Below are 57671 nucleotides of genomic sequence, written 5' to 3'. Positions count from 1 at the left end.
CGATTCATAGATATCCTCCGGAATGGAGAGCAGGAAATTGCGGATCAGAAACATATTGAACGCATTGGCGAGCGGCGGCAGTATCATCGCCCACAGCGTATCCTTCAGATGCAAATAGTTGACGCAGATAATGTACCAGGGCACGAGCCCGCCATTGAAGAGCATCGTGATAATGACATAGATGGATAAAATATTGCGGTATTTGAACGATCGCCTTGCCATCACATAACCGCCCATACTGGTCACGAGCAGGGACAGCAGCGTTCCGGCCGCGGTGACGAGCAGGCTGATTCCGTATGCGTCCACGATCCGGTTGGAGCCGAGCAGCAGGATCTTGTAGGAGTCAAATGTGATATGCCGGGGGATCAGCGCATAGCCGTAATTGACTATATCATTCTCCGTGCTGAGCGAGCCGCTGATCACCATGATGAACGGCAGCAGGCAGGAAAGGCTGAATAACGAGATAATGAGAATAATAAAAGCCTGACTGAAGGAAAAGCTTTTGCTGTGCACGGCTTGTTGCCTCCTCTATCGTTCATTTAGAAAATGGCTGAATCCTTATCTACTCTCCGCGCCGCATAGTTGCTCCCGATTACGAGTACAAAAGCCACCACCGATTGAATGAAGCCTGCCGCGGACGCCATGCCGATATCTCCGGATTTTCTCAGGCTGCGGTAAACCAGTGTATCTATGACATCCGTTGTCGGAAAGAGCAGCGACGCATCGCCAATCATGGCGTAGAACATCCCGAAATCGGCGTTCATAATCCGCCCGACAGCAAGCAGGGTCAGGATAATCACCGTCGGCCTCAGCATCGGAATGCTGATGTAGCGGGTCTGCTGCCAGCGTGATGCGCCATCGATGGATGCGGCTTCGTAATAGGAATTGTCGATGCCCGACAGCGCTGCCAGATAAATAATCGTTCCATAGCCGGTCACCTTCCAGCGCAGCGTCATGGTTAGAATAAAGGGCCATAATCCCGCTTCGCTGTAAAAATCAATAGGAGTGAATCCCAGCGATTCAATAATCCGGTTGACGGCCCCGCTCTCATAGTTGAGCAGATTGTATACGAACACCCCGACTACGATCCACGAAATGAAGAAAGGCAGAAAGGTGAGCGATTGCGTAACCCGCTTAAAATATTTGTTGCGCACTTCATTCAGCAGCAGCGCAAGTCCAATCTCGAACACGAGACCGACCGCAATAAACAGCGCGTTGAGCAAAATCGTATTGCGGATCGCCCGGTAGGCCGCCGAGGAAGAAAACAGATAATCGAAGTTATTAAACAAGGGACTCGCCCATTCGCTCCCGAATATCCCCTTGCTGAAATCAAAATTTTTGAAGGCGATGACAAGCCCTGCCAACGGCAAATAGTTAAACAGGAACAGCAGGACGGCAACGGGCAGGAACATGAGCAGCAGAGCGCGGTTATTTATCAAATCCCTGATCAGCCCCGCGCTTTTTTTTCTGAGCGGGCTGCCTGCCTGCTTGGTTAGGGGGTTCATCATTTCTTCATCTCCTGTCTCTTGTTACTTTAATGATAACGAATCGGGAAAAAGGGGACCATGAGTCAGAATTAAACTTTGTGGTTCAGATTTGGCTTGTTCCGCAGGACGGAAAAAGAAGAACGGCTGCGCATTTGGAACAGTCCTTCGATATTCGCAGGTGCTGCAAGCGCGTCTACCGCTTCTCACAGTTTGTCGCCGTCCTTCGGCGGCCCCGTTAATTAGTTCTCTTAGATAGATAGGCGTGAAACTTATGAAATCTGCAGGGCGAACAAAAAAGCTGCCCCACCACAAGGATGGGACAGCTACAAGCGTTGTTTATATTGCTATACACTTACAGGGTTAAAACCCTTTATTCCTCAATTTCCGTCCAGGAATGCTCGGCGCGCCAGTTCAACATGCGGCATGCCTGCTCGTTGCTGACCAGTGCTTCCCTTGCCTCGAACCGCTTGCCGCGGATTTCAACCCCGGGATAAAACTCGGCTAACAGTCGCGCTGTTTCCCAGTCACTCAGCGTATCCGGGGCGGTAATATTGAGCGATGCCGAGCCGCAGTTTTCTGCCTGGAGGGAGGCCAGGCAAGCCGCCGCGGCGTCTCGGATGTCAATATAGCTCCACAGAGTCCGTTTATGCCGCCCGGGAGTGCGGATACTCGCTTCCATCGCCCTGTATTCCTCCGGTCTTATGATCGTCGAGAACCGGAGCGACAGTACCTGCATTCCGTTCCTGCGGTTGAACATGTCTCCGGTCTGTTCGTTCACAACCTTGGACAAACCGTAGCATTCCTGCGGAAGCTGGGGGTGGCTCTCGTCCACCGGCACATAGCGCGGATCAAAGGGCGCTGGTGCCCAAGCAAAACCATATGAGGATTCGCTGGAGCCGATAACCGCTTTTCTGATCCCAAGCACGGATGCCGCCTCCAGCACGTTATAGGTCGAAATAACATTATTGGAAAAAATATACTCATGCGTATAACTGACCGGAGCGGGAATGGCTGCCAGATGGATAAGCGCATCCGTGCCGGACATCCCTCCGATCACCTGCCCCAAATCCTTCAAATCCACTCTGATCTGCTTGCAGCGCAGCTTGTCGGAACGACGCTCATCCAATGCGGTCACCTGATGACCTTCTCCGAGCAGATGTTCCACAACCGCGTGCCCCAGTTTTCCGCTTGCTCCCGTTACAGCAACATTCATTATTCCGATCACTCCTATGCTGAATTATGGGCGTACCAGTGTACCATCTGCTTTTCGGTCCAGCTTGTAAGGCTTATGATAGGCCGTCCTGCTCCAATCATCCTGAAGCAGGCGGGCCGCCTTCTCTTCATCGATATCAATGCCCAGTCCGGGCTTGCCCGATTGATAAAGGAACCCGCCTCTTCTTTCAATCAGCCCGGGGAAGGCTTCGCGCTCCGCTTCTTTAAAATGATTGATTTCCTGTATGCCAAAGTTCCATACCGCCATATCCAGATGGACGGCTGCGGCCTGATTGACCGGATCGTTCTCTCCGCCTTCCTGCCAAGCCGTCCGGACGCCGAAGGTCTCGCATAATGCAGCGATCTTCCGGCAGGCGCTGATTCCCCCGGCCTTGGATACCCGCACGCGGATAAAATCAATCAGGCGCTCCTTGACGAGCTCCGTCCATTCCTGCGGATTGCTGAACAGCTCTCCGACTGCCTGCGGCGTCGAGCTTTGCTGCCTGAGCTGGCGGTACCAGCCGATCTGCTCGGGCGGCAGCACATCCTCAAGGAAGAACAACTGATAAGGCTCCAGGCGCTTGGACAGCTGTATCGCTGCGATCGGATGCAGATGCTCGTGCACATCATGCGTGAATTGAACGCCCATACCGAAGGTGAGACGCAGTTGCTCGAACATTTGCGGAATCGCATTCAGGTAAGCGGCTTCGTCAAAAACAGGGCCGCTGCTCCAGGGCTGCTCCGGACGGCGCACCCCCTCCCCATCCACGAATCCTCCGCCCCCGTAGGAGCCAAGCTGGCAGCGGACAACCGAATAGCCTTCCTCCAGATAGCGGTGAACCTCATCCTTCAGCTGCTGCAGATCGGATCCGCCTGCGTGGCCATAGCACGGAACGGCAGCCCTGCATGCGCCTCCCAGCAGCTGATAGACCGGGAGTCCCGCTTCTTTCCCTTTAATATCCCACAGCGCCATATCGATGCCGCCAATCGCAGTTTGCAGGGTGCTGCCGTTTCTCCAGTACCCGCTTGTATACATGGTCTGCCAGATATCCTCGATCCGGGAAGCATCCCGGCCGACGAGCAATGGCCCCAGCAGCTGCTCAACGATCTGTACAACAGCCTCGGGATTGTACATGTCGCTCGCCGATCCAATCCCGTATAACCCTTCCTGATCGGTCAATACCTTGACAATCGTCCAGCTTCCGTCGCGCCGGGTGCGGATACATTTCACTTGTGTGATTTTTGCCACTTGCGCTTCCTCCGTTTCCAGACTTTTTTTAACTTATAAAATTCGTATATTCGTATTGGCTCACATCTGCAGAATTCTATAAGTTCTGAAGAGAGAAGCAGCTCCCGTCGCCTGAATACGGCAGAAGCTGTTTCTTCTTATGCTGTCTTCTTTTCGTTGTGCCTGCTTCTTTCCGAGATGCTTTACGGATTGATCAAAGAATAGATCCGGTAGAGAAGCACAGCCGCTTCGGCGCGGTTCAGATTAGCCTTCGGATGAAGGTGGCCGCCGCTGCCTTCCACGATGCCCGCCTTCATTAAGGCGGCTATGCTTTCCCGTGAATATGCTGCTGCAGCGCCAGCATCCTTATAACCGGTCAAATCCGCTGCCTTGCCGGCCGACAGCTGCAAGTCGCTCAAGGCCAGCGCCCGCTTCAACAGAACCATCGCGTCTTCCCGGGTAATCGGCTTCAGCGGCTCGAAGCGGCCGCTGCCGGAACCAAGCGTAATCCCCAGCGCTTTGCCAATGCCCACTGCCTCATAATAATAGGCATCCGGCTTCACATCGGCGAAGCTGCCTGGCTCAGCAGCGGTAAGCTCAAGTGATTTGGTCAAAAGAACGAGGAAATCTGCTCTCGTGATGGAAAGACCCGGGGAATATCGATCAGCCGATATCCCTTCGACTATTCCCTTCGCTGCAAGCGCTTCAATCTCCTGCTTCGCCCATGGATAACGGGACAGATCCTTAAAGCTTTTCTGAACGTACGCGACGGCATAAGTGCTGAAATGTCCGGTTTTGAATACCATCTGACTATTCTTGCTGTCAAAATGACCATTCTGGACCGGCTCGGCTTCACCCTGCCCATTGATATACCATATAACAAGCTTGTCGGTATCATTCCTTTCTTCCGAAGTCGGCTCATAAGGAATTGACACGGTTACAGCCGTATCCGCACTGCTCCAGGCTAGCGGCTTACCGTCAACCTCCAGATGAATGTTCAGCAGCGGATGGGTCCCGATGCGGGCTTGAATATCGCTGCTTAACGCGGCCACATCCGCCTTCTCCAGATAAATCACAATGGTACGGTCTGCGGCATCGAGCAGGGCGTCATCAAGCATGGTGCCGGGAAGCTCCAAGGTTCCCAGGGCAGTCGAGATAATCAGGTGCATGCTTAAGGCGTCTGCCCGCAGCAGACCAACCGGCAGCTCCACAGCATAGCCCTTGACATCCGCTTCATCCGTCAGCTTCAATTGAAGCCGCTTGATGCCGTCCTGATCCGCTGTCGCAAGCTCCAAGGCCTTGTCGAATACCTCCTGCGTTACCGCTGCCTTGGCGATGCCCCCTGCCAAGTCCATCACCGCATCCGCCGTGATGATGACTGCTCCCTCATCATCGAGCTCAACGACAGGCTGGGCTGCACTCGCTGGGTATTGGGGAGATGATGGATACGGGTTGGTACCCGGATCGGTTCCTGGATCTGTTCCCGGATCTGTCCCTGGGTCTGTTCCCGGATCTGTCCCCGGGTCTGTTCCCGGGTCTGTTCCCGGGTCTGTTCCCGGGTCTGTTCCCGGGTCTGTTCCCGGATCTGTCCCCGGATCTGTTCCCGGATCTGTTCCCGGGTCTGGATTTATCCCCGTGCCAAGCTCCTCAAGCACCGATTTCAATCGGGTTTTAACCTCTCCTTCGGGCAGCGGGTTCACAAAGTTCGCCGCGGCATCCAGATGGGTAACATCCGGGTACTGGCGGACTTCTTCCACCGCAGCTTCCGCAGCTGCTTCTGCGATAGCCCAGTAGCTGCCGCTCAACAGATACAAGTCGCCGAACAGCGTCGCATCCTTGCTTGAGCCTATTCCCTGGTTGTATTCCATAAAGGCGTTTCTGCCCTCGGCGTCATTCTCGTTCATCAGCAGCGAGAATCCGATAGGAGCACCCGGGGTAAATACATAGTCAGGCGAATGCAGAGCTGCAAATGGAATCTTGATGTCATAAACGGTTGTTCCGTCCTCGCGTGTAATGGCCGCTTCGGCATCGTCCAAATCTCCCGTGTCCACACCGGATGGGGCTCTCCAGCGCCATTTCGTTACGGTTCCATCATTGTGGAGCGCAAAACCCAGTTCGTTCACATTTTGGCTTGCAGTACCATCCTGTCTGGACAGGTCGATCCCCACCTGGATACTGTCGCCCTGCCAGATATCCACACCCGTCCAGTTCTGATACTGACTGTCGTCACGGACACGGATTTTCATATACAGGTTGGACTCATCCCATTGCAGCTCGGCATGCGCGCTGAGATCATCCACCCCGTTCCAGCTGCCGCCCAAGCTGATATATTGATTAGCTCTGTCGATATCGACAGCCGGCAGCGTTCCCGCATCCCCGCCGCCGTCAGCCAACGGGTAGGCAAGCGATTGACCCACTCCGGTTGTCACGACATAGGACATCCCATCATCAAGGGTTATTTTGAACTTGGCGCTATCGCTGGCGAGGAAGGGCAGCTTGAAAGTCAGGCTCTCGCCATATCCAACGCCTTCGAAACGGACCGGAACCCATTTACTTGCAATTTGCACGGGCTCCATCAGCTCAATCCTGCCTTTCATCGGCTCCAGCTGGGAGACATTGCGGAAGGTAAGCGTGTGGTTCCACTCTTCCGGATGAGCCGGGTCGACCGCCTTTTTGGATAATTCCAGCGCCACCGGCGTCAGATCCGTTCCGCTGACCTTTCCGCCCGAATGATCCTCCAGCTTGATTCCGCCCTTGAACAGGTTCGCGCCTTCACGGAGCGCCACAATGTCAGGACCGGCATAAATATGCGTCGATCCCGCCTGTTGGAAGTTCGAATCGTATAATGTGATTTCTCCGCCCAAGGCATTGACGCCCCTTGCGCCGGAAACGGTGAAATTGCTCTGCTGCAGATTCACTTTTCCCGAGAGCGCGTCGACGGAGCGGGTCGTATCGCCCCACATCGATGTATTGAAGAAGGTAGCCTCGGAGTCAAATCCTTCATCAACCGTGATATAGACCTTATCCGATGTGCTCATGGACACCAGCTCCGTGTTGATGAACGTCAAGCCGCTGTCTCCCGCCGCCTCCACAAATACACCCTTCTTGCTTCCATCGGTGCCATGACCGAGAACAACAGCCTCGGGGCCGACCCCATCCTGCGCCACAAAATGAATGCCGTACTGGGAGCCGTAAACGAAGGTATTGAAAATCGTCTCCCCCTCTGTATGCCCGATACGGAAAGCATCCAGATTCTCCTTCTGGTAATTCCAGACCACGTCCTGCTGCTCTCCCGGCACATGGTTGGGATAAGTGCTTCTGGAGTAATAATGCGGATTAAACTGCACATTCCGCATGATTCCGCCGCTCGCTCCGCCGCCCAGGTAAATGCCTTCCTTCAGCGGTGAACCGGCAACGTAGTCGATATAATGTCCGCTTGTGTCGTAGCTGCCGAAGTCAATGCCCTGATAAGGATTCACAAGCGTTGTGTTGATCGCATATACGTCGTGGCCTTTGCCCCGAATCGTCCAGGCGTAAGGCTTGACGCTGCTCCAGTCCTGCTGGTCGTAATAGACCGAGATTCCTCTGATACCGCTGCTGCTCTCAAGCGTAATGAAAGCATCCCCGTCCGGGGCGTTTTCGCCATAATTGGTGAAAATAACGCTTCCTCCACCGATCGTGTGATGAGGTACATCCCAGGATCCGCGAAGCTCAACGCCGCTTGGAACGGTAAGGGCTTCATTAATCCGGTAAGTTCCGGCCGGAAAATAAACCGTTCCACCGGTGCCTGCAGCATCGGCTAACGCCTGCTTCACCGCTGCGGAAACATCGGCCATCCCCTGCTTGTCGGCATTATAGGGCGCAGCGGTCACGTCGAAGAGCGCGCTTGCCGCCGGTTTCGGCTGTGCTGCAATATCCGTCTGAATATCAGCCGGCATGGTTTTCAGCTGAATGTTCCCATTCTGATGCACATTCAAATCGGCTGCATCGCTGTCATCCTTAATGTCCAGCTCGCCTTCGTAACCGGAATTAATGGTATTCACCTTTTCCACGCTTTCGCCTAAGGACAGATGGTGATCAGGCAGGCCAAATCCGGTTTGACCCAATATGACCGATCCAGCATCCGCTTTAATCGCATACGCGCCTCCAGCATGATCCCAGTTCGCAATGGTACTGTTTTCGAAGGAAATCACGCCTGTTCCTTCATTAACTACAGCATTGCGGGGATTGCCGCCCACCGTCACCGTATTGAACTGGACAATGGAATGGAAGCCAGATGTGGCGTATATGGCCATGGGGTTGTCGCCGGCATCGGCCAGAAACTCGCTGTTCGAGATCAGCAGCCCGTAATCGTTGACGCCTTCAATCTTGAGCGCCACGTTGCAGGAATCGATATGAATGCCGTACAGCTGCGCATTTGCCGTCTCCAGAGAGCCGGTTCGGGTCGTAATGCGCATGCCGGTCTGATAACCGGAAATATGAACATCGGACATATACTCCCAATCCGATCTGCCCATCACGATGCCTTCGGCATGCGTTGTCATGTAGGCAAGCAGCTCCGTTCTCGCAGGAGCGCCGGCCAGCCCGGAATTGGACCAGTAATCAGGCGACAGCCTGATCCCCTCCAGACGGCCGATATCGGTCGTGTAATCCAGGAAAATACCGGTTTTCAGTGTCGTCCCGTACAAATTATGGATATAATGCAGCTCATTCCAGACCGGACCGATTTTGATCCCGTTATAGGAATTGACCAGCGTAACATTCTCCACTGTCGCATTATCGCCGGTCAACTGCTCGACGGTCCAGGGATAAGGCGTGATATCGCCCGCCGCCTGCTCCGGATACCAGATGGAGAGGTTCGTAACCCCGCTGGACTGCTCAAGCTGGATGAAGCTTCTTCCATTCTCTTCGCCTCGTCCGCTGTATGAGTCCAGAACGGTTCCTTCCACTCCATCGGAAGAATCGGGATTAGCCCAATCCCCGCGCAGAGTGACTCCTGTCGGCACAAGCAGATTTCCCGTGATTTTGTAATGGCCGGCCGGGGCAAAAACAACTCCGCCTCCGTCATTGCGGGCCGCGTCAAGCGCGCTTTCGAAGGCTGCCGTGTCATCGGTCACGCCGTCGCCTTTTGCGCCGAAGTCCGTCACCTCATAATTCGCGATTACAATATCCTTCGTATCGTATTGGGTATCGATGACCTTGGTCTGGCTTCCCACGCTCACCCGCGGCTCCTTGGTCACCTTTACCGAAGCAATGGACAGATCCGGATTGCCGGGCACGGTTCCCGCACCCTCCACGCCGATGCGAAAATCGGCGCCGTTCGCCCGATTGGCGAATTTGGCATCGCTTAATTTGACCGTATAGCTTTTCCATTGATTGGTATCCGTGTACGTGAACAGCGGCGCGTCCTTGAACGCAGCCGACAGCGCATCATACTGCAGCACGATGCTGCCGTTGCCTTTATCCAAATATTCAATTGTCACAAAAACATTCTGATCCTGATTGTCAAAGAGATACTCATCCGAAACATTCATGTAGAAATACAGAGTGCCGGGACTAGGCGCGGCCTTATTCGTTTTCCAGTAGCCTTTTCCCGCTAATTCTCCCGTTTGCAGCCCTTCCGGGTAATCGCCCGCATTTGCCGTTATGCCGTTTGTTACAGGCACCTCGCCAAGCATTATCCCGACGCTGTTGTCTGGCTCAGGCGGGTTTTTGGGAGTCTTGATCACATTGACGGAAGCTACCTTCAGATCCGTATTGGTGCTGGCGGAGGCTCCGCCTCCTTCAATGCCCAGCCGGAAATCGGCACCGTTGGTCCGGTTGGCGAACCTGGCGTCCGTCAGATCAAACGTATGCGTCTTCCATGTCTTGGTATCCGTGTACGCAAACAGAGGCGCATCCTTGAAGGCTGCGGATTCCGCATCGTATTGCAGAACCATCTTGCCGCTGCCTTCATCAAAATATTCCACCGTTACCTGGACGTTTTGATCGTGAGTATCATGCAAATATGTATCGTCCACATCCATGTAAAAATAATGAGTGCCAGGCGCTGCTGCCAGCTTGTCAGTCTGCCAATAGGTGATTCCGGTTACGGTACCTGTCCTTAGGCCATCCGGATTGTCGCCTGCCCAGGCATGAATTCCGCTCTCCGTCACTGTTTCCCCGAGCGTTATACCCGCATGGTCAGGCGGAGCATCCGCATGCACTGCTGCCTGGACGGGAATTCCGCCCGCTATCATCAGCACAATAAGAATTCGCGCCAGCATCGTCTTCGCAGACAGCCGGGCCATGCGTCTGAAGCTGTTTGTCATCACATCTTCCTCCTTCGTTTTCAACTCCCTTCCATTATAAGGATTGTTTGAAAGCGTAAACATAAGACGTTCCTAAACTATGCAGTCCGTTCTTGGCTTATGTTACGTTATGGAGCGGATATCTGGAGCAAAAAAGAACGATAGGTCCTCTCCTATCCGCATTACAGGATCGATCTGCCAAGGATTCCGGGTTCCTGCAGCTTCCACCCGTCCGTAATGAGCGGATACACTAGTAACACGTGGTTACATTCATGCCGCGCGTTACCACATATACCACCCTGTCTGATTGGTATGTGAGATGAAGCAGACTGTATTCGGAAGGAGAACATGCACCGCGTGTACGAAGGTTTTTCCTTGCTGGAGCTTCTTTTGGGTCCCGGCACGAGCCAGAGTTATACTGCAGCAAGGTTTTTACTGTTTACAGGGCCGTAACCCCCGGCTTCACCGCGTCTACGAAGGTTTTTTCTTGCTGGGGCTGCTTTTGGGTTCCGGCACGAGCCAGAGTTATACTGCAGCAAGGTTTTTACAGTTTACAGGGCTGTAACCCCCGGCTGCACCGCGTCTACGAAGATTTTTTCTTGCTGGGGCTGCTTTTGGATCCCGGCACGAGCCAGAGTTATACTGCAGCAAGGTTTTTACTGTTTACAGGGCCGTAACCCCCGGTTGCACCGAGTGTACGAAGGTTTTTCCTTGCTGGAGCTTCTTTTGGGTCCCGGCACGAGCCGAATTTATAGTACAGCAAGGTTTTTTTTGTTTACAGCACTGGAACCCGCGGTTGCACCGCGTGTACGAAGGTTTTTCCTTGCTGGAGCTTCTTTTGGGTCCCGGCACGAGGCCGAAGTTATACTGCAGCAAGGTTTTTACTGTTTACAGCACTGGAACCCGCGGTTGCACCGCGTGTACGAAGGTTTTTCCTTGCTGGAGCTGCATTTGGGCCCCGGCACGAGCCGAAGTTATACTGCAGCAAGGTTTTTACTGTTTACAGGGCCGTAACCCCCGGCTGCACCGCCTATACGAAGGTTTTTCCTTGCTGGAGCCGACGGTTGCAGCGTATGCAGCGTATGAGCGCATCCACTAGTTAAAGCAGCTTGAAAACAAATAGAGCGCTTGGGAAAGGAGCAGCATAAACCGCTATTTCTATTGCTGGATGAACGCTGTCTTTGAGAGCCGAACAACGAAATCTTAAAGTGTATACTGCCCTTCACAAGTGATCGCAATCGATACACCGCAGGCAATTAATTGATAAGTTTGTCCTTCGTTTGGCCTTCGTTTGGTCTTCGTTTGGTCTTCGTTTGGTCTTCGTTTGGTCTTCGTTTGGTCTTCGCTTGCTAATCGTTTGCCGGAACCAGGAGAAGATCAAAAAACGGTAAACGTTTGAAGTAGCGGCCCACGGCTTGAAGTCCTGAACGCCATCACGATGCCGCCCATCGGCCTCAAAATTTCAACACGGCATACAGGTGGAATTTTCATATGGAAGGAACACATCGCAAGATAAAAGAAAAAGGCTGCCAAGAACATCGCTCTTGACAGCCTTTCCGAAAACCGGGTATTCATCTCAGTAGCCAGTGGCATCGCAGCCAATTGTCGCGTGGCGCGATCTATGGCGTACGACAGCGGCCAGTCACGATTGTCATTACGGGTACCACTCGTTTTGCGGGGAAGAGATGGCGCACCAGCGAGTGGCGAGCAAATAATCGAGCAGGATATCCGTCGCTTCCGGCGTTCCAATGCGCCGCAGCGCTTCAGCCGCATGGCCGCGCACATAGCGGCTGTCGTCGTCAAGGGCATGAACCAGCTGCGGAATAGCCGGCTCCGCTTGCGGCCCTTTCTTGGCGAGCGACAACCCGGCCCAGAAACGGACCTGATGGTCCTCGTCGCCGAGTGCCTCAATCAATGCGGCGGTAACCGCCCCGCTCTTCTCTGTCACAGACAGATTGCCCAGTACCTCAACGGACGTGCGGCGGATTACGGCAGAGTCATTTTTCGTCAAGCCGATGACCGCTTCCGCTGCCTGATCTCCGGAGACGCCCAGCTCACCCAGCGCAAAAGCCGCAAGATTCACGGTCAGCTCCTTCCCGTCTTCCAGCAGACGAATCAAACCTTCCGCTGCCGACGGACCCGATGCGCTCAGCGCATAAGCAGCCGCTTCGGCAATCTTCTTGTCCTCGTTCTTAATGGCATTAAGCAGAATCGCTGTTCCGGCTGTGCCATCTGCAGCAAGACCGTAAGCAGCATTCAGGCGGACAGGTTCATAGCTGTCCTGCAGAGCGGCTTCCAGCAGCCGGCGAACGCGTCCGGCATCCTCATCCGCATGCAGACCCAGCTGGTTTGCGGCTTCCGCTCTGACGCGCCGGTCCTCGTTCCCAAGCTGCTTCTCAAGCTCATTCAGATCCGCATTCGTGCTGTCGCTCTTGCGCCCTGACAGATAACCGCCTTTACCGGCCAGCCAGTTCCAGTTGTTTTCCCACAGCAGATCATGCCGGTCCATTGGAATATCAAACCCAGCAGGCGCATGCCACTCTGTATCCGCACAATCCCAGGTAGGAGCAGTGGGAGCCTCCGTGCGCATAAACTCGAACTTCAGCATATAACGCTGTTGTCCCATCATATTGGCGTTGGAGCGATGCCAGATATCGTAATGAATCAAGGCAAAGGTTCCTGCGCTGCCGCTTGCTTTGCCTTCCCACTCGTTATCGTCATTCTCAAAAATCCGGCTCTCATGATACTGCGTGCCCGGCATGACGCCTGTCGGCCCCAGCTCAAGCGGCGTATCCTGCGGGAAATACATAATCATGGCCCACCAAGGCTTGTGATTGCGCAGTCTTTTATAACCCCAGTAGCTGTCCTTATGCCAGTTGCCGGGAACCGGATTTTTGTTCAAATGGCCGTAACGGTGCGTGTGCATCATATAGTTCGCTCCCAGAACACTGGTCAACGCGCCTTTGATCACCGGACTGTCAAAAACCACCTGCAGCTCTCTGATGCGCGGAAGCAAATTATTGCCGGGGTTGCCTTCCTTCTCGTAAACGTAATCCAGCTGGCCCAACAAACGCGAATGAAATTCGTCGGAGAAATCGGTTTTAAGGATCAAGAAGCCCTGTGAGATAAATGTTTTCATCTGCTCGTCGTTTAATAGTTGAAGCGCTTTCTGTTCCATGGGTCACCCTCGCTTATCATTAAAGTTGGTTCCCTTCTCGCCTTGCCGGGAACGATGTCCTCATTATACAGCGGAGGCAAATAACATAATATGAACGTTACTATGATGCATTTGCACAATACTTAGATTAGAGAGGCTGCCCACCGCCTTTTGAATACAAGATTTCCCCTCTATATTCACCGCCCCATTGTCTTGCCAATGCCATCACGGAACAAGCGAGATACTGTTCCATAAAGGCATCAGCGAGAGAAGCTAACCCCCTCATCCATGCCAGCCAGGCCGGAATTGATTGCGGCTCTGTCATTGTACGGAGATAGCTCATATACGCAAAGCCGCCTCCAGCACCACTTTGCAGGCGGAGACGGAGGCGGCTTACTATAAGAAAACTCCTATCATGTGCGTCAGAAAGCCAGAAAATAGCTTTGAGCCATCTCCTTCTGCTCGATCATCTGCTATTCGTGAAGCCTCAGGCTGAGGGTAACAATCTCCGCCCCCCGGACCGGAATATGATTCAAATCCGCCCGCTCCAGGCGCTCTTCCATGATGCCGCTCCGCCAGCAGTCCGGGATTGGCGCTTCATTGGCAGCGTTATCCGTCTTGCCTCCGAATGAAGGAGCAGCAGTCAAAACCTGCGGCCGCTTCGAAAGATTGTACCAGCGCGCAATTACATCGCCGGTCTGCTCCGATACCTTCAGAGCGGAAAAAGACAGCATATCCCCCTGCCAAGGCAGAAAGGAATGGTCCGCCGGCAGTTTCCCGGCATGAATGCCCGTCTGCTTCACCAGCAAGGGCACCTGGAATTGATAGGCTTCCTTCATAGAGGCGGCTGAGCCGTGACACAGCAGGTTATCCTCCCCGGAGGAAGCTTCCATGACCGGGAATGGAATGATTTCCAGGCTCGTTTTATGCCCGCCAAGGCACTGGGCTTCCGGCGTCGGGAAATAACCCCAATCCCCAAGCTCGCCCACGGCACGCAGCAGCGTGACGGCAATGGTGCCTTTTTCATCCTGCAGGATTTCATATTCGTTCAGACCCAGATTGGCTATGGTCAAGCCCTCGGAGTCCCCCTTCAGCGTAACGAAAGCCTGCTGATGCTGGCAGTTGCTCGGGTTGGACCACTGGGCAGAAGGCGCATTATTGCGCTCCGCCACCTCGAAGATGGAATCCGCCATATGCCTTTCGGCACGGAAGCCGGTCTCGAACAACACCCGCAGACGGTGGTCATGAGCCTGATTATTGAACGAGCTCTCTACCTTCACTCCGCAGCCGCTGCGGTCCAGCGATACACGGGTAGTAATTTCAAAAGGAATCAGCGCAGGCGATCGGCCGGACCTCCGGCCCGTGAACCAGACAAGCTCCCGCCGCTCCTGCTCCAGCAGGGAATCCGCCGATTGGGGAATCATCATCAGGTGCCTGATCTCGAAGGCCGCATGATACGGCGTATCTTCAAGTACCCGGATATCCGCATGCGTTCCTCTGGTGGTAATTGGCTGGTCATGGTTTGGCTGGCGGTACATGTATTCATTGCCGATATCTCCGGTATTCTCATAAATGCACAATCCCGGCAGCTGAACTCCCGTCCGTTTGTCGGTGATTGTTAAGGAGCCGTCCGCTTCAATGGTCACCGCAAGGTTGTTATTCTCCATCGTGGTGCTGCCGGTGATCATGGTGCCGAGAGCTTCCTGCGCTTCAATCGGCTGGTAATTGCGCAGCAGCGCATACGTCGCGTGCCCAAGTGCCGGAACGTTCTCCACCTCGAACCGGACCTGAACGGATCGCGCAAAATAAGGCTGCCGGAACCGGTCCTCCGGCAGATCGTAACCGAAACGCAGGCCAAGATCCGTAATATCGCCGCTGATCTCGCCGCCCTGTGAATCAATCATCCGCAGCCCCGACAGGTCGATTGCCTTCAAGGCTTGCTTCATATCATAAAAGCCCATTCCTTCACTGAAATAGATGCGCTGCAGTTCAATATCGGCTGTAATCACGCCGCTGCGCTTCCAACCGGAAGTATTGACGATGACAAGCGGATACACCTCCTCCGCTTCAACAGCGGCGAAGCCGCTGGTATCGATGCTGCCGGTCAGCGAGGCAAGGCTATCTTCAATAATCGCTTCCGCCAGATGCCTGCTTCGGGCAAAGCGGGCGACCATTTCCGCATGCACCTCATCCACGCTGCAGCCGCAAATACTGTCATGGGGATGGTTCTGCATCAAGGTTTTCCAGGCATGTGTAAACAGATGATGCGGATAGGCTTCCCCGGCGATGTGGGCGAAGACCGCCAACGGCTCGGCGGCTTTCTCCAGCAGCGCCTGGCCCTGCTGATTCATCTGCTTCAGGTAGATCCGGGAGGACGCGGTATTGACCAGCGTGGACCAGCCGTCCGTATGCTGGCTGCGCAGCTCTCCCTTGACGACGGATAACCGCTCAGGCAGCGATGCCTGCACAGCCTTGATGTAATCGTCGAAATTCGAATGGACGAAGTTCAGCTCCGGAAACAGCTCCGAGGCTGTCTTGATGGCCTCTGCAGCATCGCGCTGGACGGGCTGGTGGTCGCAGCCGTTCATCATCAGCCAATGCGGCGTTGAGGCATATTTGGCTACTTCCTCAAGCTTGCGGCTCCAATAGTCCCGGGCTGCCTCGCGGTCCTTCGGGATTTCATTCCCGTTGCTGTACCAGTTGGCGAACAGGATGCCGAGCACCCGCGAGCCGTCCGGCGCTTCCCAGATCATTTCCGAGAATGGGGATTCATACTCCTGCGAATCAGACACCTGATTATTGAAGCCTGTCGGCTTGACGCCGCGGCCGAAAACCGCATTCGTGATTCCGGCCTGCTGCAGCAGCTGCGGAGCCTGCCCCATATTGCCGAACGAATCCGGAAAATAGCCGACTTTGGAAATAGCGCCATATAGACGCGCATCCTGATGGCCGTAGAGCAAATTGCGCACATTGGCTTCGCTGCTTGTCAGAAACTCGTCCTGCAGAATGTACCAGGGACCGATATGTATCCGCCCATCACGGATCATCCGCTCCAGAAGCGGCTTTTTCTCCGGGCGGATCTGCAAATAATCCTCCAGGATGATCGTTTGGCCATCGAGATGGAAGCTCCTGAAGCCGGGATCCTGCTCCAGCGTTTCCAGCAGCGTATCCATCAGCTTGATTAGCCGGACGTGATGCTTCTCATATGGCAAATACCATTCGCGGTCCCAGTGGGTATGTGAAATAATATGCACCGTTGTGGATGAGGTCAATAGCTTCTTCTCCATTCTCGGATGTAGGTTCGATGTATAGTACAGATAGTAAACACGCTGACAGCGGCCGACTCCACGTTTAGTACATGACTGTAGCAGACAATGCCGCCCCGCCGTGTGCTCAGCCTGTCACTGCGGATCTTCCTGCAGACGGTTCATCACCGTCCTCAGCGTGGCAGCAATGCCGGCAATATCCCCTTTATCCTCCCCCAGATCGCCTTCGCCGAAGAGGGCCGATACCAGCTTGGCTCCGGTGGCGTTCCAGCCGGTCACGAGCATGCCCGGCATCCTATCCAGCGCACCGCGCTCCTGGGCCTGCTGCACGGACTGGCGGAAAAATTCAAGCGCCGCTTCCGGCGTTTTCCAGCAGGAGGGCCATACCGTAAAGCCTTTATCCAATAAATGACCCACCGACGGGTAAGCATCCAGCTTGTCGTAATGCCAGTCGCACAGCACGATATCCTTGGGGATACAGTCCACTGCCGGCCATATACCGTAAATATCCCCCTCCCACTGGTCATATCCCAGACCATGCGCGTCGATCAGACGATCAGCCCACATCAGCATCTGCACCTGGCGTTTGCCGACCACATGGCCGTAATAATCATTCGCAGCTTTCGCAAACAGCTCCGCTTTGTTCCTGCCGCGGCAGCGGGGACATCCTTCGTCGGCAATGGCGAACACCTCATCCATGCCCACATGAAGCGCATCCGCCTCGAACGCATCAATCAGTTCATCCATCAGGTCGAAGACAAGCGCGTTCACGTCGGGATGCGACGGACACCAGCTCGGACAATAAAATTCCGGCCATTTGGCGTCGGCTGGAACATGCGGCGTTTCGTCAAATTCGGGATAAGCGCGCAGCAGCGAATTCCTTCCGCCGCCCCATCCCTGATGGCCCAGACAATCCAGCAGGGGAATCAGGCGGATTCCCCTGCCTTTGCACAGCGCCGATAATTCCCGCGCGTCCTGCCGGGTCAGCGTACCGCCGGATACCTCCGGATGGGTGCTGAATTGAAAATTCGTATTTACTTCCAGAATCAGCACATTGACGCCCATGGGCACCAGCGCTTCCTCAATGACTCTTTTTAAATTGTCCACATCCTCATGCGATCCGAACCGCATATGAAAACCGCGCAGACTCCATTCATTATTCATGGGTTGTTCCCCTCCTCGAAGCTGATTGCTAACCGACAAGCCCTGTACGCTCCACACCCTCGACGAAGTACCTTTGAACGAAGAAATACATAATAATCAGAGGCGCTGTCAATAGAAGAACGCCGGTATTAAGCAGCATCGACTGATAGACCAGATCCGGTTCCCTGCCCAGCACCGAGCCCATATCCATGAGCTGGGTCGACAGCACCTTCACTTTGCTGAAGAACAAGGAGACATAATAGCTGTCATTCCACTGCCACACGAAGGAGAACAGCAGCACCGTCACAATCGCGGGCAGTGCGTTCGGCAGCATGATGCGGTAGAAGGTCTTGAAGATCCCCGCTCCGTCGACAAGCGCCGCTTCTTCAATCTCCTTGGGAATCCCCCGGAAAAATTGCCGGAAAATAAATATATACAGTCCGTTCTTCAATCCCATTCCGGTCGCGGAGGAAATCAGAAACGGCCAGAACGTATCGATCAGGTTCAGACTCTCCCTGCCGGAGAACAGTCCGACCAGACCGAATAAATCAAAATAACGATAGGTCAGATATAGCGGAATCATGATCGTTTGCGGCGGAACGACAATCGTGAACACGACCAGTCCGAAGAGCAGTCCGCTGCCCTTGAATTTCAGCCTGGCAAACGCGTAAGCCGCCAGCGCGCAGGTCGCCAGCTGAATCAGCGTCGTACCCGAGGAAATCAGAAACGTGTTCAGGAGCGTAGAGAAATAGTTGGTCGCTTCCATGGCAATCTTGATATTATCCAGAGTGAAGTTCCGGGGAATCCACAGCACCGTGGGGTCATAAATGTCCACCTTGCTGCGGAAGGCGACCGAGAGACGAAGGAACAGCGGGAACAGGATAATAAAGCAAAACCCGACAACCAGCACGGTCCGGACGATGATCCACAGCCATTGCTTGATCTTCTCCAGCGGATTAAATTTGGTACTCATCATCTCCGCATAAGCGGCAGGCGATTTCATTGACGATTCCTCCCTTCGGTAATCATGCCGGTTTAAGAAAACTTCAGAGCGGGCGGAATGCCCTTTTGATGCAAATATAAGAAAGAATAAAATTTCTCCATACTTTGCTTATATTTTTGAGGGAAGAAACCAACTTGCCCGCCTGAGGACGGTAAAGCTGTTTCTTCTTAATCTTATAGAACGTATAAGTTTCACCTTTATCCACTTTTATAAGGTCTGAGGGAAGAAACTTGCTGCGCCGCCAAAGGACGGCAACAGCCGTTTCTTCTTGCTAGTCATAATAAAACACTTTCCTCGATATGATGCTTGTGGACACGCCCAGAATCACGGCAACCACCAGGAAGTACACCCATGACATGGCCGCGCTTTGGCCGAATTCGAATGACTTGAAGGCCGTCTCCGAAATCAGCGAGTTGATGGTATTGTGATTGAACGAATCAATGATGGAATACACCAAATTGGTCAAAATCAGCGGCGTCATCATCGGAAACGTAATTTTCCAGAATATTTCGTAGCCTGTCGCCCCTTCGATCCTGGAGGATTCATACAGGGATGGCGAAATCGACTGCAGACCCGCCAGAAAAATCAGAATCTGCACGCCGGATGAGCTGATAATTTCATAAATCCGGTCCACCGCACCGGTAATGTAGTTGACGAACACGGGAGCAAGGCCCGATTCAATCAGCATTTTTTTCAGCTCGAAGCTCTGCATCAGGCTGCCTTCGCTCTCTCCGCCGCCAGCGGGAGCCGAGCCGCCGACAAAGCTGCTGATATCCAGGTTGGCGATTGCGGCAGAGGCCAGGATCACAGGCAGGAAGAAGATCGCCCTGGCAACGGCGCGGCCTCTGAATTTCTGGTTGAGCAGCACAGCGGCAAACAAACTGAAGATAATGATAATCGGCACATTGACGACCATGTTCGTAATGGATTCCGTCAGCCTCCGGGGGAATTCCGGATTGGTCGTAAACAGATTGCCGTAATTAGCGAAGCCTTCGTAATCGACTGCAAAGCCGCCTTCAACCAGACGAATGGAGCTTAAGCTGAAACGGAAGGATTCGATCAAGGGCAAAATAAACAGCAGCACCATTCCCAGCATGAGCGGGGATGCGAACAGAACCCCGTACCAGGCTTTTTTCTGCGTTAAGGTCAATGGCTTCCTAAACATGCTGCTCACCGCCTACCCGGTAGCTTAAGGCCCCGATTTGCAAGCCGTTCACCGCTGCCGCCGTATTGTTGTAGTTGATTGTGATGGTTATTCCGTTCCCGAACGTTGTCCGGACGACGCCCGGCGCCGGTTTGCTGTGCTTCACAATCGGTTGATTGCGCACTTTGGCAAGCACCGGATTGGCTTCGTCATACAGCCCGACCGCTTCTTCAAACCAGCTTTCGTAGCTCAGCGCATACAAGCTGTTGAATGCCGTATCCTTTACCTTGGCTGAGTCGCTGTACGACCACTGATAGAAGACATTGGAGCCGGTCTCCAGCGCTTTGAGCAACGACATACGGGGATTCTGCAGCTCGTCCATATTGTAAGGAGAACCTGCCAAATCAAAATAGCCATGCAGGGCTATCTGATAGAACGGAATATCCTCATCGGTAATATTCATGCGGCTGCTCCGGACCGGCGCGTTCACAATGATATCCGCATAAGGCAGGCTGTAGGCGCTGCCGCCGCTTATCATCAGCGGGCCTGCCTGCTTCTTCAGCTTATCCGTCTGACCGGCAATGACCGCGAGCGCATCCTGACGGTTAACCGACCTGCCTGGGTCAAAGTCCGAATTGACTTCATTGCCCATATCCCGCAGGGACAAGCCCCTGTTCCCGATATCCGCAAAGTCCCGCAGAAAACCGTCCACCTGCTTCGGCAGCGCCGCCGGCGACAGGATGTAGTGGGAGAACCTCGCCGTATTCTTGGCATACATAACCGGATCGTATTGATAAATGGCCGCTTTGCTCCGGTCCAGGAAGGTTGCCGAGCCTGACGAGCCCTTGTATTTCTCCATGAAAGCCACATCCGGATAAAAGCCGATTCCATTCTGCTTCACATAATTGGCCAAATCCCGGAATCCGCCTCTGCCGCCCAATGCTCCGGCAATGCTGATCCTGGATGGCGAAGAATGATTGATGCCGCCGTTAAACCAGCCGACATAACGCAGATCGATCTGCTTGACCCCGGCAGCCCTCAGCTTCTCGAGCAGCGTCCGCGCCTCACTGAAGCTGGTCAAGGATTCCGCAGCTTGATAGGGAATGCCGAGGAATGATTTGCTTTTGCGGAACGCTCCGGCAAGCTCCAGGATAAATGGCGCATCTGCAGCTTCCGCCAGCGGCTTCAATTGATATTTCTCCGCCAGATATGCCCGGTACTGTCCGGCCATTCCGACATAATCGGCGGATGCTCCGGATAGAAAGGAGTACCGGAGCTGCAGGCTGCCCCCATAGATTTTGCTCTGGAACATGGGGACGGAGCTTGTTTTGGTGCCGGAGGTCAAGGTGTAGAAATCCATCGCCACAACCTGAAATTTGCTGCTGACCGCATTATAGGAATCATTGCGCCCGCTCACGTCCGCCGTCACGCTGGCCAGTGCATCGCCGTCCTCAATAATGCCAAGGAGCGCATGATCATTTTGTTTCATACCGAATACCGGAAGGCGGGTGATTTCATTGGATTGAATCCTCTCCCGCACATCGTAGGTGCCGTCATTGCCGTACACGGGCAGGCTGTAGGGCTCCGCGTTCTGCTTGCCGCTGTTCAGATGGATCAGGGCTCCCGAGCCGTCAGGTACAAACAGATAACCGGATTTGTCCGTACCCGCAGCGCCGAAGTATTTAAGCACCTGCACCGTTGCCAGGGGATAGGCTTTATTATAGACCAGCTCCCGGGCCGGCACGCTTACGATCAGATTCCCGCCGTCAAGCGTATATTCAACCGGCACGGTGAACTCCGCATTTGCGGCGGCGGCCGCTTCACCGGCTCCATTGGCCTTATTGTCTTCAGCGGCGTCGTCGGCTGTGTAGCCTGCCGCCTCAAGCAAAGCGGAGAGCTCTTCCGCGACATAATCCTGAAGCTTGCGGACCGTGTAGATTTGCTTTTGCTCATCCAGACTGAATTTGAATGCGACATCCTTGCGCGTTTCCTCATCGGCAATCTGATCGAGGATCTGCGTCTGAAACCGCTCCTTGCCGATGACTTTGGGAATGTTGGCATAGCTTTTGGCAATATTGCCGATCCGGTATACCACCTTGAGCCCGTTGTCCATGGCCGAGATTTCAAATTGCCCCTTCGCTACGCTGTCATCGTAGCTGTTGAACGCATTGACCTGCCCTTTCTCGTTGTAGTAGGTAACCAGCACCTGTGCGGACAGCTCGGATTTATACAAGGGCGAAGCCTTGGGATCATCTGCTCTGCCCTGTGGATTAGAGAACCAGATATAACCGTCCCGCAAATCCTTCACGGCGGTTTCAGCCGTTTCGCGGTTTACATAGAGCTGGAGCGACTCATTTTCCGCAACCCTCTCCATCGCCCCGAGCGCCTGGATTTCCTGCGGCGTGTTGGCAGTGAGCGTATGAGCTTCCTTAGTGGTGTTCGCGGAAAGGGCTGCGGTTTGCCCTTTTGTATCAAGCTGCCTCTTGTAATCCGTCTGACCTTGAATTTCAGGCTGTCCCGTCGTATCGGTCAGCTCCAACACTCCGGTATGCGCACCTGCCCCGGTTTGCTGCTGCTCCGTCCCTTCGCCATTCCCCGAAGAGAGCCCGGTTCCGGAGCTGCCCACTTGAGCCCCCTGTTCGCTGTAGCTCAAGGAGCCCATGCCGGCCATGCCGCTTATCAGGAGCGCCGCACACAGGATAACGGCGATCTTTTTCTTCTTGACAGCCAAGGGCCATCCCTCCTTCCCTGCCGATTACAATCTGAATGAGATTTCCTTGTAGACGGAAGCGGCAAAGCTGATCATTTGCTGAAGCATGCTGAAGAACAGAACGCCCAGGAAAATAATGATCCCGATCACGACAAGCGTTAGCAGCATCGTTACGACCGTTTTGCCGGCGGAATATTGATGAACCGTCATTGTGCCGGTAAAGAGCAGCCAGATGAACCATATGATCGCCAGCGCATCCAGAAGATAATAAAACGCGCTTTCACCGCTGGTAATCATATTGCTGTACAATGTTTGCGGAATATAGATGATGACAAGAGGAAGCAGGGAATAAGCCGTCGCCATGACGATTTCCTTGAATTTGCCTTCCCCGTCCATCAGCGTGGTCAGAGACCAGTTGGCCACGCACCACAGCAGGAACGGCAGCACGATAAATTTCATTTCATCCAGGCTGCTCAGCTGCTCCGGGTTGTTGAAGTTGACGACAAAGCCGCTGTACTGCCTTCTGACAATCGTGGCAATGACCAGCAGGACCACAATGCCAAGCGCAACCTTGATTCTTCCCTTATGCTCGTATTTCATCTCCCAAAATCCGTTAAAGGGATGAATCATCGTATAGAACGGATTCTGGATGATCCCGAATTCCCGCTCGTATTGACCGGCGGATTTCCTTCGGCCTCCAAGCTTCACAGCCGTGACCAGGCCTGCAGCCAGCAGCGCGATAACGAGCACGATGGTGCCGAAATGGGCGAACACGACATCCTTGCGGTACCGCTTGAAGCTTTCCGAATAATACTCCCGGTTGTTGCCCAGCTTGAAATAATCCATCGCCGCGCGGTTATCGCCCTGCTTGAGCAGGGACTTGCCAATGCCGATATAAGCGACATCGAAATTGCCGTTAAGCTGCAGCACCTTCTTCCATGCTGCGGTCGATTGATCCGTCCTGCCGTTATAGAGCGAGACGACAGCATCGCGGATCCAGCTGCCATAGGGGGTCGGCTCGAAGACGGACAGCCGGTTATTGTCCTTGTCCAGCACCAGCATGCTGCCTCCCAGCATTTCAATCGCGGCAGGGGTGCGGAATTTGCTCTGCTGGCTGCCGAGTCCGCCGAATTGGTACAGCAGATTGCCGTCCTTGTCGTAGGTGAAGATCCGGCCCCGCTTGGAATCCAGCGCGCTGTACATGCCGCCTTCATCCGAGATGATATCGACGAAGATCGAGCTTCCCGGGGAGCTGCCTGTCTCAAGCGTCCCGATATCCCCCTTCGGCGGAAAATAGCCTTTGCTGCGCAAAATATCCACGCCTGACGGATTCAGCCGTTTGATCGGCTGATCGGAATTTTCCTCCGAGGTCGAGGTATAGATAAATCCATCCCCGTCGATATCCAGATTGTTGAACTCCAGCGGAATAAACTGCTCCATCTGCTGACGCTGGGCCTTGGTGGAAATCCGCTTCCAGAACAGATCGGCAGGACTGAATTTCACCCGGTTGGTGCCAATAAATCCATTGAAGAGGCCGTCCGCGTCGAATTCCATGATTCCTTCATAGGAGCCGCGGCTGACGACATAAATCCGCAGCGCTTTATCCACGGCCACTTTCATCGGGATATACTGGAAGCCTTCGCGCAGCAGCGTTGATTTGGGTTCATCCACGATACGGACCAAGCGGCCTTCGCCCGTGAGCTCAACCAATCGGCGGTTCTGGGTATCCGCCACATAAATATGACCCTCTTCATCGCTGAAAACACCTTCCGGCTGGTTGAACCCGTCCTTGCTGCCGTTATTATCGAATTCCCGGATCACCGCGGAGATCTGCAGCTGTTCATCCAGCACAATAATCCGGTTGTTCCCCGTATCGGCTATGTATACTTGATTGCCCGGTCCGATGAACAGGTCCTGCGGCGAGGACAGCGGGCCGATATTCCAATCGTCTCCGCCCATCACCCTGCCGAGCGTATAGGGATTCGGCGAAGGGACGGGATCGCCCCAGTAGGAATAGTTATAGGTATCGCTTGCGGATGCCGTAACAGGAGCGGTCACACCGATCAAGAGCGTCATGATAAATAATGCGGCGATGATTCGTTTCATCTTTAGCTCCCCCCTGCTATTCCTTCAGCCCCGATGTGGACATCGTCTGAATGATGTTGCTCTGCGTCACGATGAATACGGTGATCGGCACGAGCATCATGAGCAGCGTTACAGCTGCCACGGGTCCCGTCCTTGCAAGGCCGCCGCTTGCGATTTGTCCGAATACGTAGTCAACCGTCTTGAGCTGCTCGCTGTAAATATATTTGTGGCTGGTCACCGAGCCGTTCGTCCATAAATTCTGCAGGGAAAAAATAATGAGCGTCAGCCATGCCGGCTTGACGATCGGCATGACAATCTGCCAGTAGATCCGGTACTCGCTGGCCCCGTCGATCTTGGCCGCTTCCAGCAGCGCATCGGGAATTTGCTCCATAAACTGCTTCATCAGGTACAGGCCCAGGGTCATCCCGAAGGCCGGCAGCAGAATCGCCCAGAAGGTGTTGATCAGACCCAGCATGGAGATGATCATATAGTTCGGCACCTGGGTAACATAGGCTGTGAACATCAGGGAAAGCACCACGACCCCGAATAATATCCGTTTACCCGGAAAATGGAGCTTGGCAAGCGGGTAAGCCGCAGCGGAGGCCAGAATGACATGGCCTGCGGTACCCACGATGGCAATAAAAAACGTGTTGAACACATATCTGGAGAACGGCACCCAGGAGTCGCTGAAGATGCCGACCAGATCCGTAAAGTTCTTGAAGGTCGGATTGCGTACAAACAGCTTCGGAGGAAACGAGAAAATTTCATCCAACGGCTTGAACGCATTGCTTACCGTGAACACCAGCGGCAGCGCCATGAAGCAGGCAACCCCTGCAAGCAGTAGAAACAGCAGAATATCCCCCGTCCACGATCGGTTCAGTCTTTTGGGCAGCTTGAATGTCAGTCTCATTTTCTTCTATTCACCCACTTTGGCAAGCAGCTTCTGAGTCAGAAGATTCGCGCCGAGCATAATGCTAAACAATATGGTGGCAATGGCCGAGGCATAACCCATTTCAAACCGGATGGAGCCGTAATCCACCAGATGGGTGACAATCGTGTGGGCGGAATAGTCGACGCTCGGAAAGCCGATCAGGTAGATCGAAATTTCGGCGACGGAGAAGGCCAGCGAAATCTGGATGACCGCCCCGAACATCAGCTGCGGCCGCATGGCCGGCAGGGTAATAAACCACAGCTCCTGCCAGCGGCTCTTGATGCCGTCGATGCTTCCCGCTTCGTATAAAGTACGGTCCACATTCTGCAGCCCGGCGATAAAAGCGAGGAAAGCCGTTCCCAGACTGAGCCACAGCTGCACCATGATCAGAATCCCCAGCACGTAGCGGGGGTCCTGCAGCCATTGGATCGGCTCCAGGATGAATCCCCACTTCATCAGGAAGGAATTCGCGTAACCGTACGAATCGCTGGCGAACAGCAGCTGCCAGATCAGGTAGGTGTTTCCCGCAATCGACGGGGCATACAGAATCAGCGTCAGAAGGGCGCGCAGCTTCGGACGCAGCTCATTGATCAGCCATGCGAACAGGAAGCAGGCCAGGTAGCTGACCGGTCCGGTTATGGCGGCGAACAGGAAGGTATTCTTGACCGCGATCAGGAAGATGTCATCCTGGACGAACAGACGCGCATAGTTCTGCCAGCCGATCCACTTCGGCGCCTCCAGCAGATTGTAGTTCGTAAAGCTCAGCACCAGCGACAGCAGGACCGGGACGATCGTAAATGTGCCAAAAATAATAAAATAGGGCGCCATGAGCACATAAGCATGCTTGTTTTTTTTCATTTCGATAAAAAGGCGCGTCCACCTGGACATCAACAAATTGCCCGGCTTTTGGCTGCCTGGAATACCCGTTCTCCCCATGAGGGAGCGTTCTGCCGCCTGCGGTTTCATTTCGAGTCCCTCATTTCTCAATAGTTCGTTCAGAAAGCTCGGCATCCGCGCGTTTTTTATGAACTACTCCTCATAGGGAAGATTGAATTCTTTGCGCTTCAGGGTGATCTCGTCGTTCATCGTGCGCACATAGTTTTCCATCGTCTCGCGCGGATCGTCCCCTTGAACAACCACTCTGCGGAACGCATTGTCGATATTGCGACCGGTCAAATAGCCGCCGGGCACTTCAGGAATCCCCTGCACCCACTGCATTTGTTCCTTCAGCTTCTGAAAATCCCTGGTCGGCCACGGCAGCCTGCCAAGCGCCTCCATATTGGCTGTCGGATATCTGGCCGCCGCGCCCATGCGGATTTCCATCTGGCGTCCGAAGGCAACTTGCGTGTCTGTGCCCGTCCACCATTTCATGAACGCCCAGGCCGCTTCCTTGTTCTTCGTACCCTTGAACATGACGGCTGACGATCCGCCGCTGCCCACCTCGCGGTGAATCGCGCCATCTCCGGCAGCGGTTCCCGGCACAGGGGCAAAGGACCACAGACCCTTGATCTCCGGCGCAAATACGCTCAGCTTGTTATACATCGTGTAATCGACAATGCCGATCGGCATTTCGCCTGTCCGGAACCGGTTTGCGAAATCCGCGGCAATCGGAATTTTATAATTCATATAGAAGTCCGTCCACTGCTTGAACTGCTGGATGGCCGTTTCCGAATCCAGACCGCTCGCCATCCCGCCATCCTTGTAGAACTCTCCCCCATGCTGGAACAGGAACATCGCCAAGGCCGGGTTAGGCGGCAGTGTGATGATGTTGGTGGTGACCAGATCATTCCCCAGCGAATCGAGCGGCTTCTGCGGGAGACCGAACTGCAGATTATGCTTCTGCAGCGTCGGCAGCATGCCGTACACATCCTCCCAGGTCTGCGGCACCGCAAGATGCAGCTCATTCTCCAGAATATCCGTTCTGTAGAACAGCATCGGGAAGGTCTGCTGCTCCGGCAGGGCGTAATAGCTTCCATTGTACTCGTACGGTACCATGGCGCTTTCGTCAAACTGCTCCCGCACCTGCCCAAAATCGGAGAAGCCTGACAAATCCTCAAGCGCGCTGCGGCTGGCATAGTTCACCGGCAAATCATTGCCGACCTGCAGAGCGATATCCGGCCCCTTGCCCGCAACCGTCGATGGAAGCAGAACGTCCGCGCTTACCAGCTTCAAATTCACATGAATGCCGGTATTGGCAGTGAAATCGTCATCCACCAGACGTTTAATGACCTGCGCCTGGTCGCGCGCCGAGGTGACCCAGACCGATACGCTTTCGCCGCCCTGGTCCTCACCTGAGAAATCATCATAATTCTCATAAAAGGAAGCCAGAAAAGCCTTCGTTCCTGACGTCAGCTTCGTCCAAACGCCGGCATCGGGATCGGGAAGCTCTGCACCCGGCGTGCTGACAATCAAATAATCCAGAGACAGCGGCTGTTCGTTAACGGTGAGCATCCACGAGCCCAGCGCGCCGACATTGGTCTTGAAGGCATCGATCCGCGAAGGAACCGATTCCGGGTTGCCGGCCATATCCTCCAATTGATACGCAATCGTATTAATAATGGCTGTACGCTCATTGCCTTCGCCCGACGACCCTTCCATCCGTTTGGCGATGGCCGCAAGCTGCGCGCTCTGCCTGCGGAACACTTCCGCCATCGCCGGAATCCTCTGCTCGAGATTATAGTCGCGGTATGTATCCGGAACGGTACCGGTATAGCTGATAATTTGGCGGTACATGGCGTTCAGCTCAAGAATGCTGGACTCCACCGACCGCAGAATCGGCGCCAGCTCGCCTAAAGTGACCTCCATGCGGATCCGGTGCTTGCCTTTAGTCAGATGGAACAAGTACGGCTCATCCTTGCCGGAGCCGATCACCTTCATCTGCCAGGACGGGCTATATGGAAAGGCGATATACCGCAGCTCTTCAAAAGGCAGCTCGCCGTCGATATACAGGGTGCGCAGCGCAGACATTCCGCGCAGCGTATTTTGCCTGTTTTTGAGCGCAATCTGATACAGCGCATCCTCCGGCACATCGATTTCCCATTCGATCCATTGTCCCGGCAGTCTCCAGGCCCAGCCGCCCATCGCATTATTGCGCAGCTTGGAGACATGGAAAGGCTCCAGAGCGGGACTGGACCGGTCATTGTAAGGAAGGAGATTCGGCGTTGATTTGTACAAGGCCTGTTCGGCCTGCAGCTTGATGGACACTGCCTTGGCCGGTCCATAGCCTTCTGCTTTATACCTGCTCGCCACTTCCTGATAGGAAGGCGTTGTTTGCGGTTTGGACAGCTTCAGCTGATCGATGACGAGAGGTTCCTTCACGGAGGTCAACGACAGGGTATGCTTGCCTTTAGAGAAATAAAATAAGAAAGGCTCCTCGTAAAAGCCGGTACCATCTTTGATTACGGTATCCTGCCACATCGGCATTTCCACTTGATTGGGAGCAAGATCATTCCCGCGGTCGTCACGTTCGAAGGACTGCTGCTCATTGGTCCATATCCGGTTGAACGTTATGCTTCTCGCTTCGTTAAAAGGAAGGTTACCGTCAATCCGCAGCTCCCGTTCAATGTCGGATTCCTTGCCAGGTTCCGTATACATATTCATCTTTACGTTATAAAGGCCGTCCTGACTGACCTCGAATGCCCAGGAGATCGTACCCGCATCCCCGGTTTTTACGGCTTTGCCCTGCCTGCCCTTGTAATTCTCAAGTACGGCAGCGTCCATCCCCTGCGTCTCGCTGTAATTCTCGCCTTCAATGACAACTTCCTCAGCGGATGCGCCTGTGCTGCTTTGTTTGGACAGATACTCGTCATATCCGCCTTTTTTGAACGAACCGGTCAGGGCTGTCAGGTCCAGATCGGCCGCAGCCGCGGCAGCCGCTGTCTCCGTTTCCCGGGATGCCCCGCCCCGCATGGAGAAGGAGGCATATACAGCCACGGACAGAAGCAGCAGTAAAGCAGTCACTTTCACGATTGGTCGCCGCACTTGGTTTCCCCCTCCTCTTGAGCAGCCCCCTAATCCGCAAGCTCCCGTTTTGACAGCAAACTTTGGATCAGGGGCTCACCTCAAGAGCTATGCTTTATTTGCTGTCCTGAAGCAGCTTGTTGATATTAGCCTCGAACTGCGGTTTCACTTTATCCACCGCGGTTGCCGGCGATACTTTGCCTGTCGTGATATCCGTTACAACGCCTTCGAACAGCTTCTCGCCGTCCGGCACGCCGTAGTAAGAGATATACTCAATGCTGTCCGCCATCTGAGTGCGCGTATCGAGCGACTCTTTGCTCGGATAGGAGGACTCCCATGACTGCTTGGCCAATTGTCGGCCCTCGTCATGAAGGCTGATCTCATCCATGATTCTGGCGGCAGCTTCCGCATTCTTCGAATACTTCGATACCATAAACATATTGCCAAAAGGCGTGTACGAAACGTATTTATCGGCTTTCGGGCCTTTCGGGAAGAACACATAACCGATCTCCTGGTCCTTCATGCTGTCCAGCAGCGTTCCAAGCTCCCAACTGAATCCTGCATAAATGAGGCCTTTGCCTGCGATAAATTCCTTGCTGGCGTCTTCTGGAACAGGCTGCATAATCGACTTATCCGTGTTGTAGAGATCGGAGACGAACTGCAGCGCCTGTATCGTATTCTCGCTGTTCATGGAGAACTTGATTTCGCCGGCTGCGTCTTTATCCAGGGCGCCTTTGTTCGTGTACACCAGCTGCTCGGCCAAAGCTTTGGTTTTGCCGTATGCGCCGGCAAGGCCGAATACATCCGTTTTACCGTCGCCATTGGTATCCTTGGTTCCCGATTTGGCGAATTCGCGGAATTTATCCCACGTCCATTCCCCTTTTTGCTGCAGCTCGTACGGATCTTCCAGACCCAGCTTCTGCACCAGCGTTTTGTTATAGTACATGCCGTAAGGAGAAGGAGCGGAATCCGTCATTCCGTACTGCTTGCCCTTGTAGCTGCCTCCGTTTTTCATCCAGCTGATGTATTTGGCATCGCCCAGATCCAGATACTCGTCTACGGGCTGGATAAATTCCTTGTTGACCAGCTGCGGGAACGCCCAGAACAGCTCAAGCAGGACGATATCCGCGAAAGGCGTTCCGGAAAGCGAAGTCGTAGTGAAGTTTTCCACATATTTGCCATAGTCGGCGAATTTAACGAATTCGATTTTTGTGTTATATTTTTTCTCGGCCGCTTCGATCAATTTGATCTGTGCTTCTTCCGCAGGGCCTTTCTCCGCGATCGTCCGCGGATCGGCATCGTCATACCATACGCCGATTTTCACGGGAGCCCCCTGGAGATCAAAGGTCTTTTCCGCCGGCGCTGCCGGTTCCTCGGGAGCCGCTGCTTCCTCAGGCGCAGCCGCTTCATTGGCCGGAGCCGCGTTATTCGCTGCCGCCGGCTCCTCTGCGCCCGTATTGCCGCCGTTACCTGCACTATTGCCTGAACAGCCTGCTGCCGTAACCATAACGATCAATACGATGAGCAGCGAAGAGAGCCAATTGAACTTTTTCATTTAAAATCCCCCATCATCCGTTTAGGATCGAAATTTTAAAAACCTTAAGCATGAGCAGACGAACCCGAAAGCATGGAAACTTAAGCTTCTCCCTCCTTGTCACTACCGGATGAAAAGTAGAATGCGCTTACAAACCAAAAACATAATGAGCATAAGCGATAAGACCCTCGTGGAAACTGAACTTATGTAATTAGATATACTCTAATCATCGCTTACAGAAGTTATTATAATCGGGTATTTATTTTTTGTAAATATAGAATATACTTTATTTTATATTTTATCTATTTTGTTATACTCAATGAAAAAACCGCCGACCATCGCGGTCAGCGGTTTCTAACTTTCGCACCTATAAAACTTCAGCTTCCACTCATTTTTCAAGACTGGCCCTGCACGGTCAAAATATCGGAAGGGCGGCCGCTTGAATCCCTTTCCACCCAGCGGACAGGCACTTTGACGCTGTGATGCCCGGTATCTGTCCGTTCGATCAGCTGGACGATCAATTCCGCCGCCTTGCGGCCAATTTCATTATAATTCTGGGCAATTGTCGTTAACGGCACTTCAACATGCTGGGCAATCAAATGGTCATCGAAGCCTACAATAGACAGCTGCTCAGGAACCTGGACGCCCATCTCCAGCACATTTTTGAGAAGATCCACAGCCAGATGGTCATGCTCGGTCTGAACAGCCGTCACGCCGGACTGAAGAAGCTTCGCCATCATTTCTTTATAGAACGTTTTGCTGTTCGCGGCGGTTACGTCCCGGTAAAAATCCGTCACCACAATCTCCGGATCGATTGTTATTTTATGATCCTTGAGCGCCTTGCAGTACCCTTGATAGCGGTCCCTTACAGAGCTGCGGAATTCAATGCTGATGCTGGATACAAAGGCAATCCGCTCATGACCGAGCTCAATGAGCCTCTTCGCCGTCATGTAGCCGCCCTCAAAATTATCCGAGACGACGCTTGTAATCGGCAGACTCTCAAAGTATTGGTCAATGGTCACGATCGGATAGTCGTTCCAGTGGATCGCATGGATCAGGTCAACGTTGCTGATGGTGCTGATGGGATACAAAATAATGCCGCTCGGGCCATTCTTCGGCACTCTCAGCAGCAGCTCCTTCTCCTTGTCCTTGCTCCAGTTGCTGTCATGAATGCTTAAGTAATAGCCCTTGGCATCCAGATAATCCGAAGCCCCTTTTATCGTATCAAGCTCGCTTGTCGCCATATATGGCAATATCATGGAAATAATCCGGTTCGAATGAACAGGTCCCTGGTCGGGTGGTGTGAATCCCTCTTGTTTCTTGACATAGCTTCCGCTTCCCCTGATGCGGTATATAAGCCCTTCGCGCTCCAGCTCGATCAATGCGCGCTTGGATGTAATACGGCTGACGCCCGACTGCTCCGCCAGCTCCACTTCCGTCGGAAGCTGCTGGTCAGGCACATATTCCCCCGATTTGATTTTCTCCTTAAGCCCCTCCATAATAACCATGTACAACGGCTTATTCTCGCCTTGCATAGCACTCACTTCCAGTCCGTTCCTAAATTCATATTCACCATTGATTATATCAAATCCCAAGATTATAATGCAAATTAAATATATCAAATTAGTCTGGAACTCATTATGGGAGCGAATATTTCAGGAACGCTTCTTTGTGCTGCCTTACCGTGTCAATAATGAGAATATCGGGGAAAAGCAAGAAAAAGCATCGCCTGCTGACAGGGCGATGCTTTTTCTTCAACTATTTTATTTAATGATGCTTCAAATGCTCCAGCGTCTGCACAAAAATTTGCTCCACATGACTATCATCAAGGGAATAGAAAACAGTCTTGCCGACCTTGCGGCGCTTCACGATCCGATTATTCCGCAGGAACCGCAGCTGATGCGACACGGCCGATTGTCCCATGTCCAGCACCTGCGTCAGGTCGTGAACGCACAGCTCGCTCTGGGACAGGGCATGAATCATTTTGACACGGGTCGGATCTCCCAGCGTCTTGAACAAATCCGCAATTTCCGATGCATCCGAATCGTCGACCAGCTTCGCTTTAACGGAGCTTATATCCGCTGCCGTTCCGCTGCATGCTTCGTCACAGGCATCCTGAATCAATTTCTCCGTCACGTTATCCACCAACCACTTTTAGATTTGTTCCTTATTATAGCATCCGGGTTTCCTTTGGGGAAGAATGGGTGTCCAACTATATCTTTAGCTTGTATGAACCGGAGATGGCTCCATTGAATAAATAAGAAGAAATAGCCGCATTGTCCTCTTGACGGCGCTCTCGGTATTTTACTTTATCATTCAAAAAAATAGGCAGAATATTCATGGAAATGGGTTTGACAGGAAACTGCATCCGGAGTACCATATGAACATGTATTCATATATTGTATGAAAGAGGGAATCCTCCATGAAGGAATATCGCGTGAAAGGTCTTTCCTGCGGCAACTGTGCGCTCGCAATCGAGAATCAGCTCAAACGTCTTGAATATGGCGAAACGGCCGAGCTTCATTACAATACAGGTAAACTGAAGCTCGATCCGCGCATATCCTTCGCTGCAGTGGAGAGCATTCTGAAAGCCGATCACGCCTATATTGAATGCGGGCAGGAGAGTCATCACGGGCAGGAGGATCATGCGCACAGCCATTGCGAACACGATCACCAGCATGAGCATGGCGACGGGCATTCCCACAGCCACTCACACAGTCATGGGCATGGCTTGTTAGGTCCGATCAGGCTGCTCATCCTGTCCGCTTTTCTGTTTGCTGCAGCAATCATCATCGGCGGTTCCGCCCATGAAGCCGTTCCGGTCAGCTTGTATCTGCTTGCTACCGTCCTGAGCGGGTACTCGACCTTTCTTCGCGGACTTCGCCATTTATGGTCCCTGCGGTTTACGATCGACACGCTGATGACCATTGCGCTCATTGGCGCTATCGCAATCGGAGAATGGAAGGAGGCAACGCTTGTTGCCATTCTGTTTGGCCTCAATGAAATTCTTGAGGGCTTCGGCATGGAGAAAGCGCGGCGTTCCATGGCCTCCCTTCTCAAGGTTGCTCCCAGGGAAGCTGTGAGACTCGAGGATGGCGTTGAGAAAACCGTTCCGATTGCCACTCTCGCCATTGGCGATCTCATCATTGTCAAGCCGGGCGGAAAAATCCCTTCGGACGGCAAAGTTGAAGACGGCAAAAGCTCCGTCAATGAAGCGGCCATTACCGGCGAATCGCTGCCTGTGGAGAAATTCTCCGGCGAGCCGGTATATGCCGGAAGCATTAATAATGAGGGGGTTCTGCGGGTCCGGATTGACAAAGCTTATGAGGACTCGTCGCTTGCCACGATTTTGCATCTGGTGGAAGAAGCCCAGGAAACCAAAACGCCCACAGAGCTCTTTATCAATAAATTCGCCAAATATTATACGCCCGCCATCATGGCTGCGGCTGTGCTGGTTATGATCGTTCTCCCATTGATCCACGGAGGGGATTGGACCAAATGGCTGTATCAGGGGTTAGCTGTGCTTATTGTGGGATGCCCCTGCGCACTCATTTTATCTTCGCCTATTGCTATCGTATCGGGGATCACACGGAATGCGCGCAACGGCATACTCATTAAAGGCGGCGTCTTCCTGGAACAGCTGGGCCGTATCGATACGCTTGCGTTCGACAAGACCGGAACCTTAACCAAAGGGGAGCCGCATGTCGAGAAAGCGGTCGTGTATGATGAAGCCCGCTTCTACCAGGTGGCAGGATCCATCGAGAAGTCCTCCTCCCATCCACTTGCCAAGGCCATTATGAAGGACATTGCACAAAGAAACATTGAGCTGCCGGAAGCCGATGAAATCAGGACCGTCCCGGGAAGCGGCATCGCAGCCGAGATCCGGGGCCAGACCTATTGGCTGGGCAACGAGCAGAGCATCGGCCATATCAGCCTTCCCGATGACATTTTTGCGCAAATCATCAGCCTCAAGGAGCAGGGCCTGACTCTTGTGCTGGCTGCGGATAAGGACCGGGTGCTCGGCATGTTCGGCATTGCAGACGAGATCAGGGAAGAAAGCGCGGCCGTCATCCTTAAGCTGCACCGCGCCGGGATTCGTCAAACCGTTATGCTCACAGGCGATCATCAAAAAACGGCCGAGAAGGTCGCGGACATGGTCGGCGTCACCTCCTGCTTCAGCGGTCTGCTGCCAGAGGATAAGGTCAGGATTGTCAAGGATCTGGCAGGCCGCGGCCGCGTCGCGATGGTCGGCGACGGCATCAACGATGCGCCCGCTCTCGCTTCCGCCCAGCTTGGCATCGCCATGGGCAAGGGAACCGACAGCGCCATCGAAACGGCGGATATCGTGCTCATGCAGGATCATCTGGGCAAGCTGCCGGAAGCCATCGGAATCGCCAAGCGGGTCAATGCGGTGATCCGTTTTAATATTGCCGTTGCTCTCGGACTGAAGCTGATTGCTTTGCTGCTGACGATTCCCGGCTGGCTGACGCTTTGGATCGCCATTTTATCGGATATGGGCGCCACGATATTCGTTACTTTGGTGAGCTTGACGGTATTGATCAGCCGCCGGGATAAAGCAGGCTGATCAGCCATTGTGCAGTACCGGTGCACGATTCGAATTTGAGATAAAGGTTTGATGATTCAACAAACAGCCATTCGGCAGCAATTAACTGCCAGGTGGCTGTTTGTTGAAAGCAGTCTACCCTTTATCCGGATGAATTTCTTCAGCCGCCCGGTCCGATTCATATAAGGCCTGAACGATCTTGATTACGCTGCGCGCATATTCCCCCGAACACGCAGGCTCTATATCGTGTTGAATGCTTTCCAGCAGCTCGCGGTACTGAAGGACAAACGGGGATACAGTCTGAGGAGCTTCAACGAGGCGGTATTTCCCTCCCTCGCTGATCCATAGACCGACTCCCGTTGCCAGCTTGATCATGCCGCGAGTGCCGATGATTTCCGTCTCGTTACGGTTCACTCCGCCGTAGCCGCTTTGGCTGATCGTACAAGGAATGCCGCTTGCGGTACGGAGAAAAGCGACCCCGCTTCCCTCGATATCCCCTTTGGTGCCATGAAAGCTGAGAGCTGCGTTCACCTGTGTGAAGCAGCTGTCCGTCAGCCATTGGATCTTGTCTACCGAGTGGGAGCCCAGATTCATGAATATCCCGCCGCCGGACTTGGAGCGCTCGAAAAACCAGCCGGGCCGATTGGGCAGATAGTAATCGACGTGACGCGTATCATTAATCATGACTAGCTCGCCAATCCCGCCGCTTGCAATGATCTCTCTGGCCTTGATGTTCTCGGCAAAATAATGCTGGGTATGGCCTACCATCAGCTTGACCCCATGCAGTCTTGCCGACTCTATCATTTGATCGCATTCTTCAACATCAAGCCCCATCGGTTTCTCCAGCATGATATGGCAGCCCTGCTCCGCACAGGCGACAGCCGCTTCCTTATGCAAATAATGCGGCAGCGTTATAACTGCTACATCCGGCTGTTCCTCTCTGAGCATCTCATTGTAATCCGTATATGCGCGGATATGATAATCGCCGGCAGCCTGCGCCGCACTCATTTCACGGATATCCGCGATGGCGACGGCCTCAAGCTCATCCAGTTGCGAAATCGCCTTCAGATGGTCGCCGGATATCCCCCCGGCTCCGATAATCGCTGCTTTTAACATTTGCTGCTCCCGCCTCCCCTTCCCCAGAAGAAAGATTCCACGACTGTATCTGCGCCGGACTTATTCCCGGCCATACAATTCCTTCATGATCCGTTTCCCCGTCGGAGTCTGCGCAAGACCGCCCTTGGCCGTCTCCCTGTGCTTCTCCGGCATTGCCGTTCCCACCTCGCGCATCACATCGATCACCTCATCCGAAGGAATGACACTGCGCACGCCGGCCAGTGCCATATCTGCCGCCGCAAGAGCGGTGACCGCTCCAAATCCGTTGCGCACAATGCAGGGGATCTCTACCAGTCCCCCTACCGGGTCGCAGATCAGGCCAAGCGAGTTCTTCAGCGCAAGACCGACGGCATGCACGGCTTGAGCGGGCGTTCCTCCCCTCATCTCGGTGAGCGCGCCGGCCGCCATGCCGATGGCGGAGCCAATCTCCGCCTGGCAGCCGCCTTCCGCGCCCGAGATAAAAGAATTGTTCGCAATCACATAGCCAATCGCCCCGGCGGCGAATAATCCTTCTACAAGCAGGCTGTCATCCCATCCGAAACGTTCCTGGGATTGGACGAAAACGCCGGGAATGATCCCGCACGAGCCTGCTGTCGGCGTCGCGACGATGCGCCCCATAGAAGCGTTCACTTCCGATACGGCGAGCGCATACGTCATCGCTGCGGCAGCATTGCCTCCCAGCGAGGGTTCCCCGTTCCCGGCGTAATCATGAAGACGTTTGGCATCACCGCCCGTCAGACCGCTGCGGGAAAGCGTGTCGGTTGTCAGACCTTTGTGGACGGCTTCTTTCATAATTTTGTAATAGGCGGCCATCTGGCTGAAGACAGCATCTTCATTCTTGTCCGTCTCCAGCGCCTGCTGCTGCAGCATCAAGCGTCCCATTGTAAGGCCGCCGGCTTCACAGCGCTCCTGCAGCTGCTGCAAGGATGCAAAATTCACAGAGCTGCCTCCTTTCCTTGCGCCAGATCCACCAGGCTGACCCGATGAACATGGGTCAGCTCAAGAATTTGTCCCGCCACTTGCGGGGGAACCGGTTCATCCGTTTCGATGACCGTCAATGCATCTCCGCTTCTGCTTTTTCGGTCCAGATCCATATTGCCAATATTCAAATGCCTTGCTTTCATGATGGTTGTGATATCTGCCAGCATGCCGGGATAATCATCGTGGAAGATCAATAATGTCGGGTAATGGGCGGAAAATCGGACATCAAAGCCATTTACGGTGATGATCTCGATATTCCCGCCTCCGATCGAAGTGCCGGTCAACCGGTCCTCGTGCTGTTCGTCTCTGAGAATAATAAGGGCCGTGTTCGGATGCTCGGCCTGCTGTGTGCCTATGCGGAATACAACCTGCATGCCTGCCGACTCCGCCAGCTCAAGAGAATGGCGGATCCGCGAATCATCCGTACTGAAATCGAGCAGTCCGCCGACTATAGCAAGATCCGTCCCGTGACCGCGATAGGTCTCGGCAAATGAACCGTACAGGACAATTTCCGCTTGCACGGGCATCGCCCCGAACAACCGGCGGGCTGCGCGTCCAAGCCGTGCGGCACCCGCTGTATGAGAGCTCGATGGTCCGATCATTCCAGGCCCGATGATGCTGAAAACATCCTTGAAGCGCATCCCTATCCCTCATTTCCACTAATTCCATGAGCATCGTTACGCTTGGGAAAGCCAGCTGCCCAGGTTTTCTTTGACAAATTCATCATCATTTAAATGCGGATAGTCATGATAGATCCGGTCGATTTCTTCCGCTTGTCCCGGAGATAGTACCTCATGAGGATTGAGACACCAAGTGCCTTGAAGCAGTCCCTGTCTGCGCAGCACCTCATGAATGCCCGGAATGCATCCGGCAAATTGGTGGGCGGAATCAAAGAATGCCGCATTGGAATCCGTCACCTGAATATTCCGTGTCAGCCATTCCCGGGGAATTTCCGGCAGCCTGCGCACCTTTTTGATTTCCTCCAGAAGCTTTACCGCTTCCCGCGTCCAGACCGACCAATGGCCCAGCAGCCCGCCGACAATCTGCTTCTCCACCGGCTTCCCGTCCACCATGAACTGATAGCGGGTGAGCAAATCATTAATGATATTGTCATCATTCCCCGTATACAGGGCGATATCATCCCGGCGGCTCGAATAGCAGACCGCCCTGACGACATCAATGGTCTGATAACGGTTGAAGGGAGCCATCTTGATGGCAATGACATTCGGAATCTCCGCAAATTCGCGCCAGAAGCCGAAGCTGAACACCTTGCCGCCAACAGACGGCTGCAAGTAGAAGCCGATGACCGGAATGATCTCCGCCACTTGTCTGGTCCGCGTCAGAATCTCCTGCTCGCTCCAGCCGTCAAGTCCGCCCATGCTGAGAAGACCCGCATCGTAGCCATGCTTCAATGCGGTTTCCGCTTCTTCCAGCGCCTGGCCGGCCGGTCCGCATAGGCCGGCTATCTTGATGAAGGGCCGGCTGATCCCGGCCCGATCAACCTCCTCAGCCGCCAGCCTCAGGACCGGCTCATACAGGTTAAACGCCTTGTCGCGGATCTCGAACTGCGTCGAGTGAACCCCAACGGCAATGCCGCCGGAGCCCGACGCCATATAATACCGGGTCAGTGCCCGCTGCCGCCGCTCGTCAAGCTTCCGGTTCTCGTCCAATGCGAGCGGATGCGCCGGTATTACCATCCCCTCATGAACCGCCTCAAGCAGCTCCGGAGTCAGTGCTCTCCCTGAACCTGTCATTAGAAGTCTCCCCTTCTTTCCTGAAAGTGAGTCGGCTTGTTCCAGGTCTGCCCGCCGGCCTGAATCCATTCAGCCGTCCAATCGATCAGCTGCAGCAGGGATACCCGAGGATATCCGAAATGCTGATGGGACCTGGATGCATTGCTGAGAAGAGCGGTATCCGTTTCGGCGCCGGCAAACAAAGCCTCGCTGCCGAGGCGGTCTGCAAGCTCTTGTGCCGCCCAGCGGATGGACATGGTCTCCGGACCGGTAATATTCAGAATCGAAGGAGGATTTGAGCATTTGGTCAGGGAGCGCAGAGCCATAGCGTTCGCATCTCCCTGCCAGATGACATTGGCATAGCCCATCGTGAGGTCGATCTGTTTTCCCGCTTGAATAGACTTGGCCAGCTCAAGCAGAACGCCATAACGCATATCAATCGCATAATTCAGCCGATAGATGAGCATCGGAGTGCCGTTCAATTGAGAGAAGTATTCGAATACGCGCTCCCTGCCAAGACAAGATTGTGCATACTCGCCAATCGGTCCCGGCGGAACGGACTCATTGACGCCGCCGTTCCCGACAGGAGAGAATGGATATACATTCCCGGAGGAAAACACGACGATACGGGAATCTTTATATTTGTCCGCCACTCTGCCCGGCAAATAGGCATTCATCGCCCATGTAAAATATTCTCTGCCTTTTGTGCCGAATTTATTGCCGGCCATGTAGATGATATTCGCCGCATCCGGGAGCTTGCCAAGCTCGCCATCCTGGAGCAAGTCGCAAGCGATTGTCTCTACTCCCGCTTCTTCCAGCTCGACTCTTGCTGCCTCGTCAGAGAAACGGGAAACGCCGATTACCCGCTTCGCGAGTCCTCCATCCCGGATTGCATTCATTGCCAGTCTTGCAAGGCTGGGTCCCATCTTGCCGCCTGCACCCAGAATCATAATGTCCCCGTCAACCGATGCCAGGTCGCGCACAAGGCTCTCGGACGGCTCAGCCAGTCTGGATTCCAATTCAGCTACGGTTCTCATGGGTTTGATAGCTCCTCTCCAATGGTTGTTAGGCTTATTATAATGAAGCTCCTTCATTTAAGACAAATCTTTAAATTGTCTTTTAATAGCTGATGATGAATGAACAAAAAAGACGCCTTGGCAGGCGCCTTTAGCCATTCCGTTCCATTCGTTTATTTCGCTTCTGGTTTCACTCGCGGCAGTGTCCTGTTCAGTTCTGCAGAAATTTTCTTGTGATTTTAAACCATCATTACAATTGGGTTGTATACTTGTTAGGAAAACAGGAGGAGGAAGAAACATACATATGGCAACGGTTGAAGCGGATTCCCCGAATAAGAGCAAAATAAAGGTGCTTATTGAATTATTGCAGGTTTCCACAAGGCTTGGCCTGACTTCCTTTGGGGGGCCTGTCGCCCATCTTGGCTATTTTCATGAGGAATACGTACGCAGGCGTAAATGGATGGATGAACGCAGTTACGGGGATTTGGTGGCTTTGTGCCAATTCCTTCCCGGTCCGGCAAGCAGTCAGGTAGGAATGGGAATCGGAATCATCCGGGGAGGACTGATCGGGGGAATCGTATCCTGGATCGGATTTACACTGCCCTCTGTTATTGCCCTCGTGCTGTTCGCTTTTCTGCTGAAAGGCATGGACATCAGCGGCGCCGGATGGCTGCACGGGCTGGAAATCGTCGCTGTCGCCGTTGTGGCCCAGGCCATCTTCGGCATGGGTCAGAAGCTTGCGCCCGATCGCAACCGTATCACCATAGCAATTGCCGCAGCGGCAGTCACATTGCTGTGGCAGACGGCGTTCAGCCAAGTGGCGGTTATCGTTGCCGCTGGCTTGCTCGGCGTTGTGATGTACCGGAATAGTGATGTCCCCGCTATTCCCCCGATGGCTGTACCGGTAAGCCGCAGGATCGGCAATCTGTGTTTGCTGTTATTCCCCGTTCTTCTTGTTGCGCTGCCCTTCCTGCGCCAGCTTGGAATCAATGGCATGCTGCCGCTGTTTGACAGCTTTTACCGGGCAGGAGCTCTTGTATTCGGCGGGGGCCACGTCGTACTCCCGCTGCTGGAGAAGGAAGTGGTGCCGGCGGGCTGGGTCAGCAGGGAAAGCTTCATGGCCGGTTACGGGGCAGCCCAGGCGGTTCCCGGTCCACTGTTCACCTTTGCCGGATATTTAGGGGCTATGGCCAAAGGCATATCCGGAGCTGTCATAGCCACCGTTGCCATTTTCCTGCCCGCTTATTTGCTTATTGTCGGAGCGCTGCCATATTGGAGCATGCTCCGCCAAAAGCCGGCCGTTCAAGGCGCGTTAACCGGCGTCAACGCGGCTGTTGTAGGTCTTCTCCTCGCCGCGCTTTATGATCCGTTGTGGACCACGGCCATTATGACGCCGGTCGATTTTGTCCTGGCCGCGGTATTGTTCATTATGCTGTCTTTCTGGAAGCTGCCCCCATGGATCGTTGCCGCCGCCGGTGCGGCAGGCGGCACTTTTATCGGTTATTTGAACATGTAATCCTGCAGGCCATGCGCCACAGTCGGGATGGCACGGTTGGTTTTACGTGTTCAATTCAACGGCTTCCATCGCGACCCTTTCCCAGATACGGTCAAGCGTCAAGGACAGGTTGGAGCCTCTTTGCGGATGCAGATACGGCTCCTTGCTGCGGAAATAATGCGGATGACCGCCGAGTACCGTAATCGTACCCAAGTGGCCGGGTGCATGCTTGAGCCTGTTCCAAAACGGCACGCCGAGTTTATTCCGGCTCCAGCCTCCCCAGCTCCCTAATCTGGTGATGGGATCCTTCAATATTCCGTCCTCATCGACCGCCTGAAAATAGCTTACCTTTTCACGCAAATCCCTCCGGATCGGCGTCTTGGGCGAACCAACCTGAATGATCCGGCAATCCGGAAGGATTCCCTCTCTGTTTAACAGCAGGGCAGCCCGATAAGCTGCGACGCCTCCTCCGCTGTGGCCGATAAACAGCACAGGATGACCTGCCGAGAGTTCACGGACCTGCGCCGCCACCGCCCTGCCTCCAGGACGATGCGAAATCCAAAAACGCGTCAAGTCCACGCCAACCTGAATAACTTGGCGAACCATGCTCTGCGTATGATCGCCGTAAGGCAGCAGCTCGCGGATCACCGGATCACGCCCTGCTTCGTGGAAACGGTGCTTCAGCTCCCGTTTGCATTCATCAAAAATAGTCGGTGTCGATGCAACCCCCGCAACCAAATAAATATGCCATTTTGGAGCTTCATCCAACATCATCATTTTCCTCACCGCCTGTTCGCTTCCGGCTGGGCCATACATGCCGCGGCCTCCTGCTGTTAGTATGGGACGGACAGCCCTTAATTCATTCCTTCATTTTTTACGATTGCCCGGCTGAAGTTCTTCAAAGTCATTTCGATGGAATATTATATTATGGTAAATTGAAAAGGGCCGCGTTTCCGCGGCACTTTTCTGACAAATTTTTCATTGGTTCGGGCTCCAAGCCGCCGCCGCTTCCGCAGATTGCGCAAATTTTCGTTTTTTCCTTGCTTTTACATGCTGAACCGCTTGCGATAATCGCATTTCCTGCATAATTCCTCGACAACTTCTCTTCGCGAGAAGCCGTCGTACATCTTATTGGCCCGCTCGCCCTCGATAATCTCGGAGAAAGGAGTGCGGTTGATGTTTCCCAGATTGATTGCACCTTCACCATCAAGACAGCAGGGAATGACGGTTCCGTCGACCAGTATCCCGGCCTGATTCCGCAGTCCGTGGCAGAAGCCCTTGCCTTCGTCCTCCTGCTCCTTGTAATCAGGCCATACGAATTCATGCTCCTGATTCAGGTAGATCCGGTCGGCTATTCTGATTCCGCTGCCGCGGACAAATTTATCCTCAATCTTATAATCAAGCTGGAATTCCTGTTCGATGATTTCCAGGATTTCCCGATTGCGGTTGCGCTCCAGATTGGTGGCATTATCCTGCGTCAGATTCCACAGCCGGAATGAAATCAGAATGTTCGAGGCCGCTACCGCTTCCTTGGCAAAAGCCAGGACACTCTTGACGTAACCTTGCTTATCGGTTGAGCCTTCATGGCCGTCAAAGCTGTGCAGGGAAAAGTTGATTTGCCTGAGCGCCGGCTTTCCCATAATTTTGGGACCCGCTTTATGAAGAAGCGTGCCGTTGGAGGTCAAGTTCACCTTGAAGCCCCGCTCATGGCTGAGATCCAGCAGTTGATCCAGCTTGGGATGGAGCATCGGCTCCCCCTTGACGTGAAAATAAATATGCTCCGTATGGGGCTTGATCTCATCGAGAATTTTCGTAAAGGCATCTATCTTAATAAAATTCGCCTGCCGCTTAGTCGGGGGACAGAAGGTGCAGGACAGATTGCAAACGCTCGTAATCTCGATATAAAATTTTTTGAACTTTTTCAATGCTTCTGCTCCGTTCGGCAAAATGAGTGAATCATGTCATTATTATAGCATAGGAATGCGAGAATACGGCTACGATTTCTTGTCAAAAAAGATATGTTTGGCTTTCACCGCCCCATTATCCAGCTCCAGCACACCGAAAGAGTACAAGGACTGTCTTCTCTTGTCCGTTGGCGATCCCGGATTCATAATCAGCACCTCTTTATTCCGTTTCAATACGGGAATATGGGAATGTCCGTATATGATCACGTCCAGATCCCCGTTCTGGAAGCTTCCGAGCGCGCATGCCTCCGTATCGATTCGTTTGCCTGCTCCATGCCCGTGAACGATGCCGATGCGGCACCCTTCCATGGTCAGCAGCTTGATCAGACCAAACCTTGCGATAATCTCCGGACCGTCATTATTGCCCGCCACCCCGTCGGTAGGCGCATAGCCCGCCAGTTCCTCATACACGGACATCTGCGTCCAGTCTCCTGCATGCAAAATATGGTCCGCAGTACGAAGCTCACGCACCAGGCGCGCAGGCAGCTTCTTGTTCATTCTTGGCATATGAGTGTCCGAAACAACAATAATCCTCATTTGCTGCCGCACCTCGCCTTTCACAATTTCTCCCTCAGAATCAAGGTATGATATGCAGCCGCATCCTGGTTCCGCATTATTTGGTCATAATGAGACCCTCAGCTTGATCAGTTTCTCAGGCTTGTTCATGAAGCTTGCATTCCGGTAAACCCGCTCCAGCTCATCGGCATACCGGTCGAACTGCTGAAGGGAAGCAGCAGATAAATTTACAACCAGAATACCGCAGCCCGGCACTCCGGGATTAACCTCTGTGGAGGTGCTGCCTATACTTCCAATATAGAAGTCAATACCGGTTAAATTAGCATCCACATCCTTTAACAAGGCTTGAAGCCGGTTATGCAGCTCCTTCTGCTGCTCCAATGTTTCATAACCGTACCACAGCATCGTTCTGACGCCGCGCCCTGCAGCTTTCACGAACAAATCGGCATAACACCTCCCGTTGTCATTCTCTTCAAGAATCCGGTAAGGGTCGATGTGGAGAAATGTTTCATGACCCATCTGTTCCACCTCAGACCAGAGAAGTTCAATGGAATCGCCCGTTAGAGTCTGAACATGGCTGTGCAAACTTTGTTCATCCGCATATTTTCTGATATCGGCCAAAGGCTCCTCCTCGATATCGCAAAACAAATACCTGCCTCGGTCCTTCAGCAGCTCCATCGCCAGGCCTGGTGAGCCCAGATAAGCGGAAGTACCGCTTTGGGCTCCCTGCATAAGATTCACAAGCTCAATATAAGGGGATTGCCCGATAAACGGATAATCGTTCCGCTCAAGCTCATGAAGCAGATGAAAGATCCCATATTCTCTCCGGCCTGTCCGGTCCAGAAGATACTTCGGAAATGCGGAATTGGATTCAACGTAACGATTCGGGCGCTCTTCTTTCAGAAAAAAGCATAAGGGCAGATGCTTCCAAACATCGCCGATTTCGCCATAATGCGTATAAGGCATAGTGGTTCCCCCTTCAGTTTTAGAAAAGCAGCAGCTTGTGCAGCCGGTCCTGTTCGGGCAAGACATCAAGGTATGCCATCTTTCGTCAATTCCGCTCATGCGTACAATCGGCCCAATCGGGGTATAATTTCATGAAGACATTTTCTCGCGAGGAGGGATTGATCATGAAAAAAGTACTCATGACTGCAGCCGGACTGGGAATCGTTTATTTAATGAGAAACAAAGAGGCCCGCGAAAAACTCATGCACAGAGTGCAGTCCTTTGCGGACAGAGCCAAGCACCCGCATATATAATTTGTAGACAAACTCAGCCATTCTATAAGGTTGAAACAAACCGCCCGGCTAATGGTAGCCGGGCGGTTTGTTTCAGGCTCAGAAGTAATGGCTGCTCTTGCCCGGAATGCTTAATTATAATCAATTTGGATATGAAGCATATGCGACAGGAACTGTCAGAAAATCAGGAAAGCCTCAGTTCAAGCCGCCCAATACCGGATGCGGCAAATACGGCTCTTCCAGACTCGAAACTTCTTCGGCAGTCAGCTGCAGGGACAATGCGGCAACCGCATCATCCAAATGATGGGATTTGGTAGCGCCTACGATCGGAGCGGTAACAGGCGATTTTTGCAGTACCCAGGCAAGCGCTACCTGCGCCCGGGGGACTCCGCGTTTCTCGGCTACCTCAGCAACACGCTGAGCGACATTGCGGTCGGCGTCGGCAGTTGCGGAGAAGAGCTTTTTGCCGAACTCGTCGGTCTGCGAACGCTCGCTCGTTTCATTCCAATCGCGCGTCAGGCGTCCCCGCGCAAGCGGACTCCATGGAATAACGCCGATTCCCTCCGCTTCGCACAATGGCAGCATCTCACGCTCCTCCTCCCGGTACAAAAGGTTCAGGTAGTTCTGCATGCTGACAAAGCGTGTCCAGCCGTTGCGCTCGGAAACAAACAGCGATTTCTGAAACTGCCATGCATACATGGAAGAAGCGCCGATATAGCGGGCTTTGCCGGATTTCACGACATCATGCAGCGCCTCCATCGTCTCTTCAATGGGGGTATTGGCATCCCAGCGGTGAATCTGGTACAGATCAACATAGTCTGTTCCGAGCCGCTTCAAGCTGTTGTCGATCTCGGTGAAGATCGCTTTGCGCGACAATCCCGCACCGTTAGCACCGGGGTGCATACGGCCGTGAACCTTGGTAGCAATGACGATCTCATCGCGATTGGCATAATCGCGGAGCGCCCGTCCGACAATTTCCTCACTGGTGCCATCGGAATAAACATTAGCCGTATCAAAAAAGTTGATGCCATGCTCAAGCGCCTTCTTGATGAAAGGACGGCTGTCCTCCTCATTCAACGACCATGGATGCGGACCCCGCTCCGGAACGCCATAGCTCATACAGCCAAGACATATACGGGAGACATCAAGACCTGTTTTGCCAAGCTTTACATAATTCATGGAATTATCCCTTCCTTCCATTGCTATTATTCTCTCTTTTATCCTATCAGAAAAATACGCGTACAGCCAAACATAAAAGGGGGAAGCCATCTCAAGAAACGAAAGAAACACGCTCTTCAATGAAGAAGAGCGTGTTCCCTGCAATCTCTGTTCGATGGAGTGACGTCAATTCCCCTGAGCATTGTGGGCAGAAGGATGTTGACCGCCGATCCTGCCTACTTCTGCTTGTACACGCTGTTTTCCACATCACCGCCAAGCACCAGCTGCTTCAACGGGACCATTGAATCGTCCGGAACATAGTATTTGAAAGGATTGTCGCTAATCTCGCCCAGCAGCTGCCTGCGGATAGGACTCGCGTCCTTCAGCAGCCGTTCCGATGCGGTTTTGTAGTCAATGGGCCTCATCCAGATGGGGCTGTAACCAAGAAACAGCTGCCGCCTTGTGAATGGCGATTGGTTGGGCGCCCCGGCATGCCAGAGATTTTGCGGAAAAATAAATACATCGCCGGGCTCTCCGCATACCTGTATCTCATCCGGCAGCTCCTCCCGCACATTTTGCGTATCCGGACGGTAAACGACATTGTGAGAACGGGGAATGATTTTGGTGTTGCCGCGGTTGGGCTCAGACATATCGCTCAGCATATAGCAGGTTTTGATATAGTAGGTCGCCGCAAGGCCGTTGATCTCGGGAAACTGCGGATGCGGCCCGTCCTGATGCCAGTTGATAAAGCTGCTCGTGCTGGTCTTGATATCGTCCGGATTCGGCTTGCGCACGGTCAGATGCGAGATATGCAGCTGAATATTGTGGCGTAGCAGCCGGACGATAAGCGGCAGCACGGCCGGTTCATCAATCAGCGAAGCAATCTCCTCATGTCGCTCCACACTGTTGTAAATATTATAGGAAAGCGACTCCGGTTCTTCTGCCAGAATCCCGTCAACCGCATGATTCAGCCTCGCCACCTTATCTGCAGACAGCACCCCTTTGAGCAGCAGATAACCTTCCTCGTGAAACTGTCTGGCCAATTCCTCAATATCGTGCTGATGATTACTCATTGTCAGATCCTCCACACTTTAATAATCCAAAATACGTTTTCACTTGCATATCATCCGGTGTACATCCTGCCGGCTACCGAAATAGCCGGCTTCCGCACAGCTTCTTTTATTTCAGAAATCCAAGCTTCGCCAGCTGTTCCTGTGCCGAATCGATATACATCTTGTAATTCATGGACGTACCCAAGGTATTCAGAAAAGCATCGTATTCCTCAATCGGCCGTTTGCCATAAACAAACTTGGTCAGCTCTTCCTCGATATAGCGCGAAGCGTCGGCGGCGTTATAATTATCCGGGAAATCGATAAATCCGCCATACGTTTCAATATGCGGCTGATTGGCGGCAAAATCGACAAATGCCTTTTGCGGCGCGAACTTCACCGACAGATAGTCCTTCTCCGGTCGTCCCGTAAATTGATAGAGCCAGAAATAGGCGCCTTCCTTGCCCAGCAGCTCCGTAGGAACGACGGTATCGCCCTCGATATTGTAATGCTTGCCTTCCACGCCGTATTGAACCAGATTGGAGCCGTCAGTGGACACATAATTGAGCAGCTCGATCACTTTGTCCAGCTTTTCGGGATTTTTCTCCAGCGCCTTCGGAATCGCATACAGCGCCGGTGTCATCCCCACATCCCATGCGCTGGCGAATTTGCCCCCGGGGCCTTCCGGCGCCTCGATCTGAATCCACTCGGCATCCGGATTCACCGCCTTGATCTGTTCGGTGAACTGGTCCTTCGTCATATTCGGCCAGTCGATATAGATGATGCCGGCCTGGCCCTTGATCGCCTTCTCCTGGTGCTGCAGCCCGGAATTGGCCATCAGCTCCGGATCGACCGCTCCTGCGTCGACAAGCTTCCTGATAAAGGTCAATGCATCCTTCATGCCGGGATCGTAGAGCGAATTCACGAGCTTATTGTCGCGGATATACATGGTGGGACCGCCGTCGTAGCCGATGCCGTAGGCACCGAAGACAGAATTGAAAGTGCCTAATTTGGCTCCGGTCATGCCGAATGTGTCCTTCTTGCCATTGCCGTCGGGGTCCTGATCCGTAAAAGCCTTCGCGACAGTGTACAGATCATCCAGCGTTTTGGGCGGCTGCAGACCCAGCTGATCCAGCCAGTCCTTCCTTACCCAATAGGTGTTGTAAGGAATTTGCGGCGATTTGGCAATCGCATAGACGCGGTCATTGAACATGCCCTTCTTCAAGCTGTCCTCGCCGATGAAATCAACCGTCGGCTTCAGCTTGTCGAGATAATCCGACAGATCCAGCAGCAGCCCCTGTTCGGAGAACTGCTTCAGCTGCAGGCGGTCGACCGTGAACAAATCGGGAAAATTCGCCGACGCCATACGGACATTCAGCTGATTCTTGTAATCATCTCCGGACGCATAGACCGTCAGATTGAGGTCCGTTCCAAGCTTGCTGTCCAGCTCCTGCTTAATGATATCCTGATCCGGCGACGGCAGGCCGTTCCCCGGCTCGATAATATCAAGCTTCACCGCTTTGCCGGGAGCTTCCGCAGCAGGCGCTGCAGCATTTGGCTGTCCTCCCGCTGTCGTCGTCTCATCCTTGCTTCCGCAGCCGGCGAGCAGCGTACCCGACAGTACGGCTGCCATAACCAGGCCGAGAATCTTGTTTCTTTTCACCATGTGATCCAACCCCTCTCGTATTTTTCATCTTCATAACGGCATCGGCGATTTAGCCCTTAACGGAGCCAAGCAGCATGCCTTTGGTGAAATGCTTCTGGATGAATGGATAAACGATAATAATAGGCAAACTCGCTGTAATAACGGAAGCCATCTGCATGGTCTCGGTCGGCAGGACATTATCGACATTTTCCAGAGGCTGCTGCGTCATCATCAGAATTTCACGAATGATGACCTGCAGCGGGAACAGCGAGCGGTCCGTCACATACATAATCGCTTGAAAAAATTCATTCCAGTGCCCTACCATATAAAACAGGCCAATGGTCAGCATGGACGGAACGGACAGCGGGATGACGATCTGCAGCAGAATCCGCAGCTCCTTCGCGCCGTCAATCCGCGCTGATTCGAACAGCTCCTCAGGCATGCCCTCGTAGAAGCTTTTCATGATCAGCACATTGAAGCTCCATACCGCGTTCGGAAGAATCATCGACCATACGGAATCCAGCAGTCCCAGCGATTTCACCACGAGATAAGTCGGGATCAGTCCTCCGCTGAACAGCATGGTGAACAGGATCAGCATCAGGAACAGGCTTCGCCCCGGCATCAGCTTGCGGCTGAGCGGATAGGCCATCAAGGCTGTCAGAATCAGGTTGACCAAGGTCCCGACGATTGTAATGAATGCCGTCACCGCAAGCGCCCTTGGAATGCCGGTCTGGGTAAACAGCTGGCCGTACGCCGAGAACGTAATGCGCTTGGGGATAAGAATGAAGCCGCCGTTCTTCATCACCTCCGAGATCGGCGTGATGGAGACGGTTACGACGTACATGAGCGGAAGAATAGCCGCAAGCGCGGCAATTCCGAGAAACACATAGACGATGAAGTTAACGATGCGGTCCTCCAGGCTTTTTACCATATGCCCTCACCCCATTTCTTGGCCAGCTGATTGGAGCCGAGCACAAGCACGAGGCCGATCAACGATTTGAATAGTCCTACCGCGGCTCCGAGACTGAAGTTCAGCTGCTGCAGACCCGTCCGGAACACCCAGGTATCAAGAATATCCGCGACCGCATACACCTGAATATTGTATAAAATATAGATCTGATCGAAGCCCGCATCCATGATCTGGCCCAGCTTCAAAATAAACAACAGCACAATCACATTGCGGATACCCGGCAGTGTAATATGCCAGATCATCCGGAATCTGCCTGACCCGTCCACCCTTGCCGCCTCATACAGCGTCGGATCAATTCCCGTCATTGCGGCCAGATAGATGATCGCCCCCCAGCCGAGGTCCTTCCAGATTTCCGATCCGACCAGGATTGCCCGAAAATGATCTGGCGAGGTCAGAAACGGGATGGAGCTGAAGCCCAGATCCTCCAGCCAGCGGTTGAACAGGCCTGAGCTTTGCGACAGCAGGGCCAGCAAAATCCCGTAGATAATGACCCATGAGAGAAAATGCGGCATATACGTCAGTGTCTGCACGATCGACTTGAACCACTTATGCCGGCATTCGTTCAGCAGCAGCGCCATCAGGATCGGCGGCACAATGCCGAATATCAGCTTGTAGAAGCTGATGAGAAACGTATTGACGAGCAGCTGCGAGAAATAAGGCGAATGAAAAAACTGCTCGAAATATTTGTACCAGGGATCCGCCCATTTGCTGTGAAGCATGCCGTCCAGGATGCTGTAATCCTTGAAGGCAATAATAACCCCGTACATCGGCAGGTAACGGAACAAAATGTAATACAGAATTCCGGGCAGCAGCATCAGATAAAATGCACGGTATGCCCATACCCTTTTTCCCAGCTGTTTCATCTGTGGCCCGGGCTTCTTGGGAGCCGTCACCGCAGCCGTGGCCCACTTATCCATGAAATCACCTCACTGTAAGATGTGTGCGCTTACATTTTGCGTGATTTCAGTATAGCAAGCCCGGATTAGCCGTTCTATGCAGTGATTATGCGAAACTGTTCCAATTCTTGCAACCGCTTACGAATCAGGCGGAAATTCATCGGGCATGACCGCAGGCAGCTCCACGCGGACCAGCATGCCCTTCATCGGCAGACTGAACACCCTGAGTCCGTACGGCTGCCCGTAGTGCAGACGGATTCTTTCATGCACATTCATAATGCCGATACCCGTAAAACGGTCCTTGCTCGGCGGCGTGCGCCTCTCGGAGAAAATCGTTTCAAGCTGATGCTTGTCCATGCCCACGCCATCGTCCCGGATGATGAAAACAAGCTTGCCGCGAACCAGCTTCGTGCGGATGGTGATCCTCCCTTTGCGCCTCTGCGGCGCGATTCCGTGGAAGATCGCATTCTCCACAAGCGGCTGCAGCGTCAGCTTCAGCACCGTGCAGCGGAGCGCTGCCGGATCCGTATCCAGCTCAAGCGAGAATTTGTCGCCATACCTCACCTGCTGGATGTGGACATACATCATCAGCCCGTCCAGCTCCTCTTTCAGCGTGACGAACTCACTTTGCTTGTCGAAGCTGAACGACAACAAACCGACTAACGATTTGATCGTCTCGCGGACAGCATCGGTCTTCTGCTGCTTGGCAAGACTGCTGATGCAGGCCAGCGTATTGTACAGGAAATGAGGAGCGATCTGGCTTTGCAGCATCTTTAGCTCCAGCTGCAGCTTGTGGGATTCCGCTTCCTTTGTTTCATGAACCAGATGCTGGATGCGCTCCATCATGGCGTTATAGCTTTTGGCCAGCATGCCGATCTCGTCGCTGCGGTTGACGGTGATCGCCGAGAGAATTTCCACTTCACGCACACGGTTCATTTTGGCTGCAAGCGTGCGGATCGGATAAGCAAAATAACGGCTCATCAGGTAGGAGCCGAACAGCAGCAGCACAAACCAGATCACGGCGACATTGCCGTAATTGCGGTACAGCATCGTAATATTTTGATAAAAATAGCTGTTCTCATAGAAAGCGATGAAATGCCAGCCCAGCCGGTTCACTCCGGCTTTGACCGCCACCAGCTTGCCGGTTGGCCCGGCAAGCTGCGATACGCCCACCTTGAGGTTGGCCATTTCGCTTAAGAAACCGCTGTCCAGGCTGGGAGGGAATACGTTCGTGTGGTAAGGCAGCAGACGGTAGAAGCTGAGCGGCAGACTGGCATCAAAGGATTGTACGGCATTGCCCTTGCTGGTAATAATGGCAAAGGTCTGATTCTTCGTATTCATGAAGGTAGCCAGGAGCCCCGTCAGCTTGTTCAAATCGACCTCCACAACCGCCATCCCTTTAAAGCTGCGGTCCCCGCCGGCAATGGGAAGCACGAAAGCGACGGTCCGGCCGGAAAGCGGCGAATCGTAGGGCTCCGTAATGAACACGCCATAGCTGCTTCTGGCCTGCTCCAGCAGGCTGCCGAGAATGGGGTTGCCCATGATTTCGAAGTTCACCTGCGTATTGGATACCACCCTTCCATCCTCGCGCACCAGGTACAGCGTCCGGTACAAGGTGCTGTTCTGGCCGGCATACTGGCGCAGCAACTCAATCGCTTCCCCTTCTTTATCCTCGTCCAGTAGGTCGGGGCGCTCGCGGAGCATCAGCAGGATGCTCTGCACATTGTCGAGGTAAGCGTTCAAATACAAATTGGTGCGGTCGATAATAATTTCCGAGTCGCTGACCACCTGTTTGCGGAACAGCTGCTCGGCGTCCTTCAGGTTCAGCCAGGCGAGCAGGCCAAAAAGCAGCAGAGTGCCGATGAACAGAAACAGAAAATGCTTCAAGGCGATACTCCAGCTGCTGACATTCAGCGTCCATCTCGGCAATTCGCATCATCCTTTCTTGAATTCGGTGGGAGAGACGCCCGTTATCCCCCGAAAGACGACGGAGAAATAACGGTAGCTGGGGATACCGACACGCTCGGCCACCTCATAGACCTTAAGCGTGGTTGTCTTCAGCAGACGGATCGCCTGATCAATCCTCAGGCGGGTCAAATAATCGTTAAAGGCCTCGCCGGTTTCTTCCTTGAACAAACGGCTCAGATAAAAGGAGCTAAGGCCCACCTCCGACGCCACGGAAGTCAAGGTAAGCGGCTCTGCAAGATCCCGGGCCATAAGCTCCATGGCCAGCAGCACCTCTTTGCGGCGTTTCCGCGGCTCGCCTGCCCCGTTCTCATCCATTGCCGAAGCGCCGGCTGCTGCTGTCGGGTCTGCCACCACTTCGCCTGAATTATGAAAATAAGCAAGCGATGGACCAGGCTCCGTTCGCTTAAGCGCGGCCAGCAGCTCCGTGTTATCGGCGGCAGAGCCTCCAAGCAAGGTGAAGAGCTTGACTTCCCCGCTAAGATAGGGCAGCTTCCGGTCCAGCCCCTGCTGCAGTGCCGTCATCAGCATCCCGGCTGCCGGCTTGATCTGAGCCTGGGCCGCTTCGCTATTACCGGCAGCTCTGAACCAGAGCATATAATCCGTTTCTCCAAGCGGAGTCCAATCGAATGGCAGCGCCGTTATTAGCCGTTGGTCATCCAGCGTCTCATTCAAGGCGACGGCAACCTCGTAACGGTATTCCGGCTTGCATACGGCATGCAGCCTCGCTGCTGAAAGAGAAGAACCACCTGATCCGGAAGCGCTTTCAGAAGCCGCCGGGACAGCTGCAAGCCGCTGAACCAGATTCTCTCCGCTGCCGCCTTCCTTCACCAGCTTGGCCAGCAGCCTGGAGAGCTCGATCCGTTTGCCGTACCGCTCGCTGCGGCGGTTTACCCGTTCGCGGCGGATCGCCTCCCGCGCCTTATCGAGCACCTCGCGCATTTCCTCATCCTCCAGAGCCACCTTGATAAGATAATCAAGCGCCCCCAGCTTGAGCGCTTCTCTGGCATACTCAAATTCACTGTGGCAGGTCAGCAGTACAATCTGTGTGAGCGGATATTGGCTGCGTATGCTCCGGCACAGCTCCAGACCGTCCATGACCGGCATCGTGATATCCGTAATCACTACATCCGGCTGCATCCCGCCGCACATCTGCAGCGCCTCTGCGCCATTTTCGGCTTCGCCGATCAGCTCTGCTCCATAATCCTGCCATGGAAATAACCGCAATTCCTCCCGCAGAGGCAGCTCGTCATCGACAATAAGAACAGTCAAGGCAGGCTCTGATGTCACTGGTGTCCAACCCCCCGCAAGATATAGTAAAGTACAGGTTTAGAAATGATATATTATCAGCAAAAATCAAATATGAATAGAGGCTGTTCATGAATTCGAGGCAAAATGATTGTAAGCGGAGAGAGCTGATTGACCCATAACCAAAAAGCCGCGGATAATAGATCCGTGGCTTCGTCTGGAATTATATGACGGCTGCATTGCCCGCTTATGATATACGATGAAATAAATTACGCTTGCTGTGCCGCTTCAATCTCAATGAAAATCTTCACCTGGTCTCCGACCATGATGCCGCCTGTCTCAAGAATGGCATTATAGGTTAATCCATAATCGCTGCGGTTCAGCACCCCTTTGCCGCTGAAGCCAGATTTGACATTTCCCCACGGATCCTTCTCCATGCCTTCGAAGGTAACCGAGAAGGTTTCGGAGCGGGTAATGCCATGCAGGGTGACATCTCCCGTCACGTCGTACTCATTGCCCTGGACTCTTGTGATGCTTGTTGCCCTGAACAGCATCTGCGGGTATTGCTCAACATCGAAGAAATCGGCGTTGCGCAAATGCTCGTCACGGTCTTTATTACGGGTATCCACGCTTTCAAGATCAATAACAAATTCGATTTCTGCCGTTGTCAAATCCTCTGGATCAGCGACCACCTTGGCCGAGAAATTATGGAAGGCGCCTTTCACATTGCTCACCATCAAGTGACGAATCGAGAAATCCAGACTGCTGTGCGGCGCGTCGATAACCCAGGTAGACTTTGCCATTATTCCTTCTCCTTTGTTATTGAAATATTGTACATACAAAATAGGATTTACTATCAGTATGACAAGGTTAGCGGAATAATTGAAGTACGCACTTTAATGTACCTTAGGCACAAAAAAAATACCGTCAAGCGCCACAGTAAAAAGAACCGGAAAGCACATTCTTGCCCGTGCATTCCGGCTCTCCTCTTCCGTTAGGATTTCCCTGATTTGTTGGCCAGCCCGATCATCATTACGACAAGCACGAGTAGCTGAATGAGCAGTTCCAGACTCATTTCATTCCCTCCATTGCTTACGGTAATGCTCCTTCGATGCCGGCTTCTCCTCTCAAAGAAAAAATGGCTCCAAGCCGTCCTCTGACAGCTCAAGCTGTGCTTCTTCCTTCATTTACGTCTCCCAATATCATCTATATGTTCAGCAAATTTTATTTATGACGGGTGGTGAATCACTGGATTTCAATCCGGATATCATCCTGCTGCTCATCATAGCTAATGTGCAGCTCCTTATTGTCGAGGTACCAGAGATTGTCTTCTTCCATATAGAAAATGATGCCCTCCACTGAATAATGAAGCCCAAGATTCCTTGGGGTATCCCGGGTCACGCCAAGCGAGAAGCCGGGCTGGACGCTCCCGCTGCCGCCAAGACGAACAAACAATTTCAAGAAGTCACCCTCGGTTAGAGCCATTTCTCTCTTGTACCACTGGGCCGCAGGCTGTTCGACTACAATTCTCATCGATTTCCTCTCCCTATATAAAATTTGTCCATCCCGCTGGCTGGTCTGCCGGCTTGCTTACTCCTGTAATCTCCATTTTATCTTACTATATGAAAAATGAAAACGCTTTATCCCGGATTATTTATTCCTGTTTCCTTCCTATTCACAGCTCCGGCTTGCCGGATTGCGCCATACGGATGATCTTCTCGAGACCCTCCAGATACTGCTGGAACATCCCGGTCCCGAGATCGGTTGATTTGCAGCTGGTCTTGGGACGTTTGCCGACAAAGGTTTTGGTCACCTCAATATAGCCCGCTTCCTCCAGCACCCGGATATGATTGCCCAGATTCCCCTCGGTCAGCTGCAGCTCATTGCGCAGGAATACAAAATCGCACTCCCCATGGACCGTGAGCAGGCTCATAATGCCCAGACGCACCTTGGCATGAATCGTCTCGTCAATCGCTCCCAGTATATTCTCACCCATGCTTCCTCCTCCGCTGCTGCAGGATGAATCCGGTTGCGAGAATACTCCCTCCGCCCAATAATCCGAACACGAGATACTGGTAATCCACCAGAAACAGCCGGGTCAGCATGGACAGCACAACGAACCAGATTCCAAGCATGACGGGGCCTTTTCCCGCCAGTGGCCCCATCGAAACATAGGCAATTCCGACGAGCATGAACCAGAAGAAGGCCGCATACTCCATGCGAATGATATCCGCCGCCATCATGAAAGAACCAGCTGCCAGGATAACGAGAAAAGGCAGCCAGAACATCCAACCGATAGCGCCTCCATCCTTCGCAAACAGTCCTCTCCGGGACTGCCGGATCCCTGTCAACGCGGACAGGAGCCCGCCCAGGACGGCTGCAATCGACCAATACCATATCGGCCACCATGTCTGATTGAACTGCATGCCGATAAAACCGATCATCAGATAAGTGCCCCATATGAACATATACGGTATGGAGCTGGCGAGCTTGCTCTGGTTTCTCGCAATCAGCCGTTTAATAAAATCGATATCCTGTAATGCCTGCTGCGGCTCGTGTGAGGCCATTGCTACAACTCCCCTGCTTGAAGCTTTTTTCGTGAAAATCATTTCATCCCTTAATTTTCCCATCTAAACAGCAGAAAGGCAAGTATGACCATAACGACGGCAAATCCGCCCATCACGGCAAACTCCATCCCAAAAGCGGACAGACCCTGACCATGCCAGACACCCTGGACCAGCTGGACGAAATAAGTCATGGGGATCCAGTCGCTGATTCGCTGCATGAATGCCGGAAAGATATCCAGAGGCATTGCGATCCCGGACAGGAAGAGCATGGGGAAAAAGAAGACCATCGCGATGCCGCTTGCCGCACCAGGCGTATTGGTAAGTCCCGACAGGGCAAACCCCAGGCTGAAGAAGCCGATGCAGCCAAACAGCAGACAAACCAGCAAGAGCAGCAGGGCGG

The 57671-nt window shown here is 53.4% G+C and carries 42 protein-coding genes (2 of these 42 cut by a window edge); 3 read left to right on the top strand and 39 right to left on the bottom strand.

Annotated elements, in window-relative coordinates:
- The 18 genes from AC0YOB_RS29135 to AC0YOB_RS29050 form a co-directional block, all read right to left on the bottom strand.
- Nucleotides 1-513: the 5' portion of a carbohydrate ABC transporter permease gene (locus AC0YOB_RS29135; RefSeq protein ID WP_475795779.1), read on the bottom strand. It extends 372 nt beyond the left edge of the window; 513 of the gene's 885 nt are visible here — the first part of the coding sequence; it begins with the start codon at nt 511-513; its stop codon lies beyond the left edge, outside the window.
- Between the two features lie 26 nt (nt 514-539).
- On the bottom strand, nt 540-1505 hold the full coding sequence (locus AC0YOB_RS29130) for an ABC transporter permease (protein ID WP_475795858.1): 966 nt from the start codon (nt 1503-1505) through the stop codon (nt 540-542).
- 352 nt (nt 1506-1857) lie between these two features.
- Nucleotides 1858-2700: an NAD-dependent epimerase/dehydratase family protein gene (locus AC0YOB_RS29125; protein WP_475795778.1), complete on the bottom strand. Its 843-nt coding sequence runs from the start codon at nt 2698-2700 to the stop codon at nt 1858-1860.
- Nucleotides 2701-2724: 24 nt separating this feature from the next.
- Nucleotides 2725-3948, bottom strand: a complete 1224-nt coding sequence (locus tag AC0YOB_RS29120) for an enolase C-terminal domain-like protein (RefSeq protein WP_475795777.1) — start codon at nt 3946-3948, stop codon at nt 2725-2727.
- A gap of 182 nt (nt 3949-4130) precedes the next feature.
- Nucleotides 4131-10238 (bottom strand): glycosyl hydrolase family 28-related protein, encoded by a 6108-nt coding sequence (locus AC0YOB_RS29115; protein ID WP_475795776.1) that lies wholly within the window; start codon nt 10236-10238, stop codon nt 4131-4133.
- Nucleotides 10239-11871: 1633 nt separating this feature from the next.
- Nucleotides 11872-13395: a HEAT repeat domain-containing protein gene (locus AC0YOB_RS29110; protein WP_475795775.1), complete on the bottom strand. Its 1524-nt coding sequence runs from the start codon at nt 13393-13395 to the stop codon at nt 11872-11874.
- Between the two features lie 452 nt (nt 13396-13847).
- Nucleotides 13848-16646: an alpha-mannosidase gene (locus tag AC0YOB_RS29105; protein ID WP_475795774.1), complete on the bottom strand. Its 2799-nt coding sequence runs from the start codon at nt 16644-16646 to the stop codon at nt 13848-13850.
- Nucleotides 16647-16775: 129 nt separating this feature from the next.
- Nucleotides 16776-17804, bottom strand: a complete 1029-nt coding sequence (locus tag AC0YOB_RS29100; RefSeq protein WP_475795773.1) for a family 20 glycosylhydrolase — start codon at nt 17802-17804, stop codon at nt 16776-16778.
- 28 nt (nt 17805-17832) lie between these two features.
- Nucleotides 17833-18786 carry a carbohydrate ABC transporter permease gene (locus AC0YOB_RS29095; protein ID WP_475795772.1) on the bottom strand — a complete coding sequence of 318 codons (954 nt, stop codon included), beginning with the start codon at nt 18784-18786 and terminating at the stop codon, nt 17833-17835.
- Between the two features lie 271 nt (nt 18787-19057).
- The gene (locus tag AC0YOB_RS29090) at nt 19058-19951 is read right to left on the bottom strand and encodes a carbohydrate ABC transporter permease (protein ID WP_475795771.1); all 894 of its coding nucleotides are present in this window, start codon (nt 19949-19951) and stop codon (nt 19058-19060) included.
- Nucleotides 19944-22661: a DUF5696 domain-containing protein gene (locus AC0YOB_RS29085; RefSeq protein ID WP_475795770.1), complete on the bottom strand. Its 2718-nt coding sequence runs from the start codon at nt 22659-22661 to the stop codon at nt 19944-19946. The genes AC0YOB_RS29090 and AC0YOB_RS29085 overlap by 8 nt, the downstream gene beginning before the upstream one ends.
- Nucleotides 22662-22685: 24 nt before the next feature.
- Nucleotides 22686-24746: a YIP1 family protein gene (locus AC0YOB_RS29080; RefSeq protein ID WP_475795769.1), complete on the bottom strand. Its 2061-nt coding sequence runs from the start codon at nt 24744-24746 to the stop codon at nt 22686-22688.
- A 16-nt stretch (nt 24747-24762) separates the two neighbouring features.
- Nucleotides 24763-25635 carry a carbohydrate ABC transporter permease gene (locus AC0YOB_RS29075; protein WP_475795768.1) on the bottom strand — a complete coding sequence of 291 codons (873 nt, stop codon included), beginning with the start codon at nt 25633-25635 and terminating at the stop codon, nt 24763-24765.
- A gap of 6 nt (nt 25636-25641) precedes the next feature.
- Nucleotides 25642-26544 (bottom strand): carbohydrate ABC transporter permease, encoded by a 903-nt coding sequence (locus AC0YOB_RS29070; protein WP_475795857.1) that lies wholly within the window; start codon nt 26542-26544, stop codon nt 25642-25644.
- A gap of 141 nt (nt 26545-26685) precedes the next feature.
- Entirely contained in the window at nt 26686-29637 is a 2952-nt protein-coding gene (locus tag AC0YOB_RS29065) for an extracellular solute-binding protein (protein ID WP_475795767.1), read from the bottom strand.
- 94 nt (nt 29638-29731) lie between these two features.
- Entirely contained in the window at nt 29732-31171 is a 1440-nt protein-coding gene (locus AC0YOB_RS29060; protein ID WP_475795766.1) for an ABC transporter substrate-binding protein, read from the bottom strand.
- 374 nt (nt 31172-31545) lie between these two features.
- Entirely contained in the window at nt 31546-32685 is a 1140-nt protein-coding gene (locus tag AC0YOB_RS29055; protein WP_475795856.1) for a GntR family transcriptional regulator, read from the bottom strand.
- 232 nt (nt 32686-32917) lie between these two features.
- Nucleotides 32918-33295 carry an ArsR/SmtB family transcription factor gene (locus tag AC0YOB_RS29050; RefSeq protein ID WP_210039892.1) on the bottom strand — a complete coding sequence of 126 codons (378 nt, stop codon included), beginning with the start codon at nt 33293-33295 and terminating at the stop codon, nt 32918-32920.
- A 277-nt stretch (nt 33296-33572) separates the two neighbouring features.
- On the opposite strand from AC0YOB_RS29050, the gene AC0YOB_RS29045 reads away from it, so the two are divergent.
- Entirely contained in the window at nt 33573-35735 is a 2163-nt protein-coding gene (locus AC0YOB_RS29045; RefSeq protein ID WP_475795765.1) for a heavy metal translocating P-type ATPase, read from the top strand.
- Nucleotides 35736-35849: 114 nt separating this feature from the next.
- On the opposite strand, the gene AC0YOB_RS29040 is transcribed toward AC0YOB_RS29045, so the two are convergent.
- Genes AC0YOB_RS29040 through AC0YOB_RS29020 form a run of 5 tightly spaced genes read right to left on the bottom strand, consistent with a single transcriptional unit; the run spans nt 35850 to nt 40581 of the window.
- Nucleotides 35850-36830, bottom strand: coding sequence for a Gfo/Idh/MocA family protein (locus tag AC0YOB_RS29040; RefSeq protein WP_475795764.1), 981 nt, complete (start codon nt 36828-36830; stop codon nt 35850-35852).
- Between the two features lie 60 nt (nt 36831-36890).
- Nucleotides 36891-37769 (bottom strand): L-serine ammonia-lyase, iron-sulfur-dependent, subunit alpha, encoded by an 879-nt coding sequence (sdaAA, locus tag AC0YOB_RS29035; RefSeq protein WP_475795763.1) that lies wholly within the window; start codon nt 37767-37769, stop codon nt 36891-36893.
- Nucleotides 37766-38452: an L-serine ammonia-lyase, iron-sulfur-dependent subunit beta gene (sdaAB, locus tag AC0YOB_RS29030; RefSeq protein WP_475795762.1), complete on the bottom strand. Its 687-nt coding sequence runs from the start codon at nt 38450-38452 to the stop codon at nt 37766-37768. Before sdaAB ends, sdaAA begins: the two co-directional genes overlap by 4 nt.
- A 36-nt stretch (nt 38453-38488) precedes the next feature.
- Entirely contained in the window at nt 38489-39565 is a 1077-nt protein-coding gene (locus tag AC0YOB_RS29025; protein ID WP_475795761.1) for a dihydrodipicolinate synthase family protein, read from the bottom strand.
- The gene (locus tag AC0YOB_RS29020; protein ID WP_475795760.1) at nt 39565-40581 is read right to left on the bottom strand and encodes an NAD-dependent epimerase/dehydratase family protein; all 1017 of its coding nucleotides are present in this window, start codon (nt 40579-40581) and stop codon (nt 39565-39567) included. The genes AC0YOB_RS29025 and AC0YOB_RS29020 overlap by 1 nt, the downstream gene beginning before the upstream one ends.
- A gap of 283 nt (nt 40582-40864) precedes the next feature.
- On the opposite strand from AC0YOB_RS29020, the gene chrA reads away from it, so the two are divergent.
- The gene (gene chrA / locus AC0YOB_RS29015) at nt 40865-42076 is read left to right on the top strand and encodes a chromate efflux transporter (protein ID WP_475795759.1); all 1212 of its coding nucleotides are present in this window, start codon (nt 40865-40867) and stop codon (nt 42074-42076) included.
- A gap of 42 nt (nt 42077-42118) precedes the next feature.
- Here chrA and AC0YOB_RS29010 read toward each other — a convergent pair whose 3' ends face one another.
- The 4 genes from AC0YOB_RS29010 to rlmJ all read right to left on the bottom strand — a co-directional run bounded on the left by AC0YOB_RS29010 (nt 42119) and on the right by rlmJ (nt 45501).
- On the bottom strand, nt 42119-42871 hold the full coding sequence (locus AC0YOB_RS29010; protein ID WP_475795758.1) for a hypothetical protein: 753 nt from the start codon (nt 42869-42871) through the stop codon (nt 42119-42121).
- Between the two features lie 230 nt (nt 42872-43101).
- Nucleotides 43102-43980 carry a radical SAM/SPASM domain-containing protein gene (locus AC0YOB_RS29005; RefSeq protein WP_475795757.1) on the bottom strand — a complete coding sequence of 293 codons (879 nt, stop codon included), beginning with the start codon at nt 43978-43980 and terminating at the stop codon, nt 43102-43104.
- A gap of 69 nt (nt 43981-44049) precedes the next feature.
- Entirely contained in the window at nt 44050-44556 is a 507-nt protein-coding gene (locus tag AC0YOB_RS29000) for a metallophosphoesterase family protein (protein WP_475795756.1), read from the bottom strand.
- 84 nt (nt 44557-44640) lie between these two features.
- Nucleotides 44641-45501, bottom strand: coding sequence for a 23S rRNA (adenine(2030)-N(6))-methyltransferase RlmJ (gene rlmJ / locus AC0YOB_RS28995; RefSeq protein ID WP_475795755.1), 861 nt, complete (start codon nt 45499-45501; stop codon nt 44641-44643).
- 164 nt (nt 45502-45665) lie between these two features.
- Between rlmJ and AC0YOB_RS28990 the strand changes: the two genes are divergently transcribed.
- Complete coding sequence (locus AC0YOB_RS28990; protein WP_379113321.1) at nt 45666-45794, top strand: hypothetical protein; 129 nt, start codon at nt 45666-45668, stop codon at nt 45792-45794.
- A 174-nt stretch (nt 45795-45968) separates the two neighbouring features.
- On the opposite strand, the gene AC0YOB_RS28985 is transcribed toward AC0YOB_RS28990, so the two are convergent.
- From AC0YOB_RS28985 to AC0YOB_RS28930, 12 genes are all read right to left on the bottom strand, one after another.
- The gene (locus tag AC0YOB_RS28985; RefSeq protein WP_475795754.1) at nt 45969-46952 is read right to left on the bottom strand and encodes an aldo/keto reductase; all 984 of its coding nucleotides are present in this window, start codon (nt 46950-46952) and stop codon (nt 45969-45971) included.
- A gap of 215 nt (nt 46953-47167) precedes the next feature.
- Complete coding sequence (locus tag AC0YOB_RS28980) at nt 47168-48004, bottom strand: phytanoyl-CoA dioxygenase family protein (protein WP_475795753.1); 837 nt, start codon at nt 48002-48004, stop codon at nt 47168-47170.
- Nucleotides 48005-48110: 106 nt separating this feature from the next.
- Entirely contained in the window at nt 48111-49646 is a 1536-nt protein-coding gene (locus AC0YOB_RS28975) for an extracellular solute-binding protein (protein ID WP_475795752.1), read from the bottom strand.
- Between the two features lie 49 nt (nt 49647-49695).
- The gene (locus tag AC0YOB_RS28970) at nt 49696-50556 is read right to left on the bottom strand and encodes a carbohydrate ABC transporter permease (protein WP_475795751.1); all 861 of its coding nucleotides are present in this window, start codon (nt 50554-50556) and stop codon (nt 49696-49698) included.
- On the bottom strand, nt 50550-51458 hold the full coding sequence (locus tag AC0YOB_RS28965; RefSeq protein WP_379113359.1) for an ABC transporter permease: 909 nt from the start codon (nt 51456-51458) through the stop codon (nt 50550-50552). The genes AC0YOB_RS28970 and AC0YOB_RS28965 overlap by 7 nt, the downstream gene beginning before the upstream one ends.
- A 171-nt stretch (nt 51459-51629) precedes the next feature.
- Nucleotides 51630-53420, bottom strand: coding sequence for a cache domain-containing sensor histidine kinase (locus AC0YOB_RS28960; RefSeq protein WP_475795750.1), 1791 nt, complete (start codon nt 53418-53420; stop codon nt 51630-51632).
- Nucleotides 53421-53426: 6 nt separating this feature from the next.
- Nucleotides 53427-54746 carry a response regulator transcription factor gene (locus tag AC0YOB_RS28955; RefSeq protein ID WP_475795749.1) on the bottom strand — a complete coding sequence of 440 codons (1320 nt, stop codon included), beginning with the start codon at nt 54744-54746 and terminating at the stop codon, nt 53427-53429.
- 227 nt (nt 54747-54973) lie between these two features.
- A complete protein-coding gene (locus AC0YOB_RS28950; RefSeq protein WP_475771526.1) occupies nt 54974-55507 on the bottom strand; it encodes a YceI family protein in 534 nt (177 codons plus the stop codon).
- Between the two features lie 442 nt (nt 55508-55949).
- The gene (locus AC0YOB_RS28945) at nt 55950-56237 is read right to left on the bottom strand and encodes a HesB/YadR/YfhF family protein (RefSeq protein WP_210039873.1); all 288 of its coding nucleotides are present in this window, start codon (nt 56235-56237) and stop codon (nt 55950-55952) included.
- A gap of 142 nt (nt 56238-56379) precedes the next feature.
- Entirely contained in the window at nt 56380-56700 is a 321-nt protein-coding gene (locus AC0YOB_RS28940; RefSeq protein WP_210039872.1) for a winged helix-turn-helix domain-containing protein, read from the bottom strand.
- Nucleotides 56693-57271 carry a hypothetical protein gene (locus AC0YOB_RS28935; RefSeq protein WP_475771529.1) on the bottom strand — a complete coding sequence of 193 codons (579 nt, stop codon included), beginning with the start codon at nt 57269-57271 and terminating at the stop codon, nt 56693-56695. The genes AC0YOB_RS28940 and AC0YOB_RS28935 overlap by 8 nt, the downstream gene beginning before the upstream one ends.
- A gap of 50 nt (nt 57272-57321) precedes the next feature.
- Nucleotides 57322-57671 carry the end of an ABC transporter permease gene (locus AC0YOB_RS28930; protein ID WP_210039870.1) on the bottom strand. It continues 397 nt past the right edge of the window, so only the last 350 of its 747 coding nucleotides appear in the window; its start codon lies off the right edge, out of view; its stop codon occupies nt 57322-57324.

The organism is Paenibacillus sp. JT31N17, from assembly GCF_056269255.1.
The sequence above is the reverse complement of the archived record's forward strand: the minus strand, read 5'-3'. Positions and strand labels throughout refer to the sequence as shown.

Excerpts from the sequence above, each read along its gene's own strand:
- AC0YOB_RS29130 (WP_475795858.1), bottom strand. The coding sequence starts at position 1,505 with ATGAACCCCCTAACCAAGCAGGCAGGCAGCCCGCTCAGAAAAAAAAGC.
- AC0YOB_RS29125 (WP_475795778.1), bottom strand. The coding sequence starts at position 2,700 with ATGAATGTTGCTGTAACGGGAGCAAGCGGAAAACTGGGGCACGCGGTT.
- AC0YOB_RS29115 (WP_475795776.1), bottom strand. The coding sequence starts at position 10,238 with ATGACAAACAGCTTCAGACGCATGGCCCGGCTGTCTGCGAAGACGATG.
- AC0YOB_RS29110 (WP_475795775.1), bottom strand. The coding sequence starts at position 13,395 with ATGGAACAGAAAGCGCTTCAACTATTAAACGACGAGCAGATGAAAACA.
- AC0YOB_RS29100 (WP_475795773.1), bottom strand. The coding sequence starts at position 17,804 with ATGAATAATGAATGGAGTCTGCGCGGTTTTCATATGCGGTTCGGATCG.
- AC0YOB_RS29095 (WP_475795772.1), bottom strand. The coding sequence starts at position 18,786 with ATGAAATCGCCTGCCGCTTATGCGGAGATGATGAGTACCAAATTTAAT.
- AC0YOB_RS29090 (WP_475795771.1), bottom strand. The coding sequence starts at position 19,951 with ATGTTTAGGAAGCCATTGACCTTAACGCAGAAAAAAGCCTGGTACGGG.
- AC0YOB_RS29080 (WP_475795769.1), bottom strand. The coding sequence starts at position 24,746 with ATGAAACGAATCATCGCCGCATTATTTATCATGACGCTCTTGATCGGT.
- AC0YOB_RS29075 (WP_475795768.1), bottom strand. The coding sequence starts at position 25,635 with ATGAGACTGACATTCAAGCTGCCCAAAAGACTGAACCGATCGTGGACG.
- AC0YOB_RS29070 (WP_475795857.1), bottom strand. The coding sequence starts at position 26,544 with ATGTCCAGGTGGACGCGCCTTTTTATCGAAATGAAAAAAAACAAGCAT.
- AC0YOB_RS29060 (WP_475795766.1), bottom strand. The coding sequence starts at position 31,171 with ATGAAAAAGTTCAATTGGCTCTCTTCGCTGCTCATCGTATTGATCGTT.
- AC0YOB_RS29055 (WP_475795856.1), bottom strand. The coding sequence starts at position 32,685 with ATGCAAGGCGAGAATAAGCCGTTGTACATGGTTATTATGGAGGGGCTT.
- AC0YOB_RS29045 (WP_475795765.1), top strand. The coding sequence starts at position 33,573 with ATGAAGGAATATCGCGTGAAAGGTCTTTCCTGCGGCAACTGTGCGCTC.
- AC0YOB_RS29040 (WP_475795764.1), bottom strand. The coding sequence starts at position 36,830 with ATGTTAAAAGCAGCGATTATCGGAGCCGGGGGGATATCCGGCGACCAT.
- sdaAB (WP_475795762.1), bottom strand. The coding sequence starts at position 38,452 with ATGCGCTTCAAGGATGTTTTCAGCATCATCGGGCCTGGAATGATCGGA.
- AC0YOB_RS29025 (WP_475795761.1), bottom strand. The coding sequence starts at position 39,565 with ATGACAGGTTCAGGGAGAGCACTGACTCCGGAGCTGCTTGAGGCGGTT.
- AC0YOB_RS29020 (WP_475795760.1), bottom strand. The coding sequence starts at position 40,581 with ATGAGAACCGTAGCTGAATTGGAATCCAGACTGGCTGAGCCGTCCGAG.
- chrA (WP_475795759.1), top strand. The coding sequence starts at position 40,865 with ATGGCAACGGTTGAAGCGGATTCCCCGAATAAGAGCAAAATAAAGGTG.
- AC0YOB_RS29010 (WP_475795758.1), bottom strand. The coding sequence starts at position 42,871 with ATGTATGGCCCAGCCGGAAGCGAACAGGCGGTGAGGAAAATGATGATG.
- AC0YOB_RS29000 (WP_475795756.1), bottom strand. The coding sequence starts at position 44,556 with ATGAGGATTATTGTTGTTTCGGACACTCATATGCCAAGAATGAACAAG.
- rlmJ (WP_475795755.1), bottom strand. The coding sequence starts at position 45,501 with ATGCCTTATACGCATTATGGCGAAATCGGCGATGTTTGGAAGCATCTG.
- AC0YOB_RS28990 (WP_379113321.1), top strand. The coding sequence starts at position 45,666 with ATGAAAAAAGTACTCATGACTGCAGCCGGACTGGGAATCGTTTATTTA.
- AC0YOB_RS28985 (WP_475795754.1), bottom strand. The coding sequence starts at position 46,952 with ATGAATTATGTAAAGCTTGGCAAAACAGGTCTTGATGTCTCCCGTATA.
- AC0YOB_RS28980 (WP_475795753.1), bottom strand. The coding sequence starts at position 48,004 with ATGAGTAATCATCAGCACGATATTGAGGAATTGGCCAGACAGTTTCAC.
- AC0YOB_RS28975 (WP_475795752.1), bottom strand. The coding sequence starts at position 49,646 with ATGGTGAAAAGAAACAAGATTCTCGGCCTGGTTATGGCAGCCGTACTG.
- AC0YOB_RS28970 (WP_475795751.1), bottom strand. The coding sequence starts at position 50,556 with ATGGTAAAAAGCCTGGAGGACCGCATCGTTAACTTCATCGTCTATGTG.
- AC0YOB_RS28965 (WP_379113359.1), bottom strand. The coding sequence starts at position 51,458 with ATGAAACAGCTGGGAAAAAGGGTATGGGCATACCGTGCATTTTATCTG.
- AC0YOB_RS28950 (WP_475771526.1), bottom strand. The coding sequence starts at position 55,507 with ATGGCAAAGTCTACCTGGGTTATCGACGCGCCGCACAGCAGTCTGGAT.
- AC0YOB_RS28945 (WP_210039873.1), bottom strand. The coding sequence starts at position 56,237 with ATGAGAATTGTAGTCGAACAGCCTGCGGCCCAGTGGTACAAGAGAGAA.
- AC0YOB_RS28940 (WP_210039872.1), bottom strand. The coding sequence starts at position 56,700 with ATGGGTGAGAATATACTGGGAGCGATTGACGAGACGATTCATGCCAAG.
- AC0YOB_RS28935 (WP_475771529.1), bottom strand. The coding sequence starts at position 57,271 with ATGGCCTCACACGAGCCGCAGCAGGCATTACAGGATATCGATTTTATT.